Below are 56,599 nucleotides of genomic sequence, written 5' to 3'. Positions count from 1 at the left end.
AGCTCAAGACAATTGCGCGCTATGTGGAACACCACCATGACGTGATCGGCCTGGAGAAGATTGAGGACGTGGCGCGGCGCTGCAGCGTGCAGCCCTCGTCGGTGGTGCGCTTCGCCAAGCATTTCGGCTTCAACGGCTACCGCGACTTCAAGGCCGTGTTCCGTGACGGCGTCACCCAGACCAGCGCACCCAGCCCGGTCTACCAACACCGCATCCGCAGCCTGCAGGACGCCACACCCCAGCTGTTGCGCAGCGCCGATGTGACCCATGCCTTTCTCGACGACGCGCTGGCCGGCATAAAGGAGCTGCAGCGTGACCTGAACGGCTCGGCGCTCGACGACGCCGTGGCGCTGATGGCCGCCAGCCCAACGCTGTGGGTCACTGGGGCCCGCCGCACCTTCCCGGTGGCCGCCTATCTAGGCTATGCGCTACAACACACCAACAAACCGATCCAGTTGCTCACCCACCTGGGCGCCATGCCCGAAGGCCAGCTACGCGGCCTGCATGCCAACGACGTGATGCTGGCCATCAGCTTTGCGCCCTATGCCGAAGAAACCCTGACCGCCGCGCAGATCGCCGTGACCCGTGGCGCGCGCCTGATCGCCATCACCGACAGCCGCATGAGCCCGCTGGCCCAGGAGGCCGAGGTACTGCTGCTGGTGCACGAGAGCAGCACCTTCGGGTTTCGCGCGTTGACCAATGCGATGGCCCTGGCGCAAGGCCTGTTCATCGCCCTCGCCTACAGGCTGGAAATGCCCGCCGACTTGGCGGCCCACGCGGTCATGTCTTAGCTCACGGCGCCACCACCAGGTCTTTCACCCGCTCCTGGCGTATCAGGTACAGGCCGCTGGCGATGATGATGGCACCACCCAGCAGGGTGCGGGCCTGCGGCAGGGTCTGCCACAGCAAACCATCCAGCAAGATGCCCCAGGCCAGCGCGGTGTACTCGAACGGCGCCACCACCGAGGCCTGGCCGGAGCGGAAGGCCTGGGTAATCGCCAGCTGGCCGATGAAACCGCTGATGCCTATCACCACCAGCTGTGGAATATGCGCAGACTGCACCGCCACCCAGTCCGGCCAGGCCAGCGCACCTCCGGCTACAGCCAGCCCGCTGGTACCCCAGAACACCAGGCTGGCGCTGGAATCGGTGCGGCTCAAAATGCGCCCGGTAATGGCCGATACGGCGTAGCAGCTGGCCGACACCAGCACGGCCAGCGCACCCCATGACAAAAAGGCCCCCTGGCTGGGCCGCAGCGCCACCAGCACCCCGCAAAACCCACCCGCTATCGCCAGCCAGTGGCTGGGCCGCACCCGCTCCTTCAGCACCGGGATGGACAGCATGGTGATCAGCATCGGCGCCACGAAGAAAATGGCGTAGGCCTCGGCCAGCCCCAAAGTCCGCAGCCCGTAGACGAATGACGACAGCATGGTCACACCCACCACCGTGCGCAGCACATGCAGCGGCCAGCGCACCTTCAGCAAACCGCCCCACTCCCTGCGCCACAGCACATACAGGCAGACCAAGGGCATGGCCGCCAAGCCACGCAGGCACGCCACCTGTAGGGGCGGGTAGCTGCTGGTCAGCGATTTCATGGACGCATCCATCAGGGAAAAGGCCCCCACGGCAATCACCATGGCGACGATGCCGCGCAGATTCGCGGCAGCAGAAGGAACAGGGGAGGAAGACACAGGCAGAACTCGGTAAGTCGGGGCAGCGCAAAAGACAAACCGCTACCATCGCAGACGACTATAGCCAAGGCCAGCATCTGGCCGCTACCGCAGGGACATCACCATGCCAATCTGGAAACAAGCCGTCACCGTCGAATCGCTCAGCGCCGCAGGCCTGGGCACCGCCATCGCCCATCTGGGCATAGAGTTCCTGGAGGTGGGCGACGACTTCCTGCGCGCCCGCGTGCCGGTGGATTCGCGCACCTGCCAGCCCTACGGCCTGCTGCACGGCGGCGTCAGCGTGGTGCTAGCCGAAACCCTCGGCTCCTGCGGCGCCATGTTCGCCGCGCCACCCGGCCACCGCGCCGTGGGCCTGGACATCAACGCCAACCACCTGCGCGGCGTGACCAGCGGCTGGGTCACCGGCACGGCTCGCCCGGTGCACATAGGCCGCACCACCCAGGTGTGGCAAATCGACATGGTGGACGATGCCGGAAAACCTACATGCGTGTCGCGCATCACCATGGCTGTGTTGGAGCCTAAATAAGCCTGCGGCGCAGGATTTACCTGCGCAAGCAGCTGCATAAATAATAGCAATCAGCTCGCCTCACCCGAGCCACGTGCCAGCCGCTCGCTCTTCCAGTACACGTCATCCCCGCCGTCCACGCGGTTCAGCACCCGGGCCAGTACGAACAGCAGATCGCTGAGCCGGTTCAGGTAGTGGCGTGGCGTATCTTTCAGTGCGTCTTGCTGCTCCAGCGCCACCACGGTGCGCTCGGCGCGGCGGGCCACGGTGCGGCACACATGGGCTTGGGACGCGGCACGGGTGCCGGCGGGCAGGATGAATTCGGCCAGGCGCGGCAGCGTGGCGTTGTGCTCGGCCAGGGCCTGGTCCAGCGCCAGCACGACATCCGGTTTGAGCAACTCAAAACCCGGTATGGACAGCTCGCCGCCCAGGTTGAAAAGCTGGTGCTGCACCTCCACCAGCAATGCGCGCACGCCCTCGGGCATGGGTTCGCACAGCAGCAGGCCGATATGGCTGTTCAGCTCGTCCACGTCGCCCATAGCGTGCACGCGCAGGCTGTTCTTGGACACGCGGGTGTTGTCGCCCAGGCCGGTCGTGCCGTTGTCGCCGGTACGGGTGGCGATTTGCGTGAGGCGGTTAGCCATAGCGCTGCTCCTTCAGAATAAGGGGAGAATTGTGCGCGATCTATAGCGAACCGGAGACAGCCCATGAACGCCCCCACCGCCTCCCAGCACCTGCTGCCCACCCTGGCTATCCGCGAAGTGCCGCCCGCCTTGGTCGAGGCCCTGCAAGCCCGCTTTGGCGCGCAGTTCAGCACCGCACTGGCCGTGCGCGAGCACCATGGGCGCGATGAGTCGGCCTTTGCCGTGCCGCCGCCGGCCGCCGTGGTGTTTGCGAAAAGCACGACCGATGTGGCCGACGCGGTGCGGCTGGCCGCGGCCCATGCCACGCCCATCATCCCGTTCGGCGTGGGCTCCTCGCTCGAAGGCCATTTGCTGGCGGTACAAGGCGGCATCAGCCTGGATGTCAGCCGCATGAACGCCATCCTCAGCGTCAACGCCGAAGACCTGACAGTGACGGTGCAGCCCGGCGTAACGCGCAAGCAGCTGAACGAGGCGATCAAGGACACCGGCCTGTTCTTCCCCATCGACCCCGGCGCCGACGCATCGATTGGCGGCATGTGCGCCACCCGCGCCAGCGGCACCAACGCCGTGCGCTACGGCACCATGCGCGAGAACGTGCTGGCCCTCGAAGTGGTCACCGCCAGCGGCGAAACCATCCACACCGGCACGCGCGCCAAGAAGTCCAGCGCGGGCTACGACCTGACGCGGCTGATGGTGGGCAGCGAAGGCACCTTGGGCGTGATCACCGCCGCCACGGTCAAGGTCTATCCGCTGCCCGAGGCCATCTCGGCGGCGATCTGCTCCTTCCCCAGCATCGAGGCCGCGGTGCGCTCCACCATCCAGGTGATACAGCTGGGCGTGCCGATTGCGCGGGTGGAGCTGATCGACGCGAATACCGTGCGCATGGTCAACGCCCATTCCAAACTCGGCCTGCGCGAAGAACCCATGCTGCTGATGGAGTTCCACGGCTCGCCCACTGGCGTGAAGGAGCAGGCCGAACTGGTGCAGGAGATTGCCTCCGACCACGGCGGCCAGGCCTTTGAATGGGCCAGCACGCCCGAGGAGCGCACCCGCCTGTGGACGGCGCGGCACAACGCCTACTTCGCCGCCGTGCAGTCACGCCCGGGCTGCAAAGCCATCTCCACCGATACCTGCGTACCCATCTCGCGCCTGGCGGATTGCCTGCTGGATTCGATTACCGAAGCCGACGCCTCTGGCATCCCCTACTTCCTGGTCGGCCACGTGGGCGACGGCAACTTCCACTTCGGCTACCTGATCGACCCCGACAGCGCCGAGGAGCGTGAGAAGGCCGAGCAGCTCAACCACGCGCTGGTGAACCGTGCGCTGGCGCTGGACGGCACCTGCACCGGAGAACACGGCGTGGGCCTGCACAAGATGGACTTCCTGGTGAGTGAGACCGGCGCCGGTGCCGTCGCCATGATGCGCGCCATCAAGCAAGCGCTGGACCCGCTGAATATCCTGAACCCGGGGAAGATATTTCGCCTATAGGCTGCTTTTCAAAGATTGCTTGCCAGCGCTACTTCGGCCATGTCGGTGTAGCCCTGCAGCACTTTCTCAATGCCATCCTGGGCCAAGGTATGCATGCCCGCCGCCTGCGCCGCTTGGCGGATATCGGACGCCGGGGCCTGGCGGCGGATATGCCGGCGAATGCCTTCATCACTCACCATCAGCTCATGGATGCCCATGCGCCCGTGGTAACCGGTATGTTCGCACTGGCTGCAGCCTCGGCGCCGCCATAATTTCACCTCGCCCGTCCCCGCCCCGTACTGGGCACGCCAGCGCTGCACCAATGCCTCATGCGCACTGGAAGTTACGCCACTACCGTCGTCGCAGCCCAAATACTGCGTGGCCAGGGACTGCAGCGCATCGCCCGTGGCCGCATACGGCTCGCGGCAAGCGGTACATAGTCTACGGACCAGACGCTGCGCCAAGATGGCCAGCAGCGAATCGGAAAAATTGAAGGGATTCAAGCCCATTTCCAATAAGCGGGCAATGCTTTCCGGCGCCGAGTTGGTATGCAGGGTCGAGAGCACCAGGTGGCCGGTTAATGATGCATCCACGGCCACCCTGGCGGTTTCTTCATCGCGCATTTCACCGATCATGATCACGTCGGGGTCGGCACGCAAAAAGGTCCGCATGGCCGCGGCAAACGTCCAGCCAATGCGCGGGTTCACTTGCACCTGCCGCAGCCCGCTCTGGGTGATTTCGATGGGGTCCTCGGCCGTCCATATCTTGCGGCCATCCGTATTGATATCGCGTATGACTGAATGCAGCGTGGTGGTTTTCCCACTGCCCGTGGGACCACAGACCAATATCAGGCCATAGCTTTTTTGCACCACGGCGCGCAAGGCAGCAAGGTTGGCGGAGCTCAGGCCAATGGCCTCCAAAGGCAAGGGCTTGGCACCTTCCAGCAGACGCAGCACAACGTCTTCCAGGCCGTGCGCGGTCGGAACGGTGACCACACGCAACTCCACTGCCGGGCCACCAAAACGGGAGAAGTCGATCTTTCCATCCTGGGGCTTGCGGTGCTCAGAAATATCCAGACCCGCCATGATCTTGATGCGCGCAACAATCGAGAAACGAAAGCGGCCCGGCACTTCCAGATACGGCTTCATGGCACCGTCCACACGCAACCGTATCCGCACATTCGCGGGAGCGGGTTCGGTCTCGATATGAATGTCCGAAGCGCGGTGGGCAATAGCCTCGTCAATGATGGAGTTGATCAGTCGTACCAAGGTGTTATCCGACTCGCTGACCGTATCCGATGGCTCGGCATCCACATCGCGTGCGCTGCGACCCAGGTCGCCCGCCAGTTCCAGGGCAGTAGCACGCGGAACAGCTACGGGTGCTCCCGTTGCTTGCGTGACTGGCATGGCGGCTGCCCGGTGGCTACGATAAGCCTGCTGGATGGCGGGCAGCAATGTACCTGGGGCGCCTTGTACGGTGACCAGACGCCGCTGCGTCAAGAAGCGCAATTCATCCATCAGCGTCCGGCCCAAAGGGCTGGCCACCAACAGCACCAGGGCATCTTCGCGCACCATCAGCGGTAGCACGGACTCCCGTTCGGCTACCGCTTGCGGCACCAGAGCCAAAGCTTGCGGGTCGGCACTCAAACCTCCTGGATCCACCATGTAAGTGCCCAGCCAGCTATCGATCGCATGCTGCAGCTGCTCCCGGGTCAAGTCGCCTTGCTCGACCAAAATCTGGCCAAGCTGGCGATGGTGCCCGCTCCCCCGCTCCTCCTGCTGGATCTTCATGCAAGCCGCCATGGTTTGTGGGCTGACCAAACCCGCCTGCACGATGGCTTCTCCCAGATGGCGTGCCGTACCCACCACGGGATGCGGTGAAGTCACCAAGCCCCACAAAGCATCGGCATTCTGCGGCCGAAAACACTGGGCTGTTGACCGCTCCCCCGCCAATGGCACGGACGCCATGGGCGAACGCAGGTTGGTATCGACGCACAAAGGACTGGTGTCTGGAAAGTTACGCATCACTGGAGCTCTTGGTACTTGTTCGCCGCCGTTTTGGCATAGCGGCGGCATACGATCTAAAAGAGCCCATTGTAATAAATTGATTTAAACGATATTAATGATTTAATCAATTCGTCTAAATTGAGTGGAAATTTGATAATTTTTCACAAAATCCACCTGCTTACGCATTCCGTATCCAAAATGACCACGAGACGGAGAAACGGAATGAGGCAGCTCGCGATGCCGCCGGCCCCAATCCAGCGGGTCCAGAAACACACCTATCACGCCCCAGTCGAAGGAAGGCATGGACCGCTACCGGTACACCCTGTTTTCGTAGCGCTACGGCGGCGCTGTGAACAACCAGAACGTTGAACCGCAAGACGCCAGGGTTTTGCGCACGCGACGAATGATGCCCACTTGCTCAATATCCATGATCGAAGTCACTATATTTTTAATAGCTGCTACCGCAGTAGATATCTGCGCTAGGGCCATATTTTCTATAAATCCGCAAACTGCGGACCGGCATTACTCGCCGATGAAATAGCTCCGCTTGATCGCGTACTCCGAGCCCTTGCGGAACTGGCCCGGTACCCACTTTTTCCAATCTTCGAACAGGTCTTGCGGCTTCCAGGTGTCGGCGGCAGCGGAGCCGTATTGGTCGATGTGGCGCTTTACGGACTCGCGGAAACGGTGGTGGGCAAACAGGCGCATGAACTCGCCGAAATAGATGTCGGCCACGCGGGTGTTGCCACGGATCAGCACCATGTTTTCGTCGTTGGTGTCCACGCTGGCTTCGCTGAAGTTGGCCGAACCCGCCAGAACGGCCGGCTGGCTGCCCAGCGGGTCGATCAGCATGAACTTGGTATGCACCCAGTTCACGTTGACGCCGATGCCGCCGCTCTCCTGGTGCCAGCCGTCGATCCAGTCCACAAAGATGCTGCTGCCCAGGGCCATGCCGATGTTCGGAAAGCGGCGTATGCGCTCGATATCGGCAATGGCGGCGGCGCGCGAGGCGGCGTTGCCACCGTTCACATATTTGTCCAGCAAGGCAAAGCGCAGCACACCGTCGTTTTTGTCGAACACCGGGCGAAAGTCTTTCACGATGCCGAAGGGGAAGGTCATGAACAAAGGCTTGGGGTCGTCGGCCAGCGCAATCCACCAATCGAACACGCCACGGCCACGGTGCGGCGAGAAGATGGGCGTCAGCGCGTCCGCCGTGGTGGCGGGCGGCAGGGCATTGCTGGTCTCTGTCCAGTCCTTGATGGCGTCAGGCGCCGGGTCGCCCTTGAGTTCATTCCAATAGCCCAGGTAACGCTGGGCCAGCGCTGCGTCATGGATAGCGTGGCCCACGTTCAGCTGGCCGTACAAGGCGTTACGGCTGATATTGGTGGAGCCGGTCCACACCGACACCGGCTTGCCGTTCTGGCTGAGCACGATGAACTTGTTGTGCATCAGCTTGGTGTGGCTGCGCGGAAAGCTGATGCCCTTGATCTTGGCGCTGGCAATGGCCTGGGCATTGGTTTTGCCGGTGTCGTCGTCCAGTCCGTGGTAGATCAACTTGACGTCCGCTCCGGCCTGGTGGGCCGACTTGAAGGCCTGCAGCACGTCGGGCCAGGGCTGCTTTTCCGGCAGATGCAGCTCGTAAATGGCCGCATGCAGGCTGTAGCTGCGGTCCTTGGCCCGGGCGATGAAGGCCAGCAGGCCGGGCACCAGGTCGCGCCCCAGCCATTCGTAGGCGGGTGCGCCGGCCTGGTCCAGCGTCTGCCCCGGAAAGCGTTTGGTGAAGGCCTGGGAGGCAATGGCGCCCCGGTTGAAATGCACTTCATGCAAGGCATCGGCCAGCGGCTCGCTGGCGATGGTGACCGTGGTGGCGGCCTTCTCGGTCAGCGCACCCGGCTGGCCGTACATGGGAATAACGCGGTACTGGTAGCTGTAGCCCGGCTTGACCGTGTAGTCCGCCCATTGGAAGGACTGGAAGGGGTGCTCATGGCTGTTGGCGTCTTCAAAGCCGGTGGGCGGGCGGATGCTGGGAAAGGTCTTGTTGCCGCGCAGCCAGATGGTTTCGTCTTCCACCAGATCGGTACGCTGGATGGCAAAACCCATCAGGCCTTTGGCGTCCGCCTCCTGCATGTCGAAGGCCAGAAAGACGACATAGGTTCCGCTGATGGCCCGCACCTTGACGAGCCCTGACACCGTGGTTCGCATACGCATCCTCCATCGACAACGCTCTAACGGGGAACGATAAAAAAAGGGGCTGTACCTGCGCACAACCCCTTTTTTGCTACTGTCCGGGCGGGCCCGGCTTACTTGCCCAATTCCTGCATGGTGGCAGCATCCAGACGGCCGGTTTGGCTGATGTTGCGATCTTTCTGGAAAGTACGCAAGGCATTTACTGTCTTGCGGCCCATGGCACCATCGGCCACGCCGGCGTCATAGCCCAGCTGGTTTAATTTGTCCTGGGCAGCTTTCATGGACATGCTGGCAGACGCCGCACCAGGTGCCGAGGTTTGCGATGGGGCCGCGCCGCCATCCACACCCAGCTTGCCGCCACCGCCCAGGCCTTGGCCCTGCACGGTTTGCGCCTTGTAGTTGCGCAGCGAGCGGACCATGTTGTTGTAAGCGTCCATGAAGGCCGCGGCAATCACCTTGCCCTGGGGCGTGCTGTTGTACATGCCCGCAGCACCGCCACCGGAGCCGCCAAACAGCGCGCCCATGCCACCCCAGTCGGTCTTGGAGGCGCTGCCTTCCGACACCGCCACCTGCACGCTGGAGCGGTTGTCGATCATGGTCAGCATCACGCTGGCTTCACGCGTGGCGGTCTGGCCGGCCACGGCGCCCAGCAGCCTGCCCGTGCCGCCAAACAAACCACCCACCGCAGCGCCTGCGCCACCCGTGTTCTGGTTGAACATGACTTCAGGCGATAGGCCGTAGTCGGACGACACCATCTGGCCCTTGCCGAAGTTGCTACCCTGGCGCATTTCGCCGGAGTTTTGCAGCTGGCGCTCGCGGCTCATGGCGTTCATGCCGGTCTGGCTACGCTCCACCACGATGAAGCAGTTGGACTGCTGGATCATCAGGCGCAACAGGCTGGCCGTGGGCGGCAGGCGGTATTCGTTGCGCAAGATGGTGTACCAGCCGGCTTGCTCGTTTTCAATCAAAGACACCGTACCCAGGGACGACGCGCATTTTTCCAGCTGCGAGTTTTCATTCGCGCTGCTGGCGCCGCCGGCACTGCCCGTGGCCACGGTTTTGGCCTCAGGGTTGCCCATTTTCATGTCGGTAGTCTCACAACCGGCCAAAAGGGCGACCGCACACGCTGCCACGAGGGATATCTTGATGTTTTGCATGCTGATGTTAGTAAAAGAAAAATGCGTCACAGTGTACGAAACTATCATTTCGCCGCAACCCATCCATCGGCAAAAACGTCCTGCTTATGGCGTAAGCGGCACGCGGTAGAGCCACACGGGCCGCCCGTCCGGCGCCTGCAGGCGGCCGGTGGCGCGCACACCCGGCACCTCAAATTCCAGGCTGACCATCCAGCTGCCGGGCTGCTGCTGCGCACGGGCCTTGTCCCAGGCGCGGGCCATGCTCTCGGGGCGTTGGAACAGATACACCATGGCGTACGGAGCCCAGTCGGCACGCCAGATGTCGCCGCGGCGCACGCGCGCCCAGGGGCAGCGCAGGGCACACAGAGCGCGCAGCGGCCAGCTCCATTCCAGACCCTGCAAACGCGCCTGCGGGTAGGCCAGGCGTAGCGCCTGCAGGCCGTGGCCCAGGCCGCAGCCGGCGTCCAGCACCAGCGCACCCTCGGGCAGGGGCAAGACCTCGGCCAGGCCTTGCAAGGCCCGCGCAGGCGTGGGAAACAGGGGCGCGTCGCGCCAGGCGTTCAGCGGGTAGACCAGCAGCAGCAAGGCCAGGGGCAGCAACCAGGCCCAGGCTGGCAGGGCCAGCGTGCCCGACAAGGCCAATGACAAGGGAAAGCCCGCCGCAATCAGGCCACGCCGCCACCAGCTACGGCCTAACAGGCTGCAGGCCGCGCCGCCCGCTGTTGCCAGGGCCAGCGCCCCGAGAACCGGCAAGCCCAGCCACAGCAACACGGTAAAAACCGCCCAGGCACCACCCCAGGCCAACAGCGCAGGCAAGGGCCAGGGCAGGCGTTGCAAGGGCGGAGAACCGGCTTAGCGGGCAGCGCCGCGCGACAGCTTGTCGATCAGGCCGTTGAGCTCATCAAGCGAGCCGAACTGCACCACGATCTCGCCCATTTCCTCGATCTTGCCGTGGCGTTTGACGCGCTTCTTGATCTGGATTTCCACCTCGGCCATGAGCAGGTCGGAGAGTTCTTCTTCGACCCGCTTCAGGTCGCGCGACTTCTCTTTCTTGGCCTTGGGCGAGGCGGTCAGCGAGAACTCGGCGCTGAGCTTCTTGACCAGGCCCTCGGCCTCGCGCACCGACATCTTCTTGGCGGCGATCTGGCTGGCCGCAGTAATTTGTGTGGCCCGGTCCAGCGACAGCAGGGCGCGTGCATGGCCCATGTCCAGGTCGCCGGCCATCAGCATGGTCTGCACCGGGTCGGCCAGGTTCAACAGACGCAGCAGGTTGCTGGCGGCGCTGCGCGAGCGGCCGACGGCCTGGGCCGCCAGCTCGTGCGTCAGGCCAAACTCCTTCACCAGGCGCTGCAGGCCCTGGGCTTCTTCCAGAGGGTTCAGGTCTTCGCGCTGGATGTTTTCGATCAGCGCCATGGCGGCGGCGGACTCGTCGGGCACATCGCGCACCAGCACCGGCACCCGGTCCAGCCCGGCCAGCCGCGCCGCGCGGAAGCGCCGTTCGCCGGCGATGATTTCATACTTGCCGGCGTTGTCGCCGCTGGTCAGGCGCCGCACCAGGATGGGTTGCATGATGCCCTGGACCTTGATGCTCTCGGCCAGCTCATACAGCGCGCCCTCGTCCATACGGGTGCGCGGCTGGTACTGGCCGGCGACCAGCTCGGTCAGCGGCAGCTCGGTCGGCAGGCCGGGCTCTTGCGGCACCGGGTCTTGCACCTTGGGGCCGAGCAGAGCGTCCAGGCCCATGCCCAGGCCTTTGCGTTTGGGGGTTGCCATATCGATGTGCTTTCTATTTTTGATTCAGTAACAGCGCCCTGCCCTGCGGCCAGTCGCCCAGGCCGGATTCGGCATTCACATGGCCGCGCGCGCCTATGTTGTGCAGCGATGCGCCCCAGTGCCCGGCCAACTGTGCGGCCGCCTCAAAGCTGCAATACGGGTCGTCGGTGGACGCCACCAGCGCCGCCGAAAACGGCAAAGACTGCAGTACCGGCTGCGCCCAGCGGTGCAGCTGGGGCGGAAAGTCCGACTGGGTCGTATCAGGCGGAGCCACCAGCAATGCACCCTGCACTTTCGCGGTGCTGCCCGACACCGCCGCCCAGGCCGCCACCAGATGGCAGCCCAGGCTGTGCGCCGCCAGCAGCACCGGGCCGTCCTGCTGCTGCACCACCTCTTCCAGGCGGGTGATCCAGTCGCCGCGCAGAGGCTGCAACCAGTCGTGCTGCTCGACCCGCAGGTCAGCGAACTGGGTTTCCCACAGGGTTTGCCAATGGCCGGGGCCGGAGTTTTGCCAGCCGGGCAAGAGTAAAACGCGTGCTGATGTCATATGCTATGAATTTAGTAGCTACTGGCGCAGGTATTTACTGCGCCAGCTGCCCATTTATTACATGGTCTTGATGCGGGTCACCATTTCTTCGGCGAACTCAACATAAGCCTGGCTACCCTTGGCGGACGGGTCGAACACCACGCCCGGCAGGCCGTAGCTGGGCGCTTCGGCCAGGCGCACATTGCGCGGAATCACGGTGTTGAACACCTTATCGGCAAAGTGCGCCTTCAGCTGGTCGCTGACCTGCTGCTGCAAGGTAATGCGCGGGTCGAACATCACGCGCAGCAGGCCGATGATCTGCAAGTCCTTGTTCAGGTTGGCGTGCACCTGCTTGATGGTGTTGACCAGATCGGTCAGGCCTTCGAGCGCAAAGTATTCGCACTGCATGGGCACGATGACGCCGTTGGCAGCGCACAGGCCGTTCAGTGTCAGCATGGACAGGCTGGGCGGACAGTCGATCAGCACAAAGTCGTAGTCCTGGGCCACCGCCTCGACGGCAGCGCGCAGCCGCTTTTCGCGCCGCTCCATGGCCACCAGCTCGACCTCGGCGCCGCTGAGTTCGCGGCTGGAGCCGAGCACGTCATAGCCGCATTTCTCGGACTTGACCCGCGCCTCGGCAATCGTGGCCGACTCCAGCAGCACGTCATACACCGTCAGCTCCAGCGTGCGCTTGTCCACGCCCGAGCCCATGGTGGCATTGCCCTGCGGGTCCAGGTCGATCATCAACACGCGCTGGCCGACCTTGGCAAGGCCAGCCGCCAGGTTGACGGTCGTGGTGGTCTTGCCCACGCCGCCCTTTTGGTTCGCTACACAGAATACTTTTGCCATGGAAACCTTCAGCGCTTACTTAACTTATTTCGACAGGGCCAGCTTGACGCCGAAGCCAATCAGGAAAACACCCGCCAGCTTGTTCAGCGCGCGGGACACGACCGGGTTCGCACGCATGCGTTCGGCCAGAAAATGGGTCAACAGGGTGGCAATCAGGCCATATACAAAGGTCAGCGCGGCAATCGTCAGCGCCATCACCGCAAAGGTCAGCAGACCCTGGTGGTGCACCGGGTCCACAAACAGCGGGAAGAAAGCCATGTAGAACACGATGGCCTTGGGGTTCAGCAAGGTGATCATCAAGGCCTGGCGCAGGAAGTGTGATGGGCGGATGTTCAGAATCGGTGCGTCGCCGGGTTTGGCCAGCAGCATCTTGGCACCCAGGTAGGCCAGGTAGGCAGCGCCCAGCCACTGCACCGCCGCAAACGCCACCGGATAGCTGGCCAGCAAAGCCGCCACGCCGGCCACGGCCGTCCACATCAGCACCTGGTCACCCAGGATCACACCCAAGGTGGCCGCCAGGCCGCCACGGATGCCGCCCTTGCTGGTGGAGGTGATCAAAGCCAGATTGCCCGGGCCGGGAATCAGCAGAAAAACGATGATGGCAGCGACAAATGCGCCATAGTTTGCAATGCCAAACATGGTGGAAATCCTCGGAGTGAACGCCGAGTTTAAGCGAGGGCTATTTCCGCTTCATCCAAACAATGCAACGCTCGGCGTCCAAGCCGGGTACGGACAGTGGTTCCACGTGAAACACTTCCACCGTATCAGGCAGCACGGCCAACTCGGCGTCCGGGTGCTTGCCCTTCATGGCCAACCAAACACCCTGCTCTGCCAGGCTCGATACCGACCAGGTCGTGAAGTCCAGCAGCGAAGCGAAAGCCCGTGAGCTCACCACCTCGAACTTTTCCTTCAAGTTTTCCACCCGCGCATGCACACCGCGCAGATTGCGCAGCTTCAGCTCCAGCGCCACCTGTTGCACAAAGGCCGCTTTCTTGCCCACCGTGTCGACGCAGCTCACATGCAGGTCCGGGCAGCAGATGGCGAATACCACGCCGGGCAGACCACCACCCGAACCAACATCCAGCAGCCGTGCGCCCGGCGCCAAAGTCGCCAGATGCTTTTGCAGCGGCGGCACGGCCGCCAGGCTGTCAATCAAATGGTGGGTCAGCGCTTCGGCCGGGTCGCGCACCGCCGTCAGGTTGTAAACCTTGTTCCACTTCAGGATCAGGTCCAGGTAGCGCAGCAGGGTTTGAGTTTGCTCGGCCGAGAGGGCCAGGCCCAGCTTCTCGGCACTGGTCGTCAGTATCTGTAAACGGTCGCTCACGAAACGGTTTCCTCGGTGGCTACGGTGGGTCGGTCCTTCCAGCCCATTTTCTTCAGGTGCACCAGCAGCAGCGATATGGCCGCCGGCGTCACGCCGGTCATGCGCGAAGCCAGGCCCAGGGTTTCGGGGCGGTGCTTGTTCAGAGTCTGGCGCACTTCATAGCTGAGTGCGGTGACGGCCAGGTAGTCCAGGTCGGCGGGAATCTTCAGGTGTTCGTAATGCGCGGCGCGGTCGATCTCAGACTTCTGACGCTCGATGTAGCCCGAGTATTTGGCGTTGATATCCACCTGCTCCAGCACCGCGGCCACAAAATCCGCTTCGGCGGTTTCACGTGGAACAGCGGAAGAAAATTCCTCCACCGCAAACTTGCCATCGGCCAAGGTCATCAGCTGGCCGTAGCTCACATCGGGCCGGCGCAGCAATTCAGCCAGGCTGTATTCATGTTCGATGGCCTTGCCCAGCACCCGCTCGGACTCGGTGGCAGCCAGGTTCTTCGGGCTGATCCAAAGCCCGCGCAGGCGCTCTGTTTCACGTGAAACAGCATCGCGCTTGCGGTTGAACGACTCCCAGCGCGCGTCGTCCACCAGGCCCATTTGGCGGCCGGCTTCGGTCAGGCGCATGTCGGCGTTGTCCTCGCGCAGCTGCAGCCGGAACTCGGCGCGGCTGGTGAACATGCGGTAGGGCTCGGTCACACCCTTGGTGATCAGATCGTCTACCAGCACGCCCAGGTAGGCCTGGTCACGGCCCGGCAGCCAGCTGGCTTCACCCCGGCATTGCAGCGCGGCGTTGATGCCGGCGAACAAGCCTTGGGCCGCCGCCTCTTCGTAGCCTGTGGTGCCGTTGATCTGGCCGGCGAAAAACAGGCCGTTGATCTGGCGCGTTTCAAAGCTGCTTTTCAGGCTGCGCGGGTCAAAGTAGTCGTATTCGATGGCATAGCCAGGGCGCAGGATGTGGGCGTTTTCCAGCCCCACCATGGAGCGCACCAGGTCGTATTGCACGTCGAACGGCAGGCTGGTGGAGATACCGTTGGGATAGACCTCATGGGTGGTCAAGCCTTCCGGCTCCAGGAAGATCTGGTGGCTTTCCTTGTCCGCAAAGCGGTTGATCTTGTCTTCCACGCTCGGGCAATAGCGCGGGCCCACGCCCTCGATCTTGCCGGTAAACATGGGGCTGCGGTCAAAGCCCGAGCGGATGATCTCGTGGGTGCGCGCATTGGTATGGGTGATCCAGCACGGCATTTGCGCCGGGTGCATGGAGCGTTTGCCCATGAAGCTGAACACCGGAATCTGCTCCCCTACCCCGCCCGGCATGCCATCGCCAGGCTGTTCGGCGAGTTTGCTGTAGTCGATGCTGCGGCCGTCGATACGTGGCGGCGTGCCGGTTTTCAGCCGGGCTTGCGGCAGCTTGAGTTCCTTCAGGCGGGCACTCAGCGACACCGCCGGCGGGTCGCCCGCGCGGCCAGCAGCGTAGTTGTTCAGGCCCACATGGATCTTGCCGTCTAGGAAGGTGCCGGCCGTCAGCACTACGGTACGGCTGCGGAAGCGGATGCCAACCTGGGTGACGGCGCCCACCACGCGGTCGCCTTCTATCATCAGGTCGTCCACCGCCTGCTGGAACAGCCACAGATTCGGCTGGTTCTCCAGCATGCGGCGGATCGCGGCTTTGTACAAAACCCGGTCGGCCTGGGCGCGGGTGGCGCGCACGGCCGGGCCCTTGCTGGAATTGAGGATGCGGAACTGGATGCCGCCTTCGTCGGTGGCCAAGGCCATCGCGCCGCCGAGTGCATCCACCTCCTTCACCAAATGGCCCTTGCCGATGCCGCCGATGGACGGGTTGCAGCTCATCTGGCCCAGGGTCTCGATGTTGTGCGTCAGCAGCAGCGTCTTGCTGCCCATGCGCGCAGCGGCCAGCGCGGCCTCGGTGCCGGCATGGCCGCCGCCAACCACGATCACATCAAATTCCTGGGGGTACAACATACGCATTCCTCTATCGGTTCAAGCGCCCACTGATCCATGCACGGGCGCATCGGCGCGTCGTGCAAGTTTCAAGCTGGGGGGTTGTATATTTTAGTGGGCTGGGCCGTTTTTGCCCCCCGGTGCCCGATTCCCCACACCCCCACTGCTCCCATGCACATCCTCGCCCTGTCCGGCAGCCTGCGCGCTGCGTCCATCCACAGCGCCCTGCTGCGCGCCACGGCCCGCCTGGCCGGGCCGGATGTGCAGGTCCGCGTCAGCGACGCCATCCGCCAGCTGCCGCTGTTCAACCCCGATCTGGACCCGGCCCAGCAAGTTGCCGTCTGCGCCCTGTACGCCGAGGTGCGAGCGACCGACGCCCTGCTAATCGCCAGCCCGGAATACGCCCATGGCATCAGCGGCGCGATGAAGAATGCGCTGGACTGGCTGGTCAGCTTCGAACCCTTTGTGGCCAAACCGGTGGCCGTATTCAACGCCTCGCCGCGCGCGCACATCGCCGACGCCGCTCTGCGCGAAGTGCTGAAGACCATGTCCGCCACCATCGTCGAAGCGGCCTCCATTAGCATCCCGCTGCTGGGCGCGCACCTGTCCGAAGACGCCATGGTGGCCGACCCGGCGATTTCGCAAACCATTCGGCAAGCCCTGGCGGCGCTGCAGCAGGCCGCCACACCCGGCCCCGCCGGACAAGACCCCACATTCCCACTCAACGTTTTCTAAGCCCACACACCATGCCCATCGACATCCCCAAAGCCGCCCGCACCCAAGCCATTGCCTCCATCGAGCGCTACTTCCAGCAGAACATGGAGGAAAAGATTGGCAACATCGCCGCGGGCGCCCTGTTGGGCTTCTTCCTCGAAGAGATCGGGCCGCTGGTCTACAACCAGGGCGTGAGCGATGTGCAGGAGCGGCTGCAAGCGCGGGTGATGGAAGTAGACATCGAGGTGCATGAAGACGCCTTCACCTACTGGAACAAGTACGACCGCGCCACCAAGGGCCGCGCCAAGTAAGCCCTACGTGACCCAAGGCAATTTGCTATTTATTTAATAGCTGCCTGCGCAGCTAATTCCTGCGCGAGCGGCCTTTTTCCTTTAAATTCTCCGCCACACTTCGGTAGCCAACGCGCAGCCCCGGCGACAATCTAGCGCAACTCCTTACCTGAAAAGACCCTGCCCCATGGCCTCTAGCCTGTTTGTGTTGATTGACGATATTGCCTCCATCCTGGACGACGTGGCCCTGTTGACCAAGGTCGCGGCCAAGAAGACCACCGGCGTGCTGGGCGATGACCTGGCGCTGAACGCGCAGCAGGTGGCGGGCGTCAAGGCCGAACGCGAGCTGCCGGTAGTGTGGGCGGTGTTCAAGGGCTCGCTACGCAACAAGCTGATCCTGGTGCCGGCGGCGCTGGCTATCAGCGCCTTCGCGCCCTGGGCCGTGACCCCGCTGCTGATGGTCGGCGGCGCCTACCTGTGCTTTGAGGGCTTTGAGAAGCTGGCGCACAAATACCTGCACAGCCCGGACGAAGACGCCGCCCAGCACCAGGCTCTGGCGGCCGCCGTGGCCAACCCGGCGGTGGACCTGGTGGCGCTGGAGAAGGACAAGATCCAGGGCGCGGTGCGCACCGACTTCATCCTTTCCGCCGAGATCATCGCCATCACCCTGGGCACGGTACAGACCAGCGGCTTCAGCACCCAGCTGACGGTGCTGAGCACCATCGCCATCGTGATGACCATAGGCGTGTATGGCCTGGTGGCCGGCATCGTCAAACTGGACGACGGCGGCCTCTACCTCACCCAGCAAGCCAACGCCTGGAAGCAGCGCCTGGGCCGGGGCATTCTGGTGTTCGCACCGTGGATGATGAAGGCTTTGTCCGTAGTAGGCACGGCTGCCATGTTCCTGGTGGGCGGCGGCATTCTGACCCACGGCCTGCCGGTGCTGCACCACGGGGTCGAGGCCGCTACCCAACAACTCGCCGCCGTACCCGGCGCCGCCACCCTGCTGCCCTTGCTGGCCGACGGCATCACCGGCATCGTGGCGGGTGCCCTGGTGCTGGCCGGTGTGACGCTGGTACAGCGCCTGCGACCAGCCAAGGCCGCGCATTGATATGCTACTAAATTTATAGCCACCAGCGCAGGCAGTATCTGCGCTGGAGTCTATTTTCTCTATAAATTCCCCGGAGCGGGCTTGTCACGGTACTGTCACAGCCCAGAAAGACACTTGCGGGACTTCTCCCCTCAAGAGGCTCTTTCCATGAACACCGCAAGCTCGGCAGCCGCGCCCTTCAAGCCGGCACACCCCCAACCCACCTCGCGGCCGCAACTGGACCGTAAAAGCGGGCCCATGACGGCGATCATCTTCATCGGCCTGCTGGCCGTGGGCCTGCTGTTCAGCGGCTACAGCCTGGTCAGCGATGTGCAGGATGCTGGCGCCGTGGCCACCACCTGGCTGCCCTACCTGCTGCTGGGCGTGGCCCTGCTGATCGCGCTGGGCTTCGAGTTCGTCAACGGCTTTCACGACACGGCCAACGCCGTGGCCACGGTGATCTACACCCATTCCCTGCCGCCCAATGTGGCGGTGATGTGGTCAGGCTTCTTCAACTTCCTGGGCGTGTTGCTGTCCAGCGGCGCGGTGGCCTTTGGCATCATCTCGCTGCTGCCAGTGGAGCTGATACTGCATGTGGGCTCCAGCGCTGGCTTTGCCATGGTGTTCGCCCTGCTGATCGCCGCCATTCTGTGGAACCTGGGCACCTGGTGGCTGGGGCTGCCGGCATCCAGCTCGCACACGCTGATCGGCTCCATCCTGGGCGTGGGCATTGCCAACGCGCTGATGCATGGCCGTGACGGCACCAGCGGCGTGGACTGGGCCCAGGCCACCAAGATCGGCTATTCGCTGCTGCTGTCGCCCCTGGTGGGCTTTGGCTGCGCCGCCCTGCTGCTGCTGGCCCTGCGCGCCCTGGTAAAGAACAAAGAGCTGTACGCCGAACCCAAAGGCAACAAGCCACCACCGTGGTGGATCCGCAGCCTGCTGGTGCTGACCTGCACCGGCGTGTCCTTTGCCCACGGCTCCAACGACGGCCAAAAAGGCATGGGCCTGATCATGCTGATCCTGGTGGGCACCGTGCCCATGGCCTACGCGCTGAACCGCGCCATGCCCGCCGACCAGGTGGTGCAGTTCGCCGCCATGGCCCAGGTTACACAGCAGTCACTGCGCACCACCAGCAGCGTGGTGGCACCGGCTGATCCACGTGAAACATTGACCACCTACCTGCGCACCAAGGAGCTCACGCCCGAGGTGGTGCCCGCGCTGAGCGTGGTGGTGGGCGACATCGGCACGCAGGTGAAGGAACACGGCACGCTGGCCAAGGTGCCCGCCGCCGCCGTGGGCAATATGCGCAACGATATGTACCTGGCGTCCGAAGCCATCCGCTTCCTAGACAAGGCCGAAGATGCGCACCTGGGTGCTGAAGCCAAGACCAATCTGAAAGCCTTCAAAGGCCGCATCGACGACGCCACCAAGTTCATCCCGCTGTGGGTCAAGGTGGCCGTGGCCATCGCGCTCGGCCTGGGCACCATGGTGGGCTGGAAGCGCATCGTGGTCACCGTAGGTGAAAAGATCGGCAAGACCCACCTCACCTACGCCCAGGGCGCGTCGGCCGAGCTGGTCGCCATGCTGACGATTGGCGCAGCCGATATGTACGGCCTGCCCGTGTCCACCACCCATGTGCTGTCGTCCGGCGTGGCCGGCACCATGGCGGCGAATAAATCGGGCCTGCAGATGTCCACCATCCGCAACCTGCTGATGGCCTGGGTGCTGACCCTGCCCGCCTCCATCCTGCTGTCCGGCTCGCTGTACTGGCTGTTCGCGCATATTTTTTAAGCCCGGGACTGCATGCAAACTGGCACCTACGGTTCCGATAAAAACGGCCTGGTCTGCGGATACCTTTTTGAAAACGGCGGCCCCGGCGCCGCCATCCAGCTGCCCGACGCGGTGGCCTGGCTGCAAAACGAGCAGCCCAAGGCCCCGGGCGATTTCCTCTGGCTGCATTTCAACCTGGCCGACGCAGCCGCCGAGGCCTGGATCAAAAACCACCTGGACGTGGTGCCCGAGTTCTTCGAGGCGCTGCACGAGGGCTCGCGCTCCACCCGGCTGGAAGACGCGCACGACACGCTGATCGCCGTCATCAACGACGTGGCCTACGAGTTCGCCTTCGACCCCGCCGAGATCGCCAGCCTATGGCTGAACGTAGGCCCGCACCTGGCCATCAGCGCCCGCTCGCACCCGCTGCGCTCCATCGACCGCATGCGCGCCAATGTGAAGAACGGCGGGCAGATCGCCTCCTCCGTGGCCTTTTTAAACACCCTGCTGCACGAACAAGGCGATGTGCTGGTGCGCATCGTGCGCGACGCCACCGTGCAGGTGGATGTGATCGAAGACAAGTTCCTGGTCGGCCGGCTGCAAGACCGGCGTGCCGACCTGGGTCGCCTGCGCCGCGTGCTGGTACGGCTGCAGCGGCTGCTGGCGCCCGAGCCGGGCGCATTGTTCCGCCTGCTGCGCCTGCCGCCGCCGTGGATCAGCGAGCACGACCTGGAAGAGCTGCGCCAGGCCACGGAAGAGTTTTCGCTGACCATCCGCGACATGTCGGAGCTGAAGGAACGCATCAAGCTGCTGCAGGAAGAAATCGCCGCCCAGGTGAGCGAGCAGACGAACCAAAGCGTCTTCACCCTGACCATGGTCACCGTGCTGGCCCTGCCCATCAACATCGTCGCCGGCCTGCTGGGCATGAACGTGGGCGGCATCCCGCTGGCCCAGCACCCGGACGGCTTCTGGGTGGTGGTGGCCATCATCGTGGCGTTTACGGTGTTTGCCGCCTGGTACGTGTACAAGCAGAAGAAGTAAGGCTATTTGCTATGGTTTTAATAGCTTCTAGCGCAAGTACTGCGTGCGCTGGCGGCACATAGGACGCCAGCCCTTGAAGAATGCATGGCATACGGGCTATGCTGTCAGGCCGGGCCGTTGCTGCCCAGGAGCAGGCCGTGGTCGCCACAAGGTGCCCCCACGCTGTAGACATTTCAACCACCACTGGAGTTTTTCATGTCCCTTCGCATCAACGACACCGCCCCCAACTTCACCGCGCAGACCACGCAAGGCGTTATCGACTTCCATAGCTGGATCGGTGACGGCTGGGCCTGCCTGTTCTCGCACCCCAAGGACTTCACCCCGGTGTGCACCACCGAGCTGGGCTACATGGCTAAGATCGAGCCCGAGTTCACCAAACGCAACTGCAAGATCATCGGCCTGTCGGTAGACCCGGTGGAAAACCACAGCAAATGGGTGGCCGACATCGAGGAAACCCAGGGCGCCAAGGTCACCTACCCCATGATCGGCGACACCGACCTGACCGTGGCCAAGCTCTACAACATGCTGCCCGCCGAGGAGCCCGGCACGGCTGATGGCCGCACCGCCGCCACCAACGCCACGGTGCGCTCGGTGTTCATCATCGGCCCGGACAAGAAGATCAAGCTGATGCTGACCTACCCCATGACCACCGGCCGCAATTTCGACGAAATCCTGCGCGTGCTCGAATCCATGCAGCTCACCGCCAAGTACAAGGTGGCCACGCCGGTGAACTGGAAGAACGGCGACGACGTGATCATCACCACCGCCGTGTCCAACGAAGACGCCGAAAAGGCCTTCCCCGGCTACAAGACCATCAAGCCCTACCTGCGGGTGACCAAGCAACCGGGCTGAACGCCCTCCGTCAGCGCACCAGCCGGAAGAACGTCAAGTCCATACCCTGCTGGGTGCGCCGCACCACGCCTTGCGGGTCGAAGTAAACCCAGAACCACATGTCCTGCACCTCGCGCCAGCGGTAGGCCCAGATGTCGCCGGTCCAGGACATCACATGGTCTATCTGGGCGGGCGGGCCGAAGGCCCAGAGGATGTCGTCGCGGGTGGTGCTGCCAGACAGGTCGATTTGCGAAAACGCATTGAGGTTCATCACCTCACGCGCCTGCTGCACCTTGCCACTGGCGTCCATGTCCACCATCAGCACCGACTGGCCCATGGGCTGGGTGGAGTACTGCAGGCGGTGCACGCCGGCACGGTCCAGCTCGGCCGTGGGCTTGCCGCGTGCCGACAGCACTTCATCCCGCGTCATGCCGGGCGTCACGGCACAGCCCGCAAGGGCCACGAGTAGAGAGGAAAAAACAGCCAAAGCAAGAGCGCGCATCGCAGTCATCCTTTCAAAACCGTCACACCATGGTTTGCAGCACGGCCACGGCCAGCGCGTGGTCTTCGGCCTGGGGCAGGCCGGACACCGTGAGTACACCGAACATGCCGGCACCGCGTATGCGCAACGGGAACGCGCCGCCATGGGCCGCGTATTCGCGCGGGTCCAGGCCGGAGTCGGCTTCAAAATCCTTGCCCTTGCTGCGGTACAGCGCCCCCATGTAGAACGAGCTATGGGCAAAGCGGCGCACCACGTTCACCTTGCGCCGCACCCAGTCGGCGTTGTCGGGCGTCGTGCCCTCCATGGCGTGCTGGAACAGCTGCAAGTCGCCCCAGCGTATGTCCACCATCACCAGTTGGCCCACGCGCTGCGCAGCGCTAACAACGGCCAGGCCCAGGTCCAGCGCCGTGGCATGCGAAAAGCTGCTGAACTGCAGCGCATCTTCCTGGCGCAGCAGCTCGGGCAGCAGGTCTTTATCGGCTTGCGACATCCAAGTCTTCCTTCATATTGCTATATTTACTATAGCTGTCAGCGCAGTTATTCTCTGCGCTGGCGGCATGTTTCTTATAAACCTAGAGGGTGGCCATGTCGATCACGAAACGGTACTTCACATCGCTCTTGAGCATGCGGGCGTAGGCGGCTTCGATCTGGTCCATGGCGATGGTTTCGATGTCGGCGGTGATGCCGTGCTCGGCGCAAAAGTCCAGCATCTCCTGCGTCTCGCGGATGCCGCCGATCAGCGAACCGGCAATACGGCGTCGCCGCATGATCAGGCCAAACACATTGGGCGAGGGGTGGGCGTGCTCGGGCGCACCCACCAGCGTCATGGTGCCGTCGCGCTTGAGCAGGCCAATGAAATCATCCAGATTGTGCGAAGCCGCCACGGTGTTCAGAATGAAGTCAAAGCTATTGGCGTGCGCGGCCATTTCGTCGGCGTTCTTGGACACCACCACCTCCTTGGCGCCCAGGCGCAGCGCGTCTTCGCGCTTGCTGGCCGAGGTGGTGAACAGCACTACATGCGCACCCATGGCAGCGGCGATCTTCACACCCATATGGCCTAGCCCGCCCAGGCCGACGATGCCCACCTTCTGGCCCGGCCCCACCTTCCACTGGCGCAGCGGCGAATAGGTGGTGATACCGGCGCACAGCAGTGGCGCCACGGCGGCCAGATCGGACTCAGCGTGGCTGATCTTCAGCACGAAGGATTCGCGCACCACCATATGGCTGGAGTAGCCGCCGTAGGTGTTGGTACCGTTGGGGAACAACGGGCCGTTGTAGGTACCGGTAAAGCCGTTGTCGCAGTACTGCTCCAGGTCTTCGGCACAGGCGCTGCAATGCTGGCAGCTGTCCACCATGCAACCCACGCCGACGATGTCGCCTACCTTGTATTTGGACACCAAGTTGCCTACGGCGGTAACGCGGCCCACGATCTCGTGGCCGGGCACGGAAGGGTAGATGGCGTTCTGCCATTCATTGCGCACGGTGTGCAGATCGGAATGGCAGACGCCGCAGTACAGCACGTCCAACGCCACGTCCTGCTCACCAGGGTCGCGGCGTTCGATATCAAGAGGCGCCAGTGCGGCAGTGGGGGATGTGGCGGCGTAGGCTTTGGCGATGCTCATGGGGCTCTCCGTGAAAGGGAAAGCGGGCATGGTAGGCCTAAGCTGCACCGCGCGCAGCACAGGGTTATTCAGGCACCCGACTGCAGGCTCTTACGGTAGGCCGCCAGGCCGAAATCATAGGCACCGCCCGTGCTGCTGCCCTGGTTGGTGCTGCTGTACAGCCCCAAGGACGCCAGCATGCCTTGCTGGCTTTTCAGAATGCTGGCGCGCTGGGCCAGGGAGGACAAATACAGGCCCAGATGGCCGTCCATCGCCAGCTCCTGCGTGCTGGCAGCCGACACCTGCTGGCCCAGCGCCCCCAGGCCTTGGGCCACGGCGGTCGGGTCGGCTTTTTGCGCGGCTTCAAAGGCGTTTGCATCCAACACCAGCTTGCCATTCGCACCCAGGTCCAAACCGAGTTGGCCCAACACGCTCTGGCTGCCGTTCTTGGCATTCACCGCATGCAGCAGGTCCTTGATGGTGCGCAGCGCGCTTTGCGTGGCCGCACCATCACCGGTGACGGAGGCTGCGGCCTTGGCGCTGTCGATGGCGGCGTTGTAGGCCGTCACGAACTGGCCGAGTGCGGCTTTCTGCGCGGCCGGCTTGCTACTGCTGCTGCCCGACACCGCAGCCAGGGCTTGGCCCACGGTCTGCACATCCGACAGCGCAGACTTGAGCTTGCCAAACGAGGACAGCTGGGCCGTGGCCACGTCCACCTGCGCCTGTATGCGCTTTTCAGCCTTTTGGAAGCCGGGCTGTGCAGCCAGTCCGGTCTTGCCAGCGTTTCCCGTCTGCTGGCTCGCGTTCGTCCCCAGGTAGAGGGCTACCGCGTTGGCCTTGACGAAGTCGTTGATATTCATGGTGCAGCCGGGCAGCGTAAAAACCGTGGCCCAGTGAACCAGTCTAGTCCTTATCTGCGCAGATAGCCAATCCGCGCCTACAGCCGGCGGAAAGCCACCTTCTGGCCGGCCCAATAACGGGTGTCCAGCGGGTCCAGCCGCACTTCGCCACCACTCGATGGCGCATGCACAAAACGGCCTTCACCCACGTAAATGCCGGCATGCGTGCCCCGGCCAAACACCACCAGGTCGCCGGTGCGCAGCTGCTCCCGCGGCACGGCCTGGCCTTCGCCTTGCAGCTGGGCCACGGTGCGCGGCAAACGCAGGCCGGCGCGGCTTTGGTAGACGTAGCCAATCAAGCCGCTGCAGTCAAAGCCACCGGCCGGCGTGTTGCCGCCATAGCGGTAGGGCGTGCCCACCAGGCTCAGCGCATAGAGGGTGACATCGTTCGCCTGGTCTACCGACAGGCGTGAAGGAATATCGACCGGGTTGAAGGCGCTGCTGACTTCCGGTGCCCGGGGTGGGCTGGCGCAGCCGCCCAGGACCAGCAGCGCGGCGGCCAACGGAAAAATACAAAAACTTTGACGGATATGCATAACGGCCCCACTGTACTAGCAGCTGGGATGCGTAGCGGCACTGTTCAGTTCCACTTCCACACCACCCAGGCACTCATCACGGCACCGACCAGCCACAGCGCGAGCGTCTGTGACACGGCATAGGGATACAGCATCAAGGCCAGGCCCACGCAAATATGGTCCTTGCGCTCGGCCTTGCGGCCATGGCGAAAAGCGATATAGCCAACAATGCTGAACAGCAGCACGCCCACCAGATAGGCCGGACTGGGCAAGCTCAGTCCCATGGACTGCAAGGTATCCAAATCATTCATGCGGCATGGTAAACCGACGCCATGCCGCAGCCGTGGCGCTTAGCCTATCTTTACCGGCGCCCCGGTGCGCGCGCTCTCGTACAGCGCATCCAATATCTCCATCACCACCAGGCCCTGGTCGCCCCCCGCTGGATGCGGCTGGCCGCTGAGTATGGCCTCGGCGTAGTCGTGCATGGCCGACTTGGCCAGCGCCGTGGGCGGGCACATGTGCATGTCCACCGGCGCGCCGTTGACCTCGGTGAACACATGGGCGTCGAAGGTGTAGCCTTCATTCAAATTCTTCTGCAGCAGGCCGGCCTTGGTGCCCAGCAGCCGGGTTTCCATCAGCTCGGTCTCCTGGATGTTGGCAGCCCAGGAGGCCTCCAGCGCCAGCGTGGCGCCGTTGTCAAAGCGGATGAAGCCCGCGGCCAGGTCTTCCACGTCAAAGGTCTTGCCGGCCTTGCTGGCGATCTCGCTGGCGATGGGGTTATAGGTGCTGCCCATCACCCAGGTCGGCTGCGGGTAGCCCATCAGCCATAAAGCCAGGTCCAGGCGGTGCACGCCCAGGTCGATCAGCGGGCCGCCGCCGGCCAGGTCCTTGGTGCCGAACCAACCGCCAAAACCCGGCATGCCCCGGCGCCGATGCCAGATGCTGCGACCAAAGTAGAAGTCGCCAAACAGGCCAGCATCCACCTGCGTCTTCAGCGCACGTGAAGCAGCCGAGAAGCGGTACGAGAAATTGATCATCAGCCGCTTGCCCGCTGTATTCGCAGCGTCCAGCATTTCGCGGCCCTCTTGCGCGTTCATCGCCATCGGCTTTTCACACAGCACATGGCAGCCGGCGGCCAGTGCGGCCAGCGTCAGCTCCTTGTGGAATTTGTTGGGCGTACAGACGCTGACTACGTCCAGCTGGGCGTTGTCCAGCAAGGCCGCCGCACTGGCGTGGCGCTTGGCAATACCAAACTCATCGCCCACCAACGCCAGCCGCTCCGCGTCCGGGTCGGCAATCGCCACCACCTCGACCAGGGGGTGTTCCTGCCAGCCCTTGATGTGGTGCCGGCCTATACCCAGGCCGATGACGCCTACGCGTAATTTTTGTACTGCGCTCATACGAGATCTGCCTTGGTTTGGGTGATGCCGACGTTGGTGAAACCGGGCTTGTGGCTGATGGGCTCCAGCGGCGCCGCATTCGGGCACACGTCCACGATGTTCACGCGCGGCACGGCCCATTGCACGGCGTTGGCGATCACACGCTGCACGTTCTTGTCGTGGTAGGTCGGGTAGGCCTCGTGGCCGGGGCGGAAGTAAAAGATACGGCCATGGCCACGCTCCCAGCAGCAGCCGGAGCGAAACACCTCACCACCCTCGAACCACGAGATGAACACCGTGCTGTCCGGCTGCGGAATGTCAAAGCGTTCGCCGTACATCTCTTCATTCGGCAGCTCGAAATATTCGCCCAGGCCGGCAGCGATGGGGTGCGATGGCTCGACCACCCACAGGCGTTCTTTCTCGTGCGCTTCACGCCATTTCAATGAGCAGTTGGTACCCATCATGCGGCGGAAGATCTTGGAGAAATGGCCGGAGTGCAACACGATCAGGCCCATGCCTTCCAGCACACGCTTTTGCACACGGTCGACGATGGCGTCTTCCACCAGGTTGTGCACCTTGTGGCCCCACCAGACCAGCACATCACAGTTCGCTAGGCGCTCTTCGCTCAGGCCATGCTCGGGCTCGTCCAGCGTGGCCGTCGTCACATCCAGTGCCAGCGTGCCGGGGCTGCGCTGCAGCGCCTGGGCGATGGTGGTGTGCAGACCCTCGGGATAGATGGCGCGGACGGCGTCGTTTTCGCGTTCATGGCGAAATTCGTTCCACACAATAACAGAAATACGGGTTTTCACGAGTGCGCTCCTGGTTTAGGAATTTATGCCGGTTTGTCCAGCTAAGTGGCCTAGACTGTAGGCTTGCGATCGGCTTGCCTCAAGCGCGATTGCTGCCAAAAAACCGCAATGAATAGCAAAAATCATGGACCGCCGACTTGAAGCCAGCTCCTGCCTGCAGGCCAGCCCCGACGCGCCAGCCAACGGGCCGGACGCCCATGCCATGCGCCAGCACCTGGGTGATTTCGTACAGCGCGCCATGGCCGGCCAGCTGCGGGTGCACCTGCCGCACAGCGCCCAGGTCACGCGCGGCGAAGGGCATTTCCATATCGGTCCCGAGCTGTTCCTGCAGACCAGTGGCTGGACCCGCTTCAGCTTTCCCTACGGCCAGCTGACCCTGGGTCCGGGTGAGGCACTGCTGATGCCTCCGCAGCTGCTGCACCACGAACAGGTGGGCGCGGACGGCCCGCAAGCCTTTGCCAACCTGGTGGTCTACGCCGAAGCCCATGCGCTGACCTGCCATCTGGCCCAGGAAATCCACCCTGGCCAACCCGGCATACGCCATCTGGAAATGCGCCAGCACCCGCAGGCCCGGCCCATCCACGACTGGCTGGCCGACGCCGCCCGCCTGGGCCAGGGTGACGATGCCGCCTGGGCGCGCACACAAATACAGGCCCTGGTGGCCGCCGCAACTTCCGGCGTACTGCGCGCGCTGGACACGCTGGACCCACAGGCCACGCCCGAATCCACCTGGGTCACCAAGGTGCGCGTGCTGGTGCAAAACCAGCTGGGCGACCAGGATTTGAGCGTGCGCGGCCTGGCCCAGCAATGCGGCTGCACGGCAGACTACCTGTCGCACCTGTTTCGCCAGCAAACCGGAGAAGCCCTGGTGGCCTATATCAACCGCATGCGCATCAACCGTGCGGCCCGGCTGCTGACCGACAGCGCGCTGGCGGTAAAAGAAGTCGCCTGGGCCTGCGGTTTTGCCAACCCCAGCTACTTCATCCACACCTTCCGCGCGCAGCATGGGCAAACACCCAAAAGCTACCGGCAAACCCGGGCTGTGGTGAAATCTGCGGCATGAAAACCCTCATCTTCGCGGGCAGCACCCGCCAACAGTCGTACAACCGCAAACTGGCTGCGGCCACCACCCTGTTGGCCACCGCCGCCGGGGCCGAGGTGACACACATCGAGCTGGCCGACTTCAACATCCCCATGTACAACGCCGACCTGGAGGCCGAAGGCACGCCGACCGACGTGATGCGCCTGAAGCAGCTGATGTTCGAGCACCCGGCCTGGATCATCTGCGCGCCCGAGTACAACGGCAGCTATCCCGCCCTGCTGAAGAACACGCTGGACTGGGCCTCCAGCCCGGTCAAGACCGACCCGGTGTGGAAGGACGGCATGCGCTCCTTCAGCGGTAAGGTGGTAGGCCTGCTGAGCGCCTCACCCGGCGGCCTGGGTGGCCTACGTTCGCTGTCGCACCTGGCGCCGCTGATGCTGAACCTGCAGTGCTGGGTCAGCCCCAAGCAGTTCGCTCTCAGCCGCGCCTTTGAAGCCTTTGCCGAAGACGGCAGCTTGAAGCAAGACGCGCACCGCGCCGGCGTGCAAACCGTCATCGACCAGGTGCTGTGGGCTGCCCGCAAGTTCCATGCTTGATTGGCCTCTAGCGCAGGTAACACCTGCGCAGGCAGCTCTTAATTCAATAGCATATGGAATGTAGACTCGGCTGCGGCGCGTGTTGCATCGCGCCCAGCATCAGCTCGCCCATCCCGGGCATGCCGGTCATCAACGGCATCAGCAAGCCGGCCGGCGTGCGCTGCGTGCAACTCGACGACGCCAACCTGTGCCGCATCTTTGGCCAACCGGAGCGCCCTGCCGTCTGCGGCCAATTGCAACCCGCCGCAGACATGTGCGGTGCGAACCAAGCCCACGCGCTGCACTATCTGCACCAGTTAGAGCGGGCCACTTGTCCTACCGCAAAGTCCGGTTAACCGTCACCAGCAAGGCTTCTTCTTTGGGTTTACCCTGCGGTTTTTTCACAGGGAACCCGCATGACTTCATTGTTCGACCCGGTACAGGCCGGTAGCCTGCAACTGGCCAACCGCATCGTGATGGCACCGTTGACGCGCAACCGTTCGCCCAACGCCATTCCTACCCCGCTGGTGGCCGAGTACTACGCCCAGCGCGCCAGCGCTGGCCTGCTGATCACCGAAGCCACTGCCATCAGCCAGCAAGGTCAGGGCTATGCCGACGTGCCCGGCCTGTACGGCACCGAGCAGCTGGACGGCTGGAAGCGCGTCACTGACGCTGTGCATGCCCAGGGCGGCAAGATCGTGGTGCAGATGTGGCATGTAGGCCGCGTCTCGCATGTGGACCTACAGCCCGACGGCCAGGCACCGGTGGCGCCTTCGGCCATTGCTGCCAAGACCAAGACCTATCTGATCAAGGACGGCCAGGGCCAGTTTGCCGAAACCTCGGTGCCGCGTGCGCTGGACGCCGAGGAGCTGCCCGGCATCGTGCACAACTACCGCCACGCGGCGCGCAATGCCATCCAGGCCGGCTTTGACGGCGTGGAAGTACATGCAGCCAACGGCTACCTGCTGGACCAGTTCCTGAAACGCGGCGCCAACCAGCGCACTGACGACTATGGCGGCAGCATTGAAAACCGGGCCCGCTTGCTGCTGGAGGTGATGCGCGCCGTGGCCGAAGAAATCGGCGGCGGCCGCACCGCGCTGCGCATTTCGCCCGTCACCCCGGCCAACGACATCCACGACCCCGACCCGCAGCCCCTGTTCGACTACGTGGTGCGCGCATTGGCGCCGCTGGGCCTGGCCTATGTGCACGTAGTGGAAGGCGCCACCGGCGGCCCACGCGAGCTGCCCGAGCGCCCGTTTGATTACGCTGCCCTGAAGACCGCCTACCGCCAGGCCGGTGGCAAAGCCGCCTGGATGGTGAACAACGGCTTCACCAAGGCCCTTGCCGAGCAAGCCCTGCGCAATGGAGACGATCTGGTGGCCTTTGGCAAGCCTTTCATCAGCAACCCGGACCTGGTACGCCGCCTACGTGAAAACGCGCCCCTGAACCCGCCTGACCAGGCGACTTTTTACGGCGGCGGCGCCAAGGGCTATACCGACTACCCGATGCTGGTGGTTTAAACCGCTCGGCAACCCGTCTAAAGCCTCCACGGCGTGCCTTTGGCCGCTGTGGAGGCTTTTTTTATGGTTTTCAACAAAATCGGTCTGTAGCGCAGGTATTACCTGCGCAAGTAGCTATAAATTAAATAGCAAATGCGATTTCAAAAAATTTTTGACCGCTGCTGGCACCCGGCCAGAAATCCACGGATCGCATGCGGACTTTGGTGTTGGCTATTCTTCTAAATCTTTTATTAATACATAGTAGTAGTAGTAAGCATTGGCATTGTCTGTGGGTAAGCCAGTTTTTGGCTTTGCAATCAACAGCTTAGGCCGTGTACCTGGATGTGCGTGACCCTGACTTTTTGGTGTCACGCAAATATGAACAACTTTTGAAACCCATGATCTCCTGTGGATAACTACTGCGTTGTGCCAGAACTATCCACAGGCTTTTAAACACAGGATCTGTATGGCTACCTCTTTGAAGATTGATTTCGTTTCTGATGTCTCCTGCCCCTGGTGCGTGGTGGGTTTGAAGTCGCTGGAACAGGCGTTGGACCGCGTGGGCGACAGTATTCAGACGGAGCTGCATTTCCAGCCCTTCGAGCTGAATCCCCAGATGGCGCCCGAGGGTGAAGACACCACCGAACACCTGGCCCGCAAATACGGCTCCACCCCGGAGCAGGCCGCCGCCAACCGCGAAAACATCCGCGCCCGGGGTGCCGAGCTGGGTTTCACCTTCCGCATGGACAAGCGCCACCGCATCTACAACACCTTCGATGCGCACCGCCTGCTGCACTGGGCCGAGCTGGAAGGCAAGCAGCGCGCGCTGAAGCAGGCTTTGTTCGACGCGTATTTCACGGAAGGCGAAGACCCCAGCTCGCACGCCTTGCTGGTGCGCGTGGCAGGTCAGGTGGGCTTGGATACTGAGCAGGCTAAAGCAATTCTGGAGTCGGGCACCTATGCCGACGAGGTGCGTGAGCGCGAACGCTTCTATACCGACAACGGCATCCATTCGGTGCCCGCCATCATCATCAATGACCGGCATTTGATCTCGGGCGGCCAGCCGCCCGAGGTGTTTGAGCGCGCTTTACGCCAAATCGCTGCGGGGGAGTGACCACCTGCCCGGCCTGCGCACCAAGCCAGCGCTGCTAGCCGGGCTGCACCCCACTTTGTGCACATAGGTGGTGCACTTTGTACACAATCTGCTCTTTGTATTGAGCACATAAGTTGGCACGGCCTATGCATAGGGCATCCCTATGCAAGCCTCCACCCCCACCTCTTCGCCCTCGGCCATCGAAATCATTGCGCTGACCAAGCGCTATGGATCGGGCAAGCCTGCGGTAGACAGCATCAATCTGCGCATCGCCAGCGGTAGCTACTGCTGCCTGCTGGGCCCGTCGGGCTGCGGCAAGAGCACCACGCTGCGCATGGTGGCGGGACACGAGTCGGTCAGCAGCGGCGATATCCTGCTGGAGAACCGCAACATCACCGACCTGCCTGCGGCCGATCGGGGTACGGCGATGATGTTCCAGAGCTTTGCGCTGTTCCCCCATTTGTCCGCGTTGGACAACGTGGCTTTCAGCCTGAAGATGAAGGGCGTGGACAAGGCCCAGCGCCATGCCAAAGCCAAGGACTTATTGGAACGTGTGGCCATGGGCCATCTGGCGGACCGCAAGCCGGGTGAACTCTCGGGTGGCCAGCAGCAGCGCGTGGCCCTGGCCCGTGCGCTGATCACCCAGCCCAAGGTGCTGTTGCTGGACGAACCTTTGTCCGCGCTGGACCCGTTCCTGCGCATCCAGATGCGTGCCGAGCTGCGTCGCTGGCAAAAAGAACTCGGCCTGACCTTCATCCACGTGACCCACTCGCAGGAAGAGGCTATGGCCCTGGCCGACACCATGGTGGTGATGAACCACGGCTTGATCGAGCAAGTGGGGTCGCCGCACGAGGTCTACAACCGCCCGGCCAGCGAATTCGTGGCGCGCTTCATGGGCGGGCACAACGTGCTGGACACAGCCGCCGGCAAGATTGGCGTGCGTACCGACCACATGCAGATCATTCCCGCCGAATTGGCCCAGCCAGATGGCCCGCACAACATGCGCGCCGTGGTCAGCGATGTGGAGTACCAGGGCACTTATGTGCTGTTGGGCCTGCAAAAACCCGGTGTGGCGCAAACCGCCAACAGCACCGCCGAATTTTCCGTGATGGTGTCCGAGGCGCAATTCGCGGCCCGGCCCTACAGCGTCGCTGAAAAAGTCCAGCTGGCATGGGCCCCGGAGGCCGCCCATTCCTTGAGCCAAGCATCTGCCCCCGTTTCCGTTCCCGCCACGGCGTAAGTCGTTTTCTACTGCAACCCCCAGGAGTTTTCACCATGTCTGACGTACTACCCAAACCCACCAACGCTCTCGCAGCCACCATGCAGCGCCGTTCCCTGCTCAAGGGCACCGCAGGTATTTTGGCCACAGGCATTTTCCCGGCCGTGCATGCGGCAGACCCGATTGTTCTGCGCTACCTGGGCACTGCGGTGAACCAGGACAAGGAAATCGCCGACAAGTTCGAAAAAGACACCGGTATCAAGATCCAGTACGTGGCCGTGACCACCGACGACGTGACCAAGCGCGCCGTTACCGCACCCAACAGCTTTGACCTGATCGACTCCGAATACTTCTCTCTGAAGAACATCGTGCCGACCGGCAACCTGAAGGGCATCGACACCAAGCGTATCAAGAATGCCGACAAGATCACCACGCTGTTCACCAAGGGTGAAGTCGGCGGCAAGAAGGTCGGCGACCAAGGCACCGCGCCCAAGAAGGTGATCTACCTGGAAGGCGAAAAGAGCAAGAAGTTCTCCGCCACGCCCACCCAGTACATGAGCCTGATCCCCACCGTGTACAACGCCGACACGCTGGGCATCCGCCCTGACCTGATCAAGCGCCCCATCTCCTCCTGGGCCGAGTTGCTGAACCCTGAATTCAAGGGCAAGGCCGCGATCCTGAACATCCCCTCCATCGGCATCATGGATGCGGCCATGGTGGTCGAAGCCATGGGCATTTACAAGTACCCCGACAAGGGCAACATGACGAAGAAGGAAATTGATCTGACGATCAAGACCCTGATCGAAGCCAAGAAGCAAGGCCAGTTCCGCAGCCTGTGGAAGGACTTCAACGAGTCCGTCAACCTGATGGCTTCCGGCGAAGTGGTGATCCAGTCGATGTGGTCGCCTGCCGTCACCGCCGTGCGCACCAAGGGCATTGCCTGCAACTTCCAGCCGCTAAAGGAAGGGTATCGTGCCTGGGCTTCCGGCTTTGGTTTGCCCGCCACCCTGTCTGGCAAGAAGCTGGATGGCGCCTACGAGTTCATCAACTGGTTCCTCGACGGCTGGGCCGGTGCCTACCTGAACCGCCAAGGCTATTACAGCGCCGTGCTGGACACTGCCAAAGCCAAGATGGAAGCCTACGAATGGGCTTACTGGATGGAAGGCAAGCCTGCTTCGCAAGACATCAAGAGCCCGCACGGCGATCTGCTGGCCAAGAAGGGCGAAACCCGCGACGGCGGCAGCTACGAAGACCGCATGGGCGGCATCGCCTGCTGGAACGCCGTGATGGACGAGAACGCTTACATGGTTCAGAAGTGGAATGAGTTTGTAGCTGCATAAGCTCACCCCCAGGCTTGCCCACTTCGTGTGGCCTCCTCCCCCCTTGCAGGGGGCACAACCAGCGGCCTGGCAAAGCCAGTTCCGCGGTTGTTCTGGAAGGGGCTTCGCTGAGCTTGCCTTGGGGGCATTCGTTTCACCTCCCACACTCCGTTGGTGGTGAAACGAATGCGGAATGCATTTGAATGGAATCGGCCTGTAGCGCAGGTACTACCTGCGCAAGCAGCTACGATTTTGATAGTAACGTGGACACACACCGATGAGCACACCTAGCGCACCACTTCCTTCGCCTACGGCTGCGCCGGGCCGCAGCATCGCGGCCTGGTGGCAGGCTTTGCCTTTGACCACGGTGTTTTTTCTGTTCTTTCTGGTACCGCTGGCGCTGGTGTTGATGGTCAGCTTCTGGGACTACAACCAGTACGAGCTGCTGCCGGACATCACGTTCAAAAACTACCTGGCGGTGTTTGAAGGCTGCTTGTCGCCCGGCGATATGTGCGTCACCTTCAAGACCTATCTGTCCACCTTCAAATTTTGCTTGCTGGTCTGGCTGATCACGCTGGTGATCGGCTTCACAGTGTCGTATTTTCTGGCCTTCCACATCAAGTCCAGTGGCGTGCAGGTGGTGCTGTTCGTGCTGTGCACGATTCCGTTCTGGACCTCGAATGTGATCCGCATGATCGCCTGGGTGCCGCTGCTGGGGCGCAACGGGCTGGTGAATGAAGTGCTGCTGACCACGGGCATGGTCGATAAGCCGGTGGAGTGGCTGCTGTTCTCCAGCTTCTCGGTGGTGCTGGCTTTTGTGCACCTGTTCACCACCTTCATGATCGTGCCGATCTTCAACAGCATGATGCGTATCGACCGCAGCCTGATCGAGGCCGCCAACGACAGCGGTGCCTCGGGCTGGCAAACGCTGTGGAATGTGATCGTGCCGCTGTGCCGCTCCGGCATCATCATCGGCTCCATCTTCGTCATCACCATCGTGATGGGCGACTTCGTCACCATCGGCGTGATGGGGGGCCAGCAAATTGCCTCGGTGGGCAAGATCATCCAGGTGCAGACCTCGTACCTGCAGTTCCCACTAGCCGCGGCCAACGCCATGATTCTGCTGGCCCTGGTCTTGATGATCATCTGGGCGCTGACCCGCATGGTCGACATTCGCAAGGAGCTGTGAGATGAACCTGAACAAAAAGCCCGCCGCCTTCTGGGTGCTGGCGCTGATTTTTGTAGCCTATGTGCTGTTCCTGTACGGCCCCATGCTGGTCATCGTGGTGCTCAGCTTCCAGGGCCCCGATGGTGGGCTGACATTCCCGATGCGGGGCGTGTCGCTGCACTGGTTTCGTGAGCTGTTCAAAGGGCTGGGCGTGGTGGACATCGGCGCCGCGTTGACGCGTTCGCTAGGTCTGGGGCTGACGGTGATGGCGTTCACCGTGGTGCTCTCGGTGCTGGCTGGCCTGGCGTTTCGCAAGAAGCTCAGCGGCGGCAGCGTGCTGTTCTTCATCGTGGTGGCCAGCCTGATCATGCCGTCCATCATCGTGTCCCTGGGCATTGGCCTGGAGTTCCGCCTGCTCGACAGCGGCATCAAGAAGGTGCTGGAAACCCTGGGCTGGCAGGACACGCTGGACAGCTACGGCACGGCCCTGGGCATTTACACCTCGGCCCTGGGCGCGCATCTGACCTGGACGCTGCCCTTCGGCCTGCTGATCATGTTCGCCATCTTCAACCGCTTCAACCCGTCCTATGAAGAAGCCGCCCGCGACCTGGGCGCCACACCCTGGCAGACCTTCAAGCATGTGGTGCTGCCGCTGATTGCGCCGTCGGTGGTTGGTATCGCCATGTTCGGCTTCACCCTTTCGTGGGATGAAATTGCCCGCACCTCGCAGGCGATTGGCGATGTCAACACCCTGCCGCTGGAGTTGCAGGGCCTGACCACCACTGTCACCACGCCCTCTATCTACGCCATCGGCACGGTGACCACGGTGGTCTCGTTCATCGTGATGGGCCTCACGCTGATGCTGGTATGGTTGTTGAAACCCGGTAAAAAATAAACCCATAGTGCATGCCTGGCTCGATGGCCAGGACGCCAACACAAAGGCCGTTGACAGTGACCCCATCCCCCGCCCCTGCGCTCAGCGACAACGATATTTACGAGCGCATCGTCTCCGCCATCCTGGACCACCGGCTGCAGCCTGGCACCAAGCTGGTGGAAGACAAGCTGGGCGCAGCCTTTGGCGTGTCGCGCACACGCATACGTCCGGTACTGGTGCGTCTGGCGAATGAACAGATCGTCACCATCACGCCCAACCGCGGCGCCTGCGTGGCCCAGCCCACCGAGCAGGAAGCCCGCGAAGTATTTGAAGCCCGCCGCCTGGTGGAGCCGCCGCTGCTGGAGCGCTTCATGCAAAACGCCACGGACGCAGACATCGCCGAGCTGGCACGCTTCATTTCTGAAGAAGAGGCCGCGCGTGAAAGCGGCGACCTGCGCCACGCCATCCGCATGTCGGGCGACTTTCATTTGTTGATTGCCGAGCGCGCGGGCCAGCAAACCCTGGGCCGCATCCTGCGCGAGCTGGTATCGCGCACCTCGCTGATCCTGATGACCTGGGGCCCGGTGGCACTCTCGCCCAGCAGTGCGCGGGCTGGTGCCTGCGGCTGCCTGGAGCACCGCGCCGTGCTGGACGCCATCCGCCTGCGCGACGTGAAAGAGGCTACCCGCTTGATGCGCGAACACCTGAGCCACCTGGAAGACCAGCTGCAGTTCGAACCCGTCTCGGTAGCCCCTCCCGATCTGGTCGAGCTTTTTGGCCACGCCGCCTGAGCTATGAACACCCCCAGGCTCCAGTGCTAATGCACTTTCCGCCAACCCTCGGGGCCATACCAGCAGCCCGGCAGAGCCGGTTCTGCGGTATGCCGTGCATGGTTGCTTACGTCCATAAGTACAGGGGTGGTGTTTTTCTCTCTGGTTTTCGAATCTCTCCGTTATGCGCCATCTCTTAGTTATCAACCCCAACACCAGCGACAGCGTGACCGGGTTGCTGCGTACCCATGTGCTGGCCGCCAGCGCACCCGATGTGGCCGTGCATACCGTTACCGCCCGTTTTGGCGCGCGCTACATATCGTCGGAAGCCAGTTATGCCGTGGCAGGCCATGCCACCCTGGATGCCTGGGCCAACTGGCTGGCCCAAGGCGGGCCGGTGCCAGATGCCGTGTTGATAGGCTGTTTTGGCGACCCCGGCCTGCTGGCCTTGCGCGAGTGCAGCGCCGCACCCGTCATCGGTCTGGCCGAGGCGGCTTTCATGGAAGCCGCGCAGCATGGCCGCTTTGCCGTAGTCACTGGCGGAGCCGCCTGGAAACCCATGTTGCAGCGTTTGGCCTACAGCCTGGGCTATGGCGACAGCCTGGTCCACATCCATACCGTGGAAGCTACCGGTGCCGAGCTGGCAGCCGACCCAGAAGCTGCCTGTGCCCTGCTGGCAAAAGCCTGCAGCGAGGTTGCCCAAGCCACCGACGTGCAGGCCGTCATCCTTGGCGGCGCCGGTCTGGCCGGCATGGCGGCCCAGGTACAGACTGCGGTGGGTGTGCCAGTGATAGACAGCGTGTTGGCCGGCGCACGCCAGGCCTTGCTGGCCCCGGCCAGCGCAGTTACGCGCTCGGCCCTGCCAGGTTTGTGGATGGGTCTGTCGCCGGAGCTGATGGCTTTGGCCGGGGATGCCTGAAGGTCACCTGCAGATCGCCTGAGCCCAACCTCGGCCCAGCGCGCATCTTTGCGCCTTGCACATGCAGGCGGCGGATAGCGCCTAGCGCACAAAGTATGGCGTCTTCAAATTTGATGAATTCATGGAAATTGATGCGTCATCATCAAAAAATGATAAACACATCGTGATGGATAAGGAAAATTTCGTTAATTTTTCATATTAACGATAAAAACGATTAATTTACACTCGTGTTTGTTTGATTTGTATCAAGTTGAGTACTGCCTGCAACGTCCACCATTGCAGCAGCGGTCAAGTTATCGGACGGAATTACCCGCAATTGCCTCTGATTCAGTGCTGACCGCATTTAGCAGTTATCAAACAGGAGATACACCCATGACTGTTCCCGCCTCCAACCATCCATGCTGGCAACGTCTTGCCAGCGGCGGCATCGCCCGCCTGAAAACCCAACATCTGGGAACTCAGTTGATGACGAAACGCATCGAGCGCAGCACGGATTCACTTGCTGTCAAAGCCAGTGAACTGCATGCTTACTTCGCCAAATGGGAAAGAGCACTCCCAGCCGAAGTATCTCAACTTGCCTCTTTTTAATTGGAGTCCTCCATGAACGAACTCATTTCCGTAGCCGCGGCGGCTGAACTCATCCGTAAAGGTGCTGCATTGAGCCTGGCTGGTCCCGAATCCGCTTTGGATCAATTGCCCGCAGGCAACTGGATTGGCGGCACCATCCCATATTTCATGGTGGCCGGAGGCGGTACCGTGGTGACCGAAGGCAAGGTATTTGTGACCGATCTATCCAAGCTGGGTCACATCAGCATTGCCAGTTATGGGCCTGCGGAACTCGCGGGTATTGTGGGACATGCGCCGGAGAATGGCTTTTCCCTGACCATCATTCCGGCCGGGAGCCAATCCCATCAGCGCTTTGCTGCCGAAGCCTCCAGCAATCCAGATGCTTTCCTGAAGCCTACGGTGGGCTGGATCTCGGGTGTGCATCTTTCGGACCTGGGCCGCGTAAGCCCCAAGGTCTACGACGGCCGCACCGCCAGCAAACACGAAGACCGGGCCGTCGTGGCGTATGTCAGTTTGCCTGCAGACAAGCTTGCATCGGTGGAAATCGTCAACCTGTTTGAACCCGATGGTGGCGATGTACTGCACTTCTCGGACACCTCTTTCCAGGTAGGCGAATGCCTGGTGAACGGCAAGAAAGTCGATTTCGCGCAGTACCTGCGCAGCAACGGCCTGGATGGCGGCAAGTTGCCCCTGGTTGGCGACTTTGCGGGCGCACACATCAACGTTTCTGTACAAAACATTGATGATGTCAAAGGCGTGGTAAATCTGTATGCGCCGGTGTTTCCAGGTGTGGACTACCACTTTGCCAAGCCGGTGCCAGACTATGCAAACGCCTTCCGTGCACGCTTGGCCAAGGTGGATGCCCAGGGTGTGGTGATGGGCTGCAATTGCATCCTGAACTTCTTGTATGGAGAGCTGGAAGGCAAGGCAATCGGTGGTGTGCAGGGGCCGGTAACCTTTGGTGAAATCGCCTACCAATTGCTGAATCAGACCATGGTGATGATCCGTATTTCCTGACACGGGCAAGGCTAAACCCGGTTCAGCGGCATAGTAAACGCTATGAAAATAAGAGCTGCTAGCGCACATCCGAATTGCGCTAGCAGCTCTTTTCATTTCCAATGAGTAAATCTGTTTCAGTTTGTTAGTTGGGTCATACGTCACAAAAAAGTACCACCCAACCTCGCCCATAATTTTGGCTCGCCTGCCTGGTGCGGCCCCAAGGGTCCGGCGCCATCTCAGCCCCTTTCCACGGGAACCGCATGACCAGCCTTTCAGACCTTACCGCCGTCTTCGGCAATGGCCTCAGCCAGCACGCCCGCCTCATCACCATCCAGGCCTCCGAAGCCAGTGGACTCCATGCCGCCTTGTCGGTAGAGCGCTTCACCGGCACAGAGGCGGTCAACGGGTTGTTCTGCTTCGATGTGGATGCCCTGTCGCTGTCCACCGACCTGCCACTGGAATCCCTTCTTGGCGAAGAACTCACGTTGCGCCTGCTGCAGGCCGACGGCAGCCAGCGTGCCTGGCACGGCTACTGCACCGATGCTGCCTGGCTGGGCACCGACGGCGGCCTGGCCCGCTACCGGCTGCGGCTGGAGCCCTTTCTCGCGTTCCTGCGCCTGCGCCGTGACAGCTACATCTTCCAGGACCAGACCGCCCAGCAAATCGTCGCCGAGCTGCTGGCCGACTATCCGCAGGCCAGCCTGCAATGGCAAGCCACGCAAACGCTGTTGCCGCGCGCGATCTGCACCCAGTACCGTGAAACCGACCTGGACTTCTTCACCCGCCTGCTGGCGTCCGAAGGCCTGAGCTGGTACTTCACCCACAGCCAGGAAGATGCTGCCGGCGACGGTGAGGGCAACGCCGACAGCAGCCTGCGCGCCCGCCACCAGCTGGTGGTGGTGGACGCTGCCGCCGAGGCCCCGCCTCTGCCCGGCGGTTTTGAGCGCATCCGCTTCCACCGCATGGACGCCACTGAAGAGCAGGACGCCATCACCGCATTCCGTGCCAGCCAGGCCGTGCGCCCCAACGCCGTGGTGCGCGCCAGTTGGCACCCGCAGCAACTGCTGGCGCACTCCTCCACAGCGACTGCCAGCGCTAGCCATCCGTCTGCTGCCGAGGCTGTGCCAACGTTGGAAGTTTTTGACGGCAGCGGTGAGCGGCAGCTGCAGGACGTCGACCACGCCAGCCGCCAAGCCCGCTGGATGCAGCAGGCCCTGGCGCTGGACAGTGTCAGCTTCCACGGTGAAGGCGCGGTACGCCAGCTGCAGCCAGGGTTCAGCTTCCAGCTCACCCAGCACGACGGTTATGCCGAAGACGGCAGCAGCAACGCCTTCAAGGTCTTGCGCGTCACCCATGCCGCGGTGAACAACCTGGATATCGGCATTGGCAATGCGGGAGGCCCATCGCTGCGATCTTTCGGTCTGCTGGCAAACATGCCTGCTGGTACAGAAAGCGGAACGTACAGCAACCACTTCAGCTGCGTGCAGACCACGGTACCCATCGTCCCCCTGGCAGCCGCCCGGCCCATGCGCGCCACGGCACTAGGCCCACAAACCGCCATTGTTGTGGGTTTGCCAGATACCGCGGTGACCACCGACCGCGACCACCGTGTGAAGGTCCAATTCCCCTGGCAGCGCGGCACCCGTCCCCTGCCCGGCGGCCTGTTCGACACCGGCAACAGCATTGACACAGAAGGCAATGCCCCTGGCGACGACAGCAGCGGCACCTGGGTGCGCGTAGCCGAAGCCCTGGCCGGCCCCAACTGGGGCAGCCAGTTCACGCCGCGCATCGGCACCGAAGTGCTGGTCAACTTCGCGGACGGCGATATGGACCGCCCGGTGGTGCTGGGCCAGTTGTACAACGGCTCGGACCTACCCCCGTTCAGCGCTGGCATGGACTCTGGCATCAACCATGCCGGCGTCATCAGCGGCATGCACAGCCAGGGCCTGGATGGCCAGGGCTACAACCAATGGGTGGTAGACGACAGCACCGGCCAGCTGCGCATGCGCTTAGGCAGCAGCACAGCCGCCAGCCAGCTCAACCTGGGTTACCTGGTCAGCCAGGCCCCCAACAGTGCGCAGCGTGGCAGCTACCGGGGCAGCGGCTTCGAGCTGCGCACCGACGCCTGGGGCGTTGTGCGCGGCGGTGAAGGCGTGCTGCTCAGCACCCATGCCCGCCCCCAGCAAGGCACCAGCGTGGCATCCACCCAGATGGACGCCACGGAGAGCCTGGCCCAGCTCAAAAGCGCCCAGCAGCTCACCCAGGCCCTGGCCGATGCGGCCACCCACCAGACCGCAGGCAATAGCAGCCAAGTCATCCAGGCCCACAGCGACTTCGTCACAGCCATCGACCCACAGCAAAGCGGCAAACACCCCGGCAGCGTCAACGGCCAGCAAGCCTTCAAAGCCACAGGAACAGGAACAGGAACAGGCAGCCGCGAACTGGATACCGGCGCACCGGTAGAAAAGTTCGCCACCCCGCTGGTGCTGCTGGAAACCCCGGCCAGCACCCACTGGGCCAGCCCGGCCAGCACCGCCGTATTCGCCGGCAACCAGCTGCAATGGACCACCCAGAGCGACACCCACTGGGCCGCCGGTGCCACGCTGTCCAGCGTCTCTGGCGAGGCCACCAGCCTGTTCAGCCACGCAGGCGGTATCCAGGCCTACGCCGGCAACGGAGCGCTATCCCTGCAAGCCCATACCGATGCCTTGGAGATCCTGGCCGACCAGGCCGTCACGGTGGTCAGCGTCAACGGCGACATCCAGATCCTGGCCAAAGACAAGGTCACCTTGCAGGCCGGGCAATCGTCGGTGGTGCTGGATGGCGGCAACATCACCTTCACCTGCCCGGGCACGTTCACCGTCAAGGGCGGGGCGCATCCGTTTGAGGGACCGGGGAATGATGCGGCGGAGATGGCTAAGTTGCCGGATACGCGGGTGAAGTTGTTTGATGAGGCGTTTATTTTGGAAGACAGGGACACGGGCGCACCATTGGCCAATTACCGCTATCGTATTCAGCGCCCAGATGGCAGCTACGAAGAGGGCACTACCGATGTATTAGGACGAACCCATTTACTTGCCTCTGCAGATTTGGAAAATCTCACTATTGAAGTGGCAAAAGCGTAAACCATGGCACCTAAATTTAAAAAAGTGGGGTCATCGGTGATGTCGCCCACAGACAACAAAAACCGTAAGAAGATTCAAATCAAAGTTCCTCAAACAGAGAACATAATCTTTGTTGGCTCAGAAATGCACTACGACAGTTTCTGGCTAAAAATGATGTTTGTTGCTGCTGCCTACGCGAAAATAAAAGATTTGCATCCTGCAAAAAAAACTACTATCGGGTATGTGGATAATGGCTATACCCGTTCTGAAAAATTAAGCATAGATAATTTACGTGATCAGTATGGATTTGAGATAGTAAAAATATCAAGCTCTACGGATATTATTGATTTGCTTAATAAAGATAGGGATAACGTTAAGCTGCAAGACGTGGCGTTCTTTTCGCACGGCGTGGTTGGAAGGATTGCGCTGGATTATGATGGTGAAGATGACATTAATTTTGAAATTAAAAATTTCACTAGTGTGCGCAAGGATGCATTTATGTCTACTGGTCGCATATATTCATATGCGTGCAGAACTGGAGTGTCAGTAGAAGATTTGACTTTGGGTTTTAAATCCGAGGCGGATGCACATCCTGAAAACAGTTTTGCTCAAAAAATGGCTGATCATTTCGATATTGAGGTACATGCTTTTCTACGGCGCAGCCATTATGGTGACGTGATCCGTGTCAAATCGGAATCAGCCACCATCAGCAGCACGCTTAAAACTGCGCGTGCTACCAAAGAGGGCTCTGTTATCGACATTCCACCCGAACACGAGGCTCTGCCACATCCTGGTTTGGCCTCTAGCTGGAACCCTGTAAGCAGTGCTAAACGTGAGGGTACCGTGGACTATGCACTGTGGCGCAAACGTGGTGGTTTATCGCTACCTGTGGCGGGTGATTCACCAACCGGTTTGCCTGCGGAAATGCGCGTATTTACGGCAAAAAAGAAATGAACAATTTCATACAACCCAAGGGCAATCGATATTTACGATTTGCTGCTTGGTTCTTGGTAATCACCGCATTTATCTCGGCGATTTCTTATATTGGTTTTAATGAATTTGCGAGGTATAAAATGCAAGCACTTAACCAGAAAATCCGCTCATCGGTTGAGTTTGACGAGTACATGGGGAAAATATTAGCCAAACCAATATATACTCCAGAATCTGGAAGTAAAACTTCGCCAGTTCACTTCCAACTGGATTTTGGAGCAGGTTTATCTGAAGATAATAACTCTTTGGTTTTAATAAGCTCAGATGCTGCTGGATATGAATTTATTTATCGAGGTCCATATCAAAAAAAATTCACAATTCAAGCGGATGAAAAATTGTTGAGTTCAAATTATGGAAATGGCGCCGACAATTTCACTATCACCATAATTCAAAAAAACAATAGAACAACTGGCACTGGGGTTATTGAATCCATTCGTCCCTGGCAAGCTAATAAAACCGTTCACATTCAATTATTGCCGTTTCGAGAACTAAACAAACTTGGTTTACCAGAAACCTTCAAGGTAGAGATCGATTAGGCATACCAAGACATTTGTGCAAACGAAACTTACCTGCAAATCAAATAAGCCGTTACCGCAAATTTTAATTATATAATTAGCTATTTAATAGAGAGGAAATACAGTATTTATACTGTGCATGGATAGGCGCGTTCTTATAGGTTTTACGCAATGGATGAGTTTCACCTGTATCTAGTCTTAATATTATTTTTCGGAGGCAATAGGTATTTCGTGTGACCACCACGCACAGGACTATGGTCTTCCCTTATGGGAATGCTTTTGGGTACCTGAGTGAATCCGACATCGCGTGCCCAAGACCTTGGGTTTGACGAAGAGAAGTCGCTGCGCATTACAGACATGCTGATGTTCCGCGATGTACACAAGCAGTCTGAGCAGCAAGAAACATCACCTTGATGTTTCTTGCTGCGTTTTCAATAGCACCCAGCGCAGATAACACCTACGCCAGGGCCCGATTCCCTTAAAACGGCGATTCCGCCAGATTCACCGGATGCAAAGGTGCTGGCGCATCTGGCGTGGTGCCCAGGGACCCCAGGGCCATCTCGCCGCCCAGGGCTAGCAGCAGGTCGGGGATGAGCTGGCGCATTTCGCCGGTGGAGATGGCGGCGTCGGCGTCGAAGTTGTCTTCTTTTTCCTGCGAAGTGCCGTCGAATACGCCGTCCAGGAAGGTGACTTTCTTAATCTGCATGCCTTCGGTCAACATGAAGGACACGCGGCCTTCCCAGGTCATGGCCAGCTTGGTGGGCAGCTTGCCGTCGGCTACGTGCTGGCGCACTTCATCGATGTCCAGCGCATGGCGGGCGTATTTGACGACGGCCTTGGATTCGTCAGCGGCCTTTAGTTCGCACTCGCGGTCTACCGTGAAGCCAGCAGGCGGCTCCTGGGTGGTCAGCCAGTTTGCCATGGCGGTAGCGGGCGAAATCGCGGTGTTGATCTGCTGTACGGCAAAGCCGTCGATGGCCTTGACCAGGGCGGTGATGATTTCGTCGGCCCGGCCCTGGCTGCTGGCATCCACCACCAGCACCAGTGCGGCCGGGTCGATCCAGACGGTGGTGGCGCCGCGCTTGCTGAAGGCCATGGGCAGCAGCGACAGCTTGACGTCTTCACCGATTTCCTTGCGTTCCTTTTTGCCAGGCTTACGGCCGGTGGTGGCCTCGATCTGCGCCAGGCGTTCTTCGGACTTGCGTTTGATGACCGAGGCGGGCACGGACTTGCTCTCGAACATGATCTTGAAGATCAGCTGGCCGCCGATGGATTCGACCAGCGGGCCGTGGGCCGTGCCGCGGGGCTCGACCCAGCCCATGGACATTTCCTGGCTGGCGCCACATTCGACGAAACGGTCTTTGTCTAACTCGGCTTCTATTTTCAACAGATCAGGGACCCAGCCGGCCCCAATGCGGTACACCAATACGTTTTTGAACACGGGAATTCTTTCTGCATAGGCCCGCAAGGCATGCGGACACGTTCTAACAAAGGAAATTGACGGGCAGCGGCCCTTTGGGTGGATATTGTCGCTGCTGGCTTAGCACCTCCAGCTTTACAAAGCCATATTCGCGGGTCATGGGGGGTATACAAGCGGATACCACACTTGCATTCAACCTACAGCCACATCCGACTGTAGGCCCTGGTTTTCCATGATCCACCAAGGAGTTTCATATGGCTTCCGTACACACCGCGTTCAAGAGTCTGGTTCTGGCAGGCATGCTCGCCACGGCGGGCCACGCCGCCTTTGCCGCCGATGCGCCCCCACCGCCCTCCCCGGGCTCCGGCATGGCCCAGCATGACCCCGCCAAGATGCACGAGCGCATGCTCAAGCACATGGCCGCACTGAAAGCCAAGCTGCAATTGACCGCTACCCAGGAATCCGCCTGGACCACGTTTACCGCCAGCATGCAGCCCGTGGCTCGTACGGGCCCCCGGCCAGACCGTGCTGAATTCGCCAAGCTGACCACGCCCGAACGCATCGACAAGATGCGCGCCATGCGTGCAGAGCGTGATGCCGCGATGGACAAGCGCGCGGACGCCACCAAGGCCTTCTACGCCGCGCTGACGCCCGAGCAACAAAAAGTGTTTGACGCCAACGCCATGCCGCACTTCGGCCCCGGCGATCACGGCTCCGAAGGCCACCCGCACAAGGGTTAAGCCGTTCCAGCCCGTCCTGCATCCGTGTGAATGTGGGGTATGGTGCGGCGCCGCATAAGTATGTGGATAGTTTTGGCATAAGACCAAGCTTATCCACAGGCTGGCTGCTGCGCCCTGACTTATCCCTGTTGGCGAAGCAAACCCAAAGCAGGGTCACACACAGCCGTCCACACGGGCTAAGTGCCTGGTTGGCAAGAAGAAAATGGGCTTATCCACAGACCAGCCCGGGGCTTATTACTACTACTATTCTTTAAATTAAAGATATAGAAGAAGAATCAAGACAAGGTCAGGCCTGGGGGCATCTCCGTAAATACTATGGTTTTGATAGCTACTTGCGCAGGAAATAACTGCGCTGGGGCCTGGTTTTATCTATAAAACCGCAGCTGCTCTGCAGGCATAGGCCGGCCAAACAGATAACCCTGGAAGGCCAGGCAGCCATGCTCTACCAGGAAGTTGCGCTGTTCAGCGGTTTCCACACCCTCGGCAATCACATTCAAGCCCAGGCTTTGGCCCAGGCCGATGATGGTGCGGGCGATGGTAGCGTCGTTCGGGTCGGTCATGACGTCGCGCACAAAGGACTGGTCGATCTTCAGCAGGTCCAACGGCAGGCGCTTGAGGTAGGACAGCGAGGAATAGCCGGTGCCAAAGTCGTCCAGTGAAAAGCCCACGCCGTGGGCGCGCAGGGCTTCCATTTTGGAAATGATCTGCTCGATGTCTTCGGCCAGCACGCTTTCAGTCAGCTCCAGCTTCAGCTGGGCCGGGTTGGCGCCGGTGTGGGCCAGGGTGTCCAGCACCTGCTGCACAAAGCCTGCGTGCTTGAATTGGCGCGAGCTGACGTTGACGGCCATGGTCAGGTGCCGGGTGGCGCTATGGTCCTGCCAGGTCGCCAGCAGGGCACAGGCCTGTTGCAGTACCTGGCGGCCCAGCTCCAGGATCAGGCCGGTATCTTCGGCCAGCGGGATGAAGGTGGCGGGTGACACCATGCCGCGCATCGGGTGTTGCCAGCGGGCCAGGGCTTCCACGCCTGTCATATCGCCCTGGGCGTTGTGCTGGGTCTGGTAATGCAGGCGCAGCGCGTCTTGCGCAATGGTCAGGCGCAGGTCGGCTTCCAACGAAGCTCTTTCGCTGACCGCCGCCTGCAGTTGGGGGTCGAAAAAGCCTAGGGTGTTGCGCCCGGCGGCCTTGGCCTGGTACATGGCGATGTCGGCCTGCTTCAGCAGCTCGCCCACACTGTTCGGCGCGTGGCTGAAAGGGGCGATGCCGATGCTGGAGGTGCTTTGGTGCTCATGTCCGTCCAGCTGGTAGGGTTGGCTCAGGGCTTGCAGGATTTTTTCGCCCACGCGCCGGGCCTGTTCGCCAATGGCTTGCGGGTTGTCGCCCAGGTTTTCGAGCATGACCACGAACTCATCGCCACCCAGACGGGCCACGGTGTCCATATGCCGCACGCAGGCGCTCAGGCGCAAGGCGGCCTGTTGCAGCAACAGATCGCCCTTGTCGTGGCCCAGGGTGTCGTTCAGGGTCTTGAAGTGGTCCAGGTCGATGAACAGCAGCGCGCCACCCTGCCCGTTGCGGGCGCTGGTGGCCAGGGCGTGCTGCAGCCGGTCTATCAGCAGCTGGCGGTTGGGCAGCTGGGTTAGCGGGTCGTAAAAAGCCAGTTTCTGGATCTCGCGCTCGGTGGCCTTGCGCTGGGTGATGTCGTTGCTGATGGAAAGTATGGAATGGGGCTGGTTGTCCACGTCGGTGATCAGGGTCCAGCGCACCTCAATGTCCACCGTGCTGCTGTCTTGCCGCCGGATGGACAATTCCCCCTGCCATTCACCGGTCTGGATGACGGTGGCGTGCGCGGCTTCCGCTGCGGCCGGGTCGCTGTAGACCTCGCTCAGCAGGTATTTGCCCACGGACTCCTTAGCCGTGCGGCCAAATAGCTTTTCTGCGCTCTTGTTGATATACAGCAGGCGTTTGTCTAGCGTCCGTACCGAGATGGCATCCTGGGCCTGGTCTAGCAGCGCGGCCTGGTGATGGATGTGAGCGTCCGACCGGCGTTTGCTTTCTTGCGCACGCAGGTGGTCTATGCCAAAGGCAATGTCGTCAGCCAGCTGCTTTAGCAGCGGGATTTCTTCGGAGCCGATGTTCACCGTACTGTTTGCGTACAGATAGAACAGTCCAAAAGTGCGCTCCTTATTACGTAGAGGCAAACTGGCGATGGAGCGCAGGTCGTCTACCCAGGACTCTTTCAGCCAGTTCTTGAAGATGGCTTCCTTGCGGATGTCTGGCACGACGATGGTTTCACCCGATCGCATGGAACGTCCTGCGGGTCCTTGCCCATAGGGCGAATCGGCAGACCATGACATGGGCCAGGCGGTGAGGTATTCAGTGAGGTCACCTGCCTGGGCAACGATCAGGATGGATTTCTCAATATTGTCCTGGGCGAATCCCACCCAGGCCATGCGATAGCCGCCGATGTCCACGGCAATCTGGCAGATTTCATGCAGCAGGATGAATTCCGAAGTAGCCCTTATCAGGGCTTCATTGCAGGCGCTGACCATGCTATGGGCGCGGCCGAGGCGCGCCAAGTCCTTTTTTGCCCGCACGTGCTGGGAAACATCGTGGGCCAGCACCATGCGGGCATGCCGGCCGTTGAACAGCAGGCTGTCGCAAGACACCTCGACGTCGATGGTCTGCCCGTCCTTCTTGCGGTGGTTGCACGGCAAGGCGCGGATGTGTTCTTGGTCTGGCAAGGCCTCGGTTTGCAGCGTGTGCAGGTCCATGGCCAGGAATTCGGCCCGGCTATAGCCGTAATGGGCGATGGCGGCCTGGTTCACCTCCAGGATGGTGTGGCCAGCCGCGTCCGTCACCCACATGGGCAAGGGGTTGCTCTCGAACAGCGTGCGGTACTGCTGCTCGGAGGCTTGTAGCTGTTGCAGCTGTTGTGATTGGGTGGCTGGTGTCTCCATGCGCTGCAGGTCTTCCTGCGGAGGAAGTGGCTGCATCGTGTCAGGGGGCGCTTGGGTCGACGTCTCTGCCATGGTCCATTTCTACAGGAAGGTAGGCGCTGCGCCACACAAAGGCTCCACGCTGGAACTGTATGTTCTCACGGAACAGCCTGTGTCACCACAGGCTGTGCGTGGCTTGTGTATGCCGTTTCAGCCTTCGATGTTTTCGTGGCTGTCGGCCGCGCCCAGGCGCCAGTAGCCGGCGGCTTTGATCCATTCCGGGCGTACGCCACGCGCATCGACCAGATGGCTGCGCAAGGCCTTGGCGGCATGGGTTTCACAGGCCACCCAGGCATAGATATCGCCGGCCGGCAAGGCCAGGTCCTTCAGCCGGTCCAGCAGCAGGTTGGACTGGCCATGGGCACGGCCCAGGCGGTGGACCCAGACCATGGTGACATCGGCCGCGCTGTCCATGGGTAGCTCGTCGGCGGGGCCATCCACCTCGGCCAGTACCAGGGTGGGGGCGTCGGCGGGCAGCTCGGCCAGGCGGCGTGCAATCGCCGGTAGAGCGGTGTCGTCGCCGATCAGCACATGGCCGTCAAAGTCCGTGGGCAGGATGAAGGAGCCGCGTGGTCCGCCCACGCCAATGCGCTGGCCAACCTGCGCCTGTATCGCCCAGGTGGTGGCCGGGCCGGCGTCGTGCAGGGCAAAGTCGATTTCCAGGGTCAGGGCTTCGGGGTCAAAGCGGCGCGGCGTGTAGTCGCGCATGGTGGGGCGAGGGCCGTCGTGCGCTGCACCGGCGCCCGGCGGGCCGCTGGGCAGTACCAGCTCGCCGCTGACCGGGTCGGGGAAGAACAGCTTCACATGGTCGCCAAAGCCCGGGCTGCTGAAGCCCTGCAGGTCTGGGCCGCCCAGGGTGATGCGCACCATGTGCGGGCTGAGGCGCTGGGTGGCGACCACGTCTAGCAGGCGAAAGCGCAGCTCATGGCGAATACGGGAAGGGGTGCGGTTGGGGGTGGTGGTTTCCATTTAGATGCGTTCCAGGTTTTGTGCGGCTTGGTCCAGCACCTGGGCAAAGGCGTGGGCTTGTTCTTCGGTCAAGGGGGGGCCACCCAGACGCATGCGTACGGCCATCTTGAAGTTTTCCAGGGCGCGCATGACCTGCGGTGGCCGGCTGGAGTGCAGCTCGGCACCACTTTGCATGCGGGCCAGCATGGCGTCGGCCATGGTGCGGTTTTCGGCCAGGTGGGTCTGGCCGGCTTCGGTGATGCTGTAGAGCTTGCGGCCGCCGCCGTTCTCGGCCATGGTGGTGTAGCCCATTTCTTCCAACAGGGTCAGGGTGGGGTAGATCACGCCCGGGCTGGGGCTGTAGCTGCCGCCCAGGCGGTCGCCGATTTCCTTGATCAGCTCGTAGCCGTGGCGTGGTTTGTCGGCAATCAGTTGCAGCAGCACCAGGCGCAGGCCGCCGTGGCCAAATATCCGGCCGCCGCCACCGTGGCGACTGGCACCACGGCCACCGCGTTCCAGTCCTTCTTCGAAATGTCGCATAGTGTTCTCGATGTAATTTAGATGTTGTTACGATATATCTAAATTAGATCGAAAGTGAGTCTAAACAGAATAACCCTGTGGCCGCCGAGGGGCATTGCCGACTCAGTTTGTGAATAATTACTATGGTTTTTGTAGCTACTAGCGCAGGTAACACCTGCGCTGCGGGCCAATATTTCATATAAGACCGGGCAAGCTGGTGTGCGGCTGCTGCCGCGAGCGCCTGTGGTTCAGTGGGCGCTGGCCAGCTGCGCCAGGCGTTTGCCGAGCGTGGCCTTGGTGCAGCGCTGCAAATCCATCAGCAGCGCGCTATGGGGCTGCGCGATGCCCCAGCGCTGGCGCAGGTCGTGCTGGATCTGGCACAGCAGGTGGGCGGCCATTTCGGCATCGGCCAAGGCGCGGTGGGCCTGGCCGGTGCGCGGCAGGCGGTGGAAGTCCACCAGCGAGCCCAGTTTGTGGTTTGGCGCCTGCGGGTACAGGCGGCGCGCCAGCAGCAAGGTGCAGACAAATGGCTGCTCGGCAGGCTGGTCAATACGCGCCAGCTCGGCCTGCCAAAACTTGCGGTCGAAGGCCGCGTTGTGGGCGACCAGGGGCACATCGCCCACAAAACGGCTGGCCTCGGCCATGGCCTGGGCGGCGCTGGGCGCGTCGACCAGCATGGCGTTGCTGATGCCGGTCAGCTGGGTGATGAACGCCGGGATGCGCACGCCGGCATTCATCAGGCTCTGGTAGCGGTCTACCACCCTGCCTTGCTCCAGCATCACGATGGCCACTTCGGTGGCGCGGTCGCCCTGGCCGGGCGAGATGCCGGTGGTTTCAAAGTCGATCACAGCCAGGCGGGTCATGCGGCCTGCCCTGGCAACACCTCCTGCAAGCTGTTCAGCTGCTGGTGCAGGCTGTTTTTCAGGGCAAAGCGGTCGATCATAGGGGCGCGATTCTAGTGTGGTGTTCCATCAAGCGCGCAACGCCACACTAGCCAGCGCGAAGGGGCCGGTCCGCCAAAAACAATGTGTCGCTGGGCTTTTCGCAGTCTGTTGCGCCATCGCGTGGGCAGCGGCGTACCATGCGCAGCCATGGACGTTTTGAACCCGGTGCCGGGCGCACCCGCAAGCGCCGAGGCGCTTTTTTTTGATGGCACGCAGCGCCTGCAGCAGGGCGACCTGGCCGGCGCCGAAGCCGCATTGCGCACCGCAGTGCAGCTGGCCCCTACGCTGGCCGAGGCGCATGCCAACCTAGGTCTGGTGCTGGAGTTGCGGCATGCGTGGCCCGAGGCCGCCGACTGCTACCGCCAGTCGATCGCGCACAACTCCACGTTGGTCGATAGCTATGTGAACCTGGCCGGTGTGCTGATACTGATGCATCAGCTGGACGAGGCCGAAGCCGCCTGTGCTATCGCCCTGCGGCTGCGCCGCGACGACCCGCATATCTGGTGCAACCTGGGCGTGGTCTATGCACGCATGGGGCTGGAGGTGGAATCCGAAGAATGCTGCCGCGAAGCCCTGCTGCTGGAACCCGGCTACCCCAAGGCCCGATTCAACCTGGCCTATCTGCTGCTGCGCCAAGGGCGCTGGGAGGAAGGCTGGGCGCATTTCGAGTCGCGCGACTGGTACGCCTCCATGGCCCGCCTGATGCACTGCCCACGGTGGCGCGGCGAGCCGCTGACAGGCCAATCCATCCTGGTGGGCTACGAGGCCGGCCATGGCGACATGCTGCAGTTCTGCCGCTATGTGGCGGAGCTGAAGACACGCGGCGCCGGCCTTGTGACCCTGGTCTGCCATCCGCCGCTGAAACGCCTGTTCGCCAGCCTGGCAGGGGTGGATGTGCTGGTGGGCTATGACGAAGACCTGCCGGATACCGCTTGGGACTGCTGGACGCCTTTGATGAGCCTGCCATCGCTGTGCCAGACCAGGGTGGACAGCGTGCCGGCTCCCCTGCCGTATCTGCACGCCGAGCCGCCCCTGCTGGCCGAGTGGGCGCACCACCCTGCCCTGGCCCAGGTGCCGGTGGGCCATCTGCGCGTGGGCCTGGTGTGGAAGGGCAGCACCAGCTTTGAGAACGATGCCGAGCGCTCGCTGGCCAGCCTGTCCACCCTGTTGCCGCTGGCCGCTGTGCCGGGCGTGACGTTCATCAGCCTGCAAAAGGGTGCGGGGGAAGACGAGGCCGCGCATCCACCCCCGGGCATGGCTGTGCGCGCCCTGGGGCCGCAGATACGCGACTTTGCCGATACCGCTGCCATCCTGGCGCAGCTGGACCTGTTGATTTCGGTCGACACCGGCGTGGCCCATCTGGCCGGTGCGCTGGCTGTGCCGTGCTGGGTGATGCTGCCCGACTACCTGATCGACTGGCGCTGGCTGGCAGAGCGTAGCGACACGCCTTGGTATCCTGGTGTGATGCGTCTGTTTCGCCAGCCTGCGGGCGGCGGCTGGGCGCCTGTGGTGGATGCGCTGGCAGCCGCCTTACACGCGTTTGCGGCGGGTGCTGGCGATGCCGGGGGCGCTGGGAATGCTGGTCTTCGCCACGCTTAGGTTGCTTGCGCTGCTGCGGCTGAGCTCGTTGGCAATGGTGCGGTTTTTGCTGTCCATCGCGTGGTCGAACATGGCGCGCCCGGCGGCGTCGGGGTCGCCCGAGGCAATCGCGGCGACGATGGGGCGGTGCTCGTTGGCGGTGATGGGCATCAACCAGCTGTCGGCCAGGTTCAGGCGGCGAAACAGCGACAGCTCTTTGATCAGCTTACGGTAAATCTCGGTCAGCTTGCGATTGCCCGCCAGCTCCACCAGCCGGTCGTGGAACTTCAGGTTCAGCAGGTGGTAGTGGTAGGCGTCCTGGGCCTTGACCTGGCGCTCCATCTCCGTCACCAGACCCTTGATTTCTTTCAGTTGGACGGTTGTGATGTGGGTGGCCAGCTGGCGCCCCACCAGCTCGTCCAGCGAGGCGCGCAGGTCAAAAATCTCTACGGCTTCATCGGTGGGAATGTCGCGTACGAAAACGCCGCGGTTCTTCTCGAAGCGCAGCAGGCCGCCTTCTTCCAGCATGCGAAAGGCTTCGCGTACCGGGCCCCGGGACACACCCAGCTTCAGGGCCAGCGTGGCTTCGATCAGCTTGGTGCCGGGACCGTATTCACCTACCAGGATGGCGCGCTCTATTTCCTGTTGCACCACGCTTGTCAGCGAGCTGCTTTGGAGGAGGGCGATGGTGGGATGGGGTGCAGCAGACATGCCCCGAATTGGAGCACAGTTTGTATAAAAAACCTGGCAAAAAGCCCCAGAATCCAAGCGGTTCTGGGGCGATACAACAACGGTTTATTTCTTGCCCATCGTGGTGGCGGGTGGGCCTTTGAAGCGGCGGCGCTCAAAGCCAAACCACACCACGGCCGTCAGCACCAAAAAGCCCAGCGTGATCTGCAGGGCCGCATCGTTTGGTGGCTGTACACCCAAGAACAGGATCAATGCTGCGGCCAATGCAACCAGCAGCGCCACCAGGCGAAATACCGGGCCCATGTCCCACGGACCCATCTTGTTCCAGCTACCGCCATAGGCCAAGCCACCCAGCACGATGGGCAGGCCGTAGGAGATGAAAATGAAGATCACCGTCACCGACACGATGGTGGTGTAGGCCGGGGTGTACAGCGTGAACAGGATGGCGATGATGGATGCCGTCCAGATCGCGGCTACCGGCGACTTCAAAGTGGCATGTACGGTTTTCAGCGCGCCCGAGGCAGGCAGGCCACCGTCGCGTGCAAAGGCAAAAATCATGCGCGATGCCGAGGTCACGGTAGCCAGGCCGCACAGAAACTGCGAGGCCGTGATGGCCCAATACAGCACGTTCTTGATGCCGGTTGGCAACACCGCGTCCATGGTGGTGAAGAACACATTGCCGCCACTGGCTGCGGCCTTGTCCATGTCGGGAATGGCGATCACGAAGGCGCACAGCATCAGATAGCCAAACAGCGAGGAATACAGGGTAGACGACACAATACCCTTGGGTACTGCGCTGGAGGCGTTGACGGTCTCTTCTGCCGTGTGGGCGGATGCATCGAAGCCGGTAATGGTGTAGATCGGTAGCAGCAAACCCAAGCCGAACAGCAGCCACATGCTGTGGGTTTCTGGCCATACATCACCACCGATGGCGCCGCTGTAGTTCTTGAACGTGATCAGACGTGCAAAGTCATAGCTGGGCGCATATGCCAGCAACGCCACGGTCAGGAAGATTGCTGTGGCAAAAATCAGATAACCGCTGATGTCCGTCAAAAACGCTGTTAATTTGATGCCGATATGGTTGGCGAGCGCTTGCAGAGCGGTGATGCCGATGACGAAGGTTGCCTGGGTCTGGAAGTTGGCTTCCCACCCCAAGCTGGTGCCAAATGCACCGATAAAGAAGTAAAACGTGCCCACATTGATGGCACCCAGTACCGTCACCAAGCCCAGCAGATTCAGCCAGGCGGTCAGCCAGCCCCAGCCTCGGCCGCCGAGGATCGAGCTCCAGTGGTACAGGCCGCCCGCGGTAGGAAAGGCCGAGCCGATCTGCGCCATGCCCAGTGCAAACACCAGACTGATGGCGCTGCCGATCAGCCAACCTATGCCAATGGCCGCACCGCCCACGCCGGATATGCCCTGGGACAGCGAGTTGATGCCACCCGACAAGATACAGATGATGGAGAACGAGATCGCGAAGTTCGAAAACGGCTTCATGCTGCGCGACAGCTCTTGTTTGTAGCCCATGCTTTGCAGCACGCTGGCGTCGTCGGCGGCTATGCCTGACGTGTTCGCAGAAAGTGTCATCAAGTACTCCTGAATAGGATGAATGGAAAATGAACATATGCACATCCCATGCCTGATGCTTCCGCAGGTATTTGGACCATGGAAATTGCCCTGCGTGTGTAACCGCGATTTGCGCGCTGCACAAGCAAAATCTGCAGATTGTTAACAATCTACAGTAGAGCAATTGACAAGCTGGGTGCAAAGCGTTTCAATGCCCAAGCCCTGAAACACAGGCACAAAGCACGGCGTAGCGGCCCAATTTGGTGCGCCATGGCCTTGGAATACAAAACGGTGAGAGACAACATGGCATCCAAGAAAACACCTGCCCAGCACCCTGCCCTGGCGGCCCTCCAGCAATCTGGCGCGGCCAAGGTCAAGGTCGCCGTCAGCGACATCGACGGCGTGCTGCGCGGCAAGTACCTGCACATCGACAAATTCATGGGCGCGGCCCAACCCTACCCAGCCGGCGGCTTTGGTTTTTGCGATGTGGTGCTGGGCTGGGACATGATGGACAGCTGCTACGACAACACCACCGTCACCGGCTGGCAGCACGGCTTTCCCGATGCGCTGGCCCGGCTGGACCTGGGCACGGCGCGCCACGTGCCATGGGACAACCAGGTGCCATTTTTCATGGGTGAGTTTGTGCTTGCCGACGGTACGCCGCACCCGCTGTGCCCGCGCCAGACCTTGAAGCGCGTGCTGAAACGCGCCGAGAAAATGGGCTTGCAGGTCATGACGGGCATGGAATTCGAGTGGTTCAACTTTCTGGAAACGCCGCATAGCTGGGCCGAGAAAAACGGCGTCGGTGCCACCAAGCTGACACCCGGCATGTTCGGTTATTCGCTGCTGCGCATGAACCAGAACCGTGATTTCTTCAACGCCATCATGGACGACATGCTGGCCTTCGGTGTGCCTATCGAGGGCCTACATACCGAGACTGGCCCTGGCGTATTTGAAGTGGCCATAGGTTTCAGCGAGGCTCTGGCCCAGGCCGATCGGGCCATTCTGTTCAAGACCGGTGTGAAAGAAATCGGTGCCCGCTATGG

The 56,599-nt window shown here is 61.9% G+C and carries 56 protein-coding genes (2 of these 56 only partly in view); 28 read left to right on the top strand and 28 right to left on the bottom strand.

Annotation, left to right across the window (positions count from 1 at the left end):
- A protein-coding gene (locus tag AC07O2_RS17465) for a MurR/RpiR family transcriptional regulator (RefSeq protein ID WP_495077019.1) crosses the window boundary here: on the top strand, window positions 1–791 show its 3' portion. The gene continues 88 nt to the left of window position 1, outside the view; the window shows 791 of its 879 coding nt (coding positions 89–879); its start codon lies off the left edge, out of view; its stop codon occupies window positions 789–791.
- 1 nt (window position 792) lies between these two features.
- Here the strand turns inward: AC07O2_RS17465 and AC07O2_RS17460 are convergent, their stop codons facing one another.
- The gene (locus tag AC07O2_RS17460) at window positions 793–1,689 is read right to left on the bottom strand and encodes a DMT family transporter (protein WP_495077018.1); all 897 of its coding nucleotides are present in this window, start codon (window positions 1,687–1,689) and stop codon (window positions 793–795) included.
- 103 nt (window positions 1,690–1,792) lie between these two features.
- Here AC07O2_RS17460 and AC07O2_RS17455 point away from each other — a divergent pair, with 103 nt between their 5' ends.
- The gene (locus AC07O2_RS17455) at window positions 1,793–2,215 is read left to right on the top strand and encodes a hotdog fold thioesterase (protein ID WP_495077017.1); all 423 of its coding nucleotides are present in this window, start codon (window positions 1,793–1,795) and stop codon (window positions 2,213–2,215) included.
- 50 nt (window positions 2,216–2,265) lie between these two features.
- Here AC07O2_RS17455 and AC07O2_RS17450 read toward each other — a convergent pair whose 3' ends face one another.
- Entirely contained in the window at window positions 2,266–2,838 is a 573-nt protein-coding gene (locus AC07O2_RS17450; RefSeq protein ID WP_495077016.1) for a cob(I)yrinic acid a,c-diamide adenosyltransferase, read from the bottom strand.
- A 63-nt stretch (window positions 2,839–2,901) separates the two neighbouring features.
- Between AC07O2_RS17450 and AC07O2_RS17445 the strand changes: the two genes are divergently transcribed.
- Window positions 2,902–4,326 (top strand): FAD-binding oxidoreductase, encoded by a 1,425-nt coding sequence (locus tag AC07O2_RS17445; protein WP_495077015.1) that lies wholly within the window; start codon window positions 2,902–2,904, stop codon window positions 4,324–4,326.
- Between the two features lie 8 nt (window positions 4,327–4,334).
- Here the strand turns inward: AC07O2_RS17445 and AC07O2_RS17440 are convergent, their stop codons facing one another.
- The 11 genes from AC07O2_RS17440 to mnmG form a co-directional block, all read right to left on the bottom strand.
- Window positions 4,335–6,329: a GspE/PulE family protein gene (locus AC07O2_RS17440; RefSeq protein WP_495077014.1), complete on the bottom strand. Its 1,995-nt coding sequence runs from the start codon at window positions 6,327–6,329 to the stop codon at window positions 4,335–4,337.
- 102 nt (window positions 6,330–6,431) lie between these two features.
- Complete coding sequence (locus AC07O2_RS17435) at window positions 6,432–6,614, bottom strand: hypothetical protein (protein ID WP_495077013.1); 183 nt, start codon at window positions 6,612–6,614, stop codon at window positions 6,432–6,434.
- A 219-nt stretch (window positions 6,615–6,833) separates the two neighbouring features.
- Entirely contained in the window at window positions 6,834–8,513 is a 1,680-nt protein-coding gene (locus tag AC07O2_RS17430; protein ID WP_495077012.1) for a phospholipase D-like domain-containing protein, read from the bottom strand.
- A gap of 98 nt (window positions 8,514–8,611) precedes the next feature.
- Window positions 8,612–9,655: a peptidoglycan-binding protein gene (locus AC07O2_RS17425; protein ID WP_495077011.1), complete on the bottom strand. Its 1,044-nt coding sequence runs from the start codon at window positions 9,653–9,655 to the stop codon at window positions 8,612–8,614.
- An 84-nt stretch (window positions 9,656–9,739) separates the two neighbouring features.
- A complete protein-coding gene (locus AC07O2_RS17420) occupies window positions 9,740–10,471 on the bottom strand; it encodes a class I SAM-dependent methyltransferase (RefSeq protein WP_495077010.1) in 732 nt (243 codons plus the stop codon).
- 15 nt (window positions 10,472–10,486) lie between these two features.
- Window positions 10,487–11,407 carry a ParB/RepB/Spo0J family partition protein gene (locus AC07O2_RS17415; protein WP_495077009.1) on the bottom strand — a complete coding sequence of 307 codons (921 nt, stop codon included), beginning with the start codon at window positions 11,405–11,407 and terminating at the stop codon, window positions 10,487–10,489.
- Window positions 11,408–11,420: 13 nt separating this feature from the next.
- Window positions 11,421–11,954: an RBBP9/YdeN family alpha/beta hydrolase gene (locus tag AC07O2_RS17410; RefSeq protein ID WP_495077008.1), complete on the bottom strand. Its 534-nt coding sequence runs from the start codon at window positions 11,952–11,954 to the stop codon at window positions 11,421–11,423.
- Window positions 11,955–12,011: 57 nt separating this feature from the next.
- A complete protein-coding gene (locus tag AC07O2_RS17405) occupies window positions 12,012–12,782 on the bottom strand; it encodes a ParA family protein (protein ID WP_495077007.1) in 771 nt (256 codons plus the stop codon).
- A 24-nt stretch (window positions 12,783–12,806) separates the two neighbouring features.
- A complete protein-coding gene (locus tag AC07O2_RS17400; RefSeq protein ID WP_490591722.1) occupies window positions 12,807–13,421 on the bottom strand; it encodes a LysE family transporter in 615 nt (204 codons plus the stop codon).
- Window positions 13,422–13,461: 40 nt separating this feature from the next.
- Entirely contained in the window at window positions 13,462–14,106 is a 645-nt protein-coding gene (gene rsmG, locus AC07O2_RS17395; protein WP_495077006.1) for a 16S rRNA (guanine(527)-N(7))-methyltransferase RsmG, read from the bottom strand.
- Window positions 14,103–16,082: a tRNA uridine-5-carboxymethylaminomethyl(34) synthesis enzyme MnmG gene (gene mnmG / locus AC07O2_RS17390; protein ID WP_495077005.1), complete on the bottom strand. Its 1,980-nt coding sequence runs from the start codon at window positions 16,080–16,082 to the stop codon at window positions 14,103–14,105. Before mnmG ends, rsmG begins: the two co-directional genes overlap by 4 nt.
- Window positions 16,083–16,232: 150 nt before the next feature.
- Here mnmG and AC07O2_RS17385 point away from each other — a divergent pair, with 150 nt between their 5' ends.
- From AC07O2_RS17385 to AC07O2_RS17360, 6 genes are all read left to right on the top strand, one after another.
- Window positions 16,233–16,796, top strand: coding sequence for an NADPH-dependent FMN reductase (locus AC07O2_RS17385; RefSeq protein ID WP_495077004.1), 564 nt, complete (start codon window positions 16,233–16,235; stop codon window positions 16,794–16,796).
- 11 nt (window positions 16,797–16,807) lie between these two features.
- Entirely contained in the window at window positions 16,808–17,086 is a 279-nt protein-coding gene (locus AC07O2_RS17380) for a DUF2164 domain-containing protein (RefSeq protein WP_495077003.1), read from the top strand.
- 166 nt (window positions 17,087–17,252) lie between these two features.
- Entirely contained in the window at window positions 17,253–18,176 is a 924-nt protein-coding gene (locus AC07O2_RS17375; protein WP_495077002.1) for a DUF808 domain-containing protein, read from the top strand.
- Between the two features lie 147 nt (window positions 18,177–18,323).
- Complete coding sequence (locus AC07O2_RS17370) at window positions 18,324–19,949, top strand: inorganic phosphate transporter (protein ID WP_495077001.1); 1,626 nt, start codon at window positions 18,324–18,326, stop codon at window positions 19,947–19,949.
- A gap of 12 nt (window positions 19,950–19,961) precedes the next feature.
- Window positions 19,962–20,969, top strand: a complete 1,008-nt coding sequence (locus AC07O2_RS17365; RefSeq protein ID WP_495077000.1) for a transporter — start codon at window positions 19,962–19,964, stop codon at window positions 20,967–20,969.
- A 195-nt stretch (window positions 20,970–21,164) separates the two neighbouring features.
- Window positions 21,165–21,821 carry a peroxiredoxin gene (locus AC07O2_RS17360; protein ID WP_495076999.1) on the top strand — a complete coding sequence of 219 codons (657 nt, stop codon included), beginning with the start codon at window positions 21,165–21,167 and terminating at the stop codon, window positions 21,819–21,821.
- A 10-nt stretch (window positions 21,822–21,831) separates the two neighbouring features.
- Here AC07O2_RS17360 and AC07O2_RS17355 read toward each other — a convergent pair whose 3' ends face one another.
- The 8 genes from AC07O2_RS17355 to AC07O2_RS17320 all read right to left on the bottom strand — a co-directional run bounded on the left by AC07O2_RS17355 (window position 21,832) and on the right by AC07O2_RS17320 (window position 27,505).
- Window positions 21,832–22,302 carry a hypothetical protein gene (locus tag AC07O2_RS17355; RefSeq protein ID WP_495076998.1) on the bottom strand — a complete coding sequence of 157 codons (471 nt, stop codon included), beginning with the start codon at window positions 22,300–22,302 and terminating at the stop codon, window positions 21,832–21,834.
- A 22-nt stretch (window positions 22,303–22,324) separates the two neighbouring features.
- Window positions 22,325–22,792: a heme-degrading domain-containing protein gene (locus AC07O2_RS17350; protein WP_495076997.1), complete on the bottom strand. Its 468-nt coding sequence runs from the start codon at window positions 22,790–22,792 to the stop codon at window positions 22,325–22,327.
- Between the two features lie 82 nt (window positions 22,793–22,874).
- Window positions 22,875–23,924, bottom strand: a complete 1,050-nt coding sequence (locus AC07O2_RS17345; RefSeq protein ID WP_495076996.1) for an NAD(P)-dependent alcohol dehydrogenase — start codon at window positions 23,922–23,924, stop codon at window positions 22,875–22,877.
- 68 nt (window positions 23,925–23,992) lie between these two features.
- The gene (fliD, locus tag AC07O2_RS17340) at window positions 23,993–24,763 is read right to left on the bottom strand and encodes a flagellar filament capping protein FliD (RefSeq protein ID WP_495076995.1); all 771 of its coding nucleotides are present in this window, start codon (window positions 24,761–24,763) and stop codon (window positions 23,993–23,995) included.
- Window positions 24,764–24,840: 77 nt separating this feature from the next.
- Window positions 24,841–25,338, bottom strand: a complete 498-nt coding sequence (locus tag AC07O2_RS17335; protein ID WP_495076994.1) for a C40 family peptidase — start codon at window positions 25,336–25,338, stop codon at window positions 24,841–24,843.
- A gap of 44 nt (window positions 25,339–25,382) precedes the next feature.
- The gene (locus AC07O2_RS17330; RefSeq protein ID WP_495076993.1) at window positions 25,383–25,628 is read right to left on the bottom strand and encodes a hypothetical protein; all 246 of its coding nucleotides are present in this window, start codon (window positions 25,626–25,628) and stop codon (window positions 25,383–25,385) included.
- Between the two features lie 39 nt (window positions 25,629–25,667).
- Window positions 25,668–26,717, bottom strand: coding sequence for a Gfo/Idh/MocA family protein (locus AC07O2_RS17325; protein ID WP_495076992.1), 1,050 nt, complete (start codon window positions 26,715–26,717; stop codon window positions 25,668–25,670).
- Window positions 26,714–27,505, bottom strand: a complete 792-nt coding sequence (locus tag AC07O2_RS17320; RefSeq protein WP_495076991.1) for a ThuA domain-containing protein — start codon at window positions 27,503–27,505, stop codon at window positions 26,714–26,716. The genes AC07O2_RS17325 and AC07O2_RS17320 overlap by 4 nt, the downstream gene beginning before the upstream one ends.
- Before the next feature lie 124 nt (window positions 27,506–27,629).
- On the opposite strand from AC07O2_RS17320, the gene AC07O2_RS17315 reads away from it, so the two are divergent.
- From AC07O2_RS17315 to AC07O2_RS17240, 16 genes are all read left to right on the top strand, one after another.
- Window positions 27,630–28,568 (top strand): helix-turn-helix domain-containing protein, encoded by a 939-nt coding sequence (locus AC07O2_RS17315; RefSeq protein ID WP_495076990.1) that lies wholly within the window; start codon window positions 27,630–27,632, stop codon window positions 28,566–28,568.
- Window positions 28,565–29,143 (top strand): NADPH-dependent FMN reductase, encoded by a 579-nt coding sequence (locus AC07O2_RS17310; protein WP_495076989.1) that lies wholly within the window; start codon window positions 28,565–28,567, stop codon window positions 29,141–29,143. Before AC07O2_RS17315 ends, AC07O2_RS17310 begins: the two co-directional genes overlap by 4 nt.
- Before the next feature lie 53 nt (window positions 29,144–29,196).
- Window positions 29,197–29,478: a YkgJ family cysteine cluster protein gene (locus AC07O2_RS17305; RefSeq protein WP_495076988.1), complete on the top strand. Its 282-nt coding sequence runs from the start codon at window positions 29,197–29,199 to the stop codon at window positions 29,476–29,478.
- A gap of 60 nt (window positions 29,479–29,538) precedes the next feature.
- On the top strand, window positions 29,539–30,642 hold the full coding sequence (locus AC07O2_RS17300) for an alkene reductase (protein ID WP_495076987.1): 1,104 nt from the start codon (window positions 29,539–29,541) through the stop codon (window positions 30,640–30,642).
- Window positions 30,643–31,087: 445 nt separating this feature from the next.
- Complete coding sequence (locus AC07O2_RS17295; RefSeq protein WP_495076986.1) at window positions 31,088–31,735, top strand: DsbA family oxidoreductase; 648 nt, start codon at window positions 31,088–31,090, stop codon at window positions 31,733–31,735.
- 142 nt (window positions 31,736–31,877) lie between these two features.
- Window positions 31,878–32,954, top strand: a complete 1,077-nt coding sequence (locus tag AC07O2_RS17290; RefSeq protein WP_495076985.1) for an ABC transporter ATP-binding protein — start codon at window positions 31,878–31,880, stop codon at window positions 32,952–32,954.
- 35 nt (window positions 32,955–32,989) lie between these two features.
- Entirely contained in the window at window positions 32,990–34,273 is a 1,284-nt protein-coding gene (locus AC07O2_RS17285) for an ABC transporter substrate-binding protein (RefSeq protein ID WP_495076984.1), read from the top strand.
- Window positions 34,274–34,529: 256 nt separating this feature from the next.
- Window positions 34,530–35,441: an ABC transporter permease gene (locus AC07O2_RS17280; RefSeq protein WP_495076983.1), complete on the top strand. Its 912-nt coding sequence runs from the start codon at window positions 34,530–34,532 to the stop codon at window positions 35,439–35,441.
- Between the two features lies 1 nt (window position 35,442).
- On the top strand, window positions 35,443–36,315 hold the full coding sequence (locus tag AC07O2_RS17275; RefSeq protein WP_495076982.1) for an ABC transporter permease: 873 nt from the start codon (window positions 35,443–35,445) through the stop codon (window positions 36,313–36,315).
- 23 nt (window positions 36,316–36,338) lie between these two features.
- Window positions 36,339–37,085: a GntR family transcriptional regulator gene (locus AC07O2_RS17270; protein WP_495077059.1), complete on the top strand. Its 747-nt coding sequence runs from the start codon at window positions 36,339–36,341 to the stop codon at window positions 37,083–37,085.
- Between the two features lie 163 nt (window positions 37,086–37,248).
- A complete protein-coding gene (locus AC07O2_RS17265) occupies window positions 37,249–37,983 on the top strand; it encodes an aspartate/glutamate racemase family protein (protein WP_495076981.1) in 735 nt (244 codons plus the stop codon).
- Window positions 37,984–38,355: 372 nt separating this feature from the next.
- Window positions 38,356–38,571 (top strand): hypothetical protein, encoded by a 216-nt coding sequence (locus AC07O2_RS17260; RefSeq protein ID WP_495076980.1) that lies wholly within the window; start codon window positions 38,356–38,358, stop codon window positions 38,569–38,571.
- Between the two features lie 12 nt (window positions 38,572–38,583).
- Window positions 38,584–39,567, top strand: coding sequence for a DUF6976 family protein (locus AC07O2_RS17255; protein WP_495076979.1), 984 nt, complete (start codon window positions 38,584–38,586; stop codon window positions 39,565–39,567).
- Between the two features lie 242 nt (window positions 39,568–39,809).
- Complete coding sequence (locus AC07O2_RS17250; protein ID WP_495076978.1) at window positions 39,810–42,674, top strand: type VI secretion system Vgr family protein; 2,865 nt, start codon at window positions 39,810–39,812, stop codon at window positions 42,672–42,674.
- Window positions 42,675–42,677: 3 nt separating this feature from the next.
- Window positions 42,678–43,607: a hypothetical protein gene (locus tag AC07O2_RS17245; RefSeq protein WP_495076977.1), complete on the top strand. Its 930-nt coding sequence runs from the start codon at window positions 42,678–42,680 to the stop codon at window positions 43,605–43,607.
- Window positions 43,604–44,179 (top strand): hypothetical protein, encoded by a 576-nt coding sequence (locus tag AC07O2_RS17240; RefSeq protein WP_495076976.1) that lies wholly within the window; start codon window positions 43,604–43,606, stop codon window positions 44,177–44,179. The genes AC07O2_RS17245 and AC07O2_RS17240 overlap by 4 nt, the downstream gene beginning before the upstream one ends.
- 457 nt (window positions 44,180–44,636) lie before the next feature.
- On the opposite strand, the gene AC07O2_RS17235 is transcribed toward AC07O2_RS17240, so the two are convergent.
- A complete protein-coding gene (locus AC07O2_RS17235; RefSeq protein WP_495076975.1) occupies window positions 44,637–45,599 on the bottom strand; it encodes a recombination-associated protein RdgC in 963 nt (320 codons plus the stop codon).
- A 233-nt stretch (window positions 45,600–45,832) separates the two neighbouring features.
- Here AC07O2_RS17235 and AC07O2_RS17230 point away from each other — a divergent pair, with 233 nt between their 5' ends.
- Window positions 45,833–46,318 carry a Spy/CpxP family protein refolding chaperone gene (locus AC07O2_RS17230; protein WP_495076974.1) on the top strand — a complete coding sequence of 162 codons (486 nt, stop codon included), beginning with the start codon at window positions 45,833–45,835 and terminating at the stop codon, window positions 46,316–46,318.
- A gap of 365 nt (window positions 46,319–46,683) precedes the next feature.
- Here AC07O2_RS17230 and AC07O2_RS17225 read toward each other — a convergent pair whose 3' ends face one another.
- The 4 genes from AC07O2_RS17225 to AC07O2_RS17210 form a co-directional block, all read right to left on the bottom strand.
- On the bottom strand, window positions 46,684–49,308 hold the full coding sequence (locus AC07O2_RS17225) for a bifunctional diguanylate cyclase/phosphodiesterase (RefSeq protein ID WP_495076973.1): 2,625 nt from the start codon (window positions 49,306–49,308) through the stop codon (window positions 46,684–46,686).
- 153 nt (window positions 49,309–49,461) lie between these two features.
- Complete coding sequence (locus AC07O2_RS17220; protein ID WP_495076972.1) at window positions 49,462–50,280, bottom strand: siderophore-interacting protein; 819 nt, start codon at window positions 50,278–50,280, stop codon at window positions 49,462–49,464.
- On the bottom strand, window positions 50,281–50,799 hold the full coding sequence (locus AC07O2_RS17215) for a PadR family transcriptional regulator (RefSeq protein WP_495076971.1): 519 nt from the start codon (window positions 50,797–50,799) through the stop codon (window positions 50,281–50,283).
- A 227-nt stretch (window positions 50,800–51,026) separates the two neighbouring features.
- Window positions 51,027–51,641, bottom strand: coding sequence for a 3'-5' exonuclease (locus tag AC07O2_RS17210; protein ID WP_495076970.1), 615 nt, complete (start codon window positions 51,639–51,641; stop codon window positions 51,027–51,029).
- A gap of 228 nt (window positions 51,642–51,869) precedes the next feature.
- On the opposite strand from AC07O2_RS17210, the gene AC07O2_RS17205 reads away from it, so the two are divergent.
- Window positions 51,870–53,321 (top strand): tetratricopeptide repeat protein, encoded by a 1,452-nt coding sequence (locus AC07O2_RS17205; RefSeq protein WP_495076969.1) that lies wholly within the window; start codon window positions 51,870–51,872, stop codon window positions 53,319–53,321.
- Here the strand turns inward: AC07O2_RS17205 and AC07O2_RS17200 are convergent.
- Both AC07O2_RS17200 and AC07O2_RS17195 read right to left on the bottom strand, forming a co-directional pair.
- Complete coding sequence (locus tag AC07O2_RS17200; protein ID WP_495076968.1) at window positions 53,253–54,011, bottom strand: phosphonate utilization associated transcriptional regulator; 759 nt, start codon at window positions 54,009–54,011, stop codon at window positions 53,253–53,255. The genes AC07O2_RS17205 and AC07O2_RS17200 overlap by 69 nt on opposite strands.
- Window positions 54,012–54,095: 84 nt before the next feature.
- Window positions 54,096–55,574 (bottom strand): amino acid permease, encoded by a 1,479-nt coding sequence (locus AC07O2_RS17195; RefSeq protein ID WP_495076967.1) that lies wholly within the window; start codon window positions 55,572–55,574, stop codon window positions 54,096–54,098.
- Window positions 55,575–55,856: 282 nt separating this feature from the next.
- On the opposite strand from AC07O2_RS17195, the gene AC07O2_RS17190 reads away from it, so the two are divergent.
- On the top strand, window positions 55,857–56,599 hold the 5' portion of the coding sequence (locus tag AC07O2_RS17190) for a glutamine synthetase family protein (RefSeq protein ID WP_495076966.1). 640 nt of this gene lie beyond the right edge of the window; only the first 743 of its 1,383 coding nucleotides appear in the window; it begins with the start codon at window positions 55,857–55,859; its stop codon lies off the right edge, out of view.

It is taken from the genome of Rhodoferax sp. GW821-FHT10B06, from assembly GCF_059415605.1.
The sequence above is the reverse complement of the archived record's forward strand: the minus strand, read 5'-3'. Positions and strand labels throughout refer to the sequence as shown.

Coding starts and splice junctions, on each gene's coding strand:
- AC07O2_RS17290 (WP_495076985.1), top strand. CDS start 31,878: ATGCAAGCCTCCACCCCCACCTCTTCGCCCTCGGCCATCGAAATCATT.
- AC07O2_RS17225 (WP_495076973.1), bottom strand. CDS start 49,308: ATGCAGCCACTTCCTCCGCAGGAAGACCTGCAGCGCATGGAGACACCA.
- AC07O2_RS17295 (WP_495076986.1), top strand. CDS start 31,088: ATGGCTACCTCTTTGAAGATTGATTTCGTTTCTGATGTCTCCTGCCCC.
- AC07O2_RS17275 (WP_495076982.1), top strand. CDS start 35,443: ATGAACCTGAACAAAAAGCCCGCCGCCTTCTGGGTGCTGGCGCTGATT.
- AC07O2_RS17260 (WP_495076980.1), top strand. CDS start 38,356: ATGACTGTTCCCGCCTCCAACCATCCATGCTGGCAACGTCTTGCCAGC.
- AC07O2_RS17370 (WP_495077001.1), top strand. CDS start 18,324: ATGAACACCGCAAGCTCGGCAGCCGCGCCCTTCAAGCCGGCACACCCC.
- AC07O2_RS17255 (WP_495076979.1), top strand. CDS start 38,584: ATGAACGAACTCATTTCCGTAGCCGCGGCGGCTGAACTCATCCGTAAA.
- AC07O2_RS17410 (WP_495077008.1), bottom strand. CDS start 11,954: ATGACATCAGCACGCGTTTTACTCTTGCCCGGCTGGCAAAACTCCGGC.
- fliD (WP_495076995.1), bottom strand. CDS start 24,763: ATGAATATCAACGACTTCGTCAAGGCCAACGCGGTAGCCCTCTACCTG.
- AC07O2_RS17365 (WP_495077000.1), top strand. CDS start 19,962: ATGCAAACTGGCACCTACGGTTCCGATAAAAACGGCCTGGTCTGCGGA.
- AC07O2_RS17270 (WP_495077059.1), top strand. CDS start 36,339: ATGGCCAGGACGCCAACACAAAGGCCGTTGACAGTGACCCCATCCCCC.
- AC07O2_RS17300 (WP_495076987.1), top strand. CDS start 29,539: ATGACTTCATTGTTCGACCCGGTACAGGCCGGTAGCCTGCAACTGGCC.
- AC07O2_RS17430 (WP_495077012.1), bottom strand. CDS start 8,513: ATGCGAACCACGGTGTCAGGGCTCGTCAAGGTGCGGGCCATCAGCGGA.
- AC07O2_RS17335 (WP_495076994.1), bottom strand. CDS start 25,338: ATGCATATCCGTCAAAGTTTTTGTATTTTTCCGTTGGCCGCCGCGCTG.
- AC07O2_RS17285 (WP_495076984.1), top strand. CDS start 32,990: ATGTCTGACGTACTACCCAAACCCACCAACGCTCTCGCAGCCACCATG.
- AC07O2_RS17345 (WP_495076996.1), bottom strand. CDS start 23,924: ATGAGCATCGCCAAAGCCTACGCCGCCACATCCCCCACTGCCGCACTG.
- AC07O2_RS17205 (WP_495076969.1), top strand. CDS start 51,870: ATGGACGTTTTGAACCCGGTGCCGGGCGCACCCGCAAGCGCCGAGGCG.
- AC07O2_RS17350 (WP_495076997.1), bottom strand. CDS start 22,792: ATGTCGCAAGCCGATAAAGACCTGCTGCCCGAGCTGCTGCGCCAGGAA.
- AC07O2_RS17220 (WP_495076972.1), bottom strand. CDS start 50,280: ATGGAAACCACCACCCCCAACCGCACCCCTTCCCGTATTCGCCATGAG.
- AC07O2_RS17245 (WP_495076977.1), top strand. CDS start 42,678: ATGGCACCTAAATTTAAAAAAGTGGGGTCATCGGTGATGTCGCCCACA.
- AC07O2_RS17330 (WP_495076993.1), bottom strand. CDS start 25,628: ATGAATGATTTGGATACCTTGCAGTCCATGGGACTGAGCTTGCCCAGT.
- AC07O2_RS17195 (WP_495076967.1), bottom strand. CDS start 55,574: ATGACACTTTCTGCGAACACGTCAGGCATAGCCGCCGACGACGCCAGC.
- mnmG (WP_495077005.1), bottom strand. CDS start 16,082: ATGTTGTACCCCCAGGAATTTGATGTGATCGTGGTTGGCGGCGGCCAT.
- AC07O2_RS17265 (WP_495076981.1), top strand. CDS start 37,249: ATGCGCCATCTCTTAGTTATCAACCCCAACACCAGCGACAGCGTGACC.
- AC07O2_RS17200 (WP_495076968.1), bottom strand. CDS start 54,011: ATGTCTGCTGCACCCCATCCCACCATCGCCCTCCTCCAAAGCAGCTCG.
- AC07O2_RS17315 (WP_495076990.1), top strand. CDS start 27,630: ATGGACCGCCGACTTGAAGCCAGCTCCTGCCTGCAGGCCAGCCCCGAC.
- AC07O2_RS17375 (WP_495077002.1), top strand. CDS start 17,253: ATGGCCTCTAGCCTGTTTGTGTTGATTGACGATATTGCCTCCATCCTG.
- AC07O2_RS17325 (WP_495076992.1), bottom strand. CDS start 26,717: ATGAGCGCAGTACAAAAATTACGCGTAGGCGTCATCGGCCTGGGTATA.
- AC07O2_RS17425 (WP_495077011.1), bottom strand. CDS start 9,655: ATGCAAAACATCAAGATATCCCTCGTGGCAGCGTGTGCGGTCGCCCTT.
- AC07O2_RS17445 (WP_495077015.1), top strand. CDS start 2,902: ATGAACGCCCCCACCGCCTCCCAGCACCTGCTGCCCACCCTGGCTATC.
- AC07O2_RS17305 (WP_495076988.1), top strand. CDS start 29,197: ATGGAATGTAGACTCGGCTGCGGCGCGTGTTGCATCGCGCCCAGCATC.
- AC07O2_RS17210 (WP_495076970.1), bottom strand. CDS start 51,641: ATGACCCGCCTGGCTGTGATCGACTTTGAAACCACCGGCATCTCGCCC.
- AC07O2_RS17400 (WP_490591722.1), bottom strand. CDS start 13,421: ATGTTTGGCATTGCAAACTATGGCGCATTTGTCGCTGCCATCATCGTT.
- AC07O2_RS17215 (WP_495076971.1), bottom strand. CDS start 50,799: ATGCGACATTTCGAAGAAGGACTGGAACGCGGTGGCCGTGGTGCCAGT.
- AC07O2_RS17455 (WP_495077017.1), top strand. CDS start 1,793: ATGCCAATCTGGAAACAAGCCGTCACCGTCGAATCGCTCAGCGCCGCA.
- AC07O2_RS17435 (WP_495077013.1), bottom strand. CDS start 6,614: ATGCCTTCCTTCGACTGGGGCGTGATAGGTGTGTTTCTGGACCCGCTG.
- AC07O2_RS17355 (WP_495076998.1), bottom strand. CDS start 22,302: ATGCGCGCTCTTGCTTTGGCTGTTTTTTCCTCTCTACTCGTGGCCCTT.
- AC07O2_RS17385 (WP_495077004.1), top strand. CDS start 16,233: ATGCACATCCTCGCCCTGTCCGGCAGCCTGCGCGCTGCGTCCATCCAC.
- AC07O2_RS17405 (WP_495077007.1), bottom strand. CDS start 12,782: ATGGCAAAAGTATTCTGTGTAGCGAACCAAAAGGGCGGCGTGGGCAAG.
- AC07O2_RS17280 (WP_495076983.1), top strand. CDS start 34,530: ATGAGCACACCTAGCGCACCACTTCCTTCGCCTACGGCTGCGCCGGGC.
- AC07O2_RS17360 (WP_495076999.1), top strand. CDS start 21,165: ATGTCCCTTCGCATCAACGACACCGCCCCCAACTTCACCGCGCAGACC.
- AC07O2_RS17440 (WP_495077014.1), bottom strand. CDS start 6,329: ATGCGTAACTTTCCAGACACCAGTCCTTTGTGCGTCGATACCAACCTG.
- AC07O2_RS17250 (WP_495076978.1), top strand. CDS start 39,810: ATGACCAGCCTTTCAGACCTTACCGCCGTCTTCGGCAATGGCCTCAGC.
- AC07O2_RS17415 (WP_495077009.1), bottom strand. CDS start 11,407: ATGGCAACCCCCAAACGCAAAGGCCTGGGCATGGGCCTGGACGCTCTG.
- AC07O2_RS17310 (WP_495076989.1), top strand. CDS start 28,565: ATGAAAACCCTCATCTTCGCGGGCAGCACCCGCCAACAGTCGTACAAC.
- AC07O2_RS17380 (WP_495077003.1), top strand. CDS start 16,808: ATGCCCATCGACATCCCCAAAGCCGCCCGCACCCAAGCCATTGCCTCC.
- AC07O2_RS17230 (WP_495076974.1), top strand. CDS start 45,833: ATGGCTTCCGTACACACCGCGTTCAAGAGTCTGGTTCTGGCAGGCATG.
- AC07O2_RS17240 (WP_495076976.1), top strand. CDS start 43,604: ATGAACAATTTCATACAACCCAAGGGCAATCGATATTTACGATTTGCT.
- AC07O2_RS17450 (WP_495077016.1), bottom strand. CDS start 2,838: ATGGCTAACCGCCTCACGCAAATCGCCACCCGTACCGGCGACAACGGC.